Source organism: Xanthomonas sp. BRIP62415 (assembly GCF_003993515.1).
In the GTDB taxonomy this organism is placed as follows: domain Bacteria; phylum Pseudomonadota; class Gammaproteobacteria; order Xanthomonadales; family Xanthomonadaceae; genus Xanthomonas; species Xanthomonas euroxanthea.
In genome coordinates this window covers 115,344-173,014 of sequence record NZ_QEZH01000028.1, presented here as the reverse complement: position 1 = coordinate 173,014, position 57,671 = coordinate 115,344, and the positions used below count along the sequence as shown (strand labels likewise).

General features: G+C 67.8%; 47 protein-coding genes (2 of these 47 cut by a window edge). 20 read left to right on the top strand and 27 right to left on the bottom strand.

Annotated features, from left to right (window positions below; all coding sequences use genetic code 11):
* Nucleotides 1-1,090 carry the 3' portion of a beta-xylosidase gene (locus EO141_RS13405; protein WP_127169436.1) on the top strand. 476 nt of this gene lie to the left of the window's left edge, so the window shows 1,090 of its 1,566 coding nt (coding positions 477-1,566); its start codon lies off the left edge, out of view; the stop codon is at nucleotides 1,088-1,090.
* 144 nt (nucleotides 1,091-1,234) lie between these two features.
* Here EO141_RS13405 and EO141_RS13400 read toward each other — a convergent pair whose 3' ends face one another.
* The gene (locus EO141_RS13400) at nucleotides 1,235-1,507 is read right to left on the bottom strand and encodes a metal/formaldehyde-sensitive transcriptional repressor (RefSeq protein ID WP_104584178.1); all 273 of its coding nucleotides are present in this window, start codon (nucleotides 1,505-1,507) and stop codon (nucleotides 1,235-1,237) included.
* Between the two features lie 65 nt (nucleotides 1,508-1,572).
* On the opposite strand from EO141_RS13400, the gene dmeF reads away from it, so the two are divergent.
* On the top strand, nucleotides 1,573-2,559 hold the full coding sequence (dmeF, locus tag EO141_RS13395; RefSeq protein WP_104584176.1) for a CDF family Co(II)/Ni(II) efflux transporter DmeF: 987 nt from the start codon (nucleotides 1,573-1,575) through the stop codon (nucleotides 2,557-2,559).
* Nucleotides 2,560-2,638: 79 nt separating this feature from the next.
* Here dmeF and EO141_RS13390 read toward each other — a convergent pair whose 3' ends face one another.
* Nucleotides 2,639-3,361 (bottom strand): ferredoxin--NADP reductase, encoded by a 723-nt coding sequence (locus EO141_RS13390; protein ID WP_241236667.1) that lies wholly within the window; start codon nucleotides 3,359-3,361, stop codon nucleotides 2,639-2,641.
* A gap of 140 nt (nucleotides 3,362-3,501) precedes the next feature.
* On the opposite strand from EO141_RS13390, the gene EO141_RS13385 reads away from it, so the two are divergent.
* The 4 genes from EO141_RS13385 to EO141_RS13370 all read left to right on the top strand — a co-directional run bounded on the left by EO141_RS13385 (nucleotide 3,502) and on the right by EO141_RS13370 (nucleotide 7,417).
* Nucleotides 3,502-4,530, top strand: coding sequence for an ABC transporter ATP-binding protein (locus EO141_RS13385; protein WP_209271788.1), 1,029 nt, complete (start codon nucleotides 3,502-3,504; stop codon nucleotides 4,528-4,530).
* Nucleotides 4,527-5,330, top strand: coding sequence for an ABC transporter permease (locus EO141_RS13380; protein WP_104584169.1), 804 nt, complete (start codon nucleotides 4,527-4,529; stop codon nucleotides 5,328-5,330). The genes EO141_RS13385 and EO141_RS13380 overlap by 4 nt, the downstream gene beginning before the upstream one ends.
* Before the next feature lie 5 nt (nucleotides 5,331-5,335).
* Nucleotides 5,336-6,280 (top strand): 2-dehydropantoate 2-reductase, encoded by a 945-nt coding sequence (panE, locus tag EO141_RS13375; protein ID WP_184631093.1) that lies wholly within the window; start codon nucleotides 5,336-5,338, stop codon nucleotides 6,278-6,280.
* 621 nt (nucleotides 6,281-6,901) lie between these two features.
* Nucleotides 6,902-7,417, top strand: coding sequence for a hypothetical protein (locus EO141_RS13370; RefSeq protein WP_104584167.1), 516 nt, complete (start codon nucleotides 6,902-6,904; stop codon nucleotides 7,415-7,417).
* 134 nt (nucleotides 7,418-7,551) lie between these two features.
* Here the strand turns inward: EO141_RS13370 and EO141_RS13365 are convergent, their stop codons facing one another.
* From EO141_RS13365 to EO141_RS13325, 7 genes are all read right to left on the bottom strand, one after another.
* Nucleotides 7,552-7,962 (bottom strand): acyl-CoA thioesterase, encoded by a 411-nt coding sequence (locus tag EO141_RS13365; RefSeq protein ID WP_104584165.1) that lies wholly within the window; start codon nucleotides 7,960-7,962, stop codon nucleotides 7,552-7,554.
* 379 nt (nucleotides 7,963-8,341) lie between these two features.
* Nucleotides 8,342-8,668, bottom strand: coding sequence for a thioredoxin family protein (locus EO141_RS13360; protein WP_119129833.1), 327 nt, complete (start codon nucleotides 8,666-8,668; stop codon nucleotides 8,342-8,344).
* Nucleotides 8,640-9,125: a flavodoxin gene (locus EO141_RS13355; RefSeq protein ID WP_119129834.1), complete on the bottom strand. Its 486-nt coding sequence runs from the start codon at nucleotides 9,123-9,125 to the stop codon at nucleotides 8,640-8,642. The genes EO141_RS13360 and EO141_RS13355 overlap by 29 nt, the downstream gene beginning before the upstream one ends.
* Nucleotides 9,126-9,214: 89 nt before the next feature.
* Nucleotides 9,215-10,258: a ribonucleotide-diphosphate reductase subunit beta gene (locus EO141_RS13350; RefSeq protein WP_024940691.1), complete on the bottom strand. Its 1,044-nt coding sequence runs from the start codon at nucleotides 10,256-10,258 to the stop codon at nucleotides 9,215-9,217.
* Nucleotides 10,259-10,452: 194 nt separating this feature from the next.
* Nucleotides 10,453-12,951, bottom strand: a complete 2,499-nt coding sequence (locus EO141_RS13340) for a ribonucleoside-diphosphate reductase subunit alpha (protein ID WP_104650307.1) — start codon at nucleotides 12,949-12,951, stop codon at nucleotides 10,453-10,455.
* A 1,259-nt stretch (nucleotides 12,952-14,210) separates the two neighbouring features.
* Complete coding sequence (locus EO141_RS13330; protein WP_104534912.1) at nucleotides 14,211-15,251, bottom strand: DUF475 domain-containing protein; 1,041 nt, start codon at nucleotides 15,249-15,251, stop codon at nucleotides 14,211-14,213.
* Between the two features lie 105 nt (nucleotides 15,252-15,356).
* Entirely contained in the window at nucleotides 15,357-18,065 is a 2,709-nt protein-coding gene (locus EO141_RS13325; RefSeq protein ID WP_127169434.1) for a bifunctional acetate--CoA ligase family protein/GNAT family N-acetyltransferase, read from the bottom strand.
* 198 nt (nucleotides 18,066-18,263) lie between these two features.
* On the opposite strand from EO141_RS13325, the gene EO141_RS13320 reads away from it, so the two are divergent.
* From EO141_RS13320 to EO141_RS13310, 3 genes are all read left to right on the top strand, one after another.
* The gene (locus tag EO141_RS13320) at nucleotides 18,264-19,049 is read left to right on the top strand and encodes a DUF4198 domain-containing protein (protein ID WP_104584155.1); all 786 of its coding nucleotides are present in this window, start codon (nucleotides 18,264-18,266) and stop codon (nucleotides 19,047-19,049) included.
* A gap of 139 nt (nucleotides 19,050-19,188) precedes the next feature.
* Nucleotides 19,189-20,070 carry an EF-hand domain-containing protein gene (locus EO141_RS13315; protein WP_127169433.1) on the top strand — a complete coding sequence of 294 codons (882 nt, stop codon included), beginning with the start codon at nucleotides 19,189-19,191 and terminating at the stop codon, nucleotides 20,068-20,070.
* A gap of 143 nt (nucleotides 20,071-20,213) precedes the next feature.
* A complete protein-coding gene (locus tag EO141_RS13310) occupies nucleotides 20,214-22,553 on the top strand; it encodes a TonB-dependent hemoglobin/transferrin/lactoferrin family receptor (RefSeq protein WP_127169432.1) in 2,340 nt (779 codons plus the stop codon).
* A gap of 231 nt (nucleotides 22,554-22,784) precedes the next feature.
* Here the strand turns inward: EO141_RS13310 and mgtE are convergent, their stop codons facing one another.
* Nucleotides 22,785-24,152 carry a magnesium transporter gene (gene mgtE, locus EO141_RS13305; RefSeq protein ID WP_119129840.1) on the bottom strand — a complete coding sequence of 456 codons (1,368 nt, stop codon included), beginning with the start codon at nucleotides 24,150-24,152 and terminating at the stop codon, nucleotides 22,785-22,787.
* A 499-nt stretch (nucleotides 24,153-24,651) separates the two neighbouring features.
* On the opposite strand from mgtE, the gene EO141_RS13295 reads away from it, so the two are divergent.
* The gene (locus EO141_RS13295; RefSeq protein WP_104584150.1) at nucleotides 24,652-26,463 is read left to right on the top strand and encodes a monovalent cation:proton antiporter-2 (CPA2) family protein; all 1,812 of its coding nucleotides are present in this window, start codon (nucleotides 24,652-24,654) and stop codon (nucleotides 26,461-26,463) included.
* Between the two features lie 534 nt (nucleotides 26,464-26,997).
* Here EO141_RS13295 and zwf read toward each other — a convergent pair.
* From zwf to EO141_RS13270, 5 genes are all read right to left on the bottom strand, one after another.
* Nucleotides 26,998-28,860 (bottom strand): glucose-6-phosphate dehydrogenase, encoded by a 1,863-nt coding sequence (zwf, locus tag EO141_RS13290; RefSeq protein WP_164739204.1) that lies wholly within the window; start codon nucleotides 28,858-28,860, stop codon nucleotides 26,998-27,000.
* A complete protein-coding gene (locus tag EO141_RS13285; protein WP_127169429.1) occupies nucleotides 28,857-30,656 on the bottom strand; it encodes a glycoside hydrolase family 15 protein in 1,800 nt (599 codons plus the stop codon). The genes zwf and EO141_RS13285 overlap by 4 nt, the downstream gene beginning before the upstream one ends.
* Before the next feature lie 63 nt (nucleotides 30,657-30,719).
* A complete protein-coding gene (locus EO141_RS13280; RefSeq protein ID WP_104585219.1) occupies nucleotides 30,720-31,049 on the bottom strand; it encodes a phosphotyrosine protein phosphatase in 330 nt (109 codons plus the stop codon).
* 26 nt (nucleotides 31,050-31,075) lie between these two features.
* Complete coding sequence (locus EO141_RS13275) at nucleotides 31,076-34,396, bottom strand: ankyrin repeat domain-containing protein (RefSeq protein ID WP_119131576.1); 3,321 nt, start codon at nucleotides 34,394-34,396, stop codon at nucleotides 31,076-31,078.
* Complete coding sequence (locus EO141_RS13270; protein ID WP_104585241.1) at nucleotides 34,389-34,649, bottom strand: YcgL domain-containing protein; 261 nt, start codon at nucleotides 34,647-34,649, stop codon at nucleotides 34,389-34,391. Before EO141_RS13270 ends, EO141_RS13275 begins: the two co-directional genes overlap by 8 nt.
* Before the next feature lie 217 nt (nucleotides 34,650-34,866).
* On the opposite strand from EO141_RS13270, the gene EO141_RS13265 reads away from it, so the two are divergent.
* From EO141_RS13265 to EO141_RS13250, 4 genes are read left to right on the top strand one after another with little or no spacing between them, the layout of a single operon-like run.
* Nucleotides 34,867-36,063, top strand: coding sequence for a beta-ketoacyl-[acyl-carrier-protein] synthase family protein (locus EO141_RS13265; RefSeq protein WP_127169428.1), 1,197 nt, complete (start codon nucleotides 34,867-34,869; stop codon nucleotides 36,061-36,063).
* On the top strand, nucleotides 36,063-36,836 hold the full coding sequence (locus EO141_RS13260) for a beta-ketoacyl synthase chain length factor (RefSeq protein WP_115678070.1): 774 nt from the start codon (nucleotides 36,063-36,065) through the stop codon (nucleotides 36,834-36,836). The genes EO141_RS13265 and EO141_RS13260 overlap by 1 nt, the downstream gene beginning before the upstream one ends.
* On the top strand, nucleotides 36,833-37,654 hold the full coding sequence (locus EO141_RS13255; protein WP_104585211.1) for a glycosyltransferase family 2 protein: 822 nt from the start codon (nucleotides 36,833-36,835) through the stop codon (nucleotides 37,652-37,654). Before EO141_RS13260 ends, EO141_RS13255 begins: the two co-directional genes overlap by 4 nt.
* Nucleotides 37,651-39,273, top strand: a complete 1,623-nt coding sequence (locus EO141_RS13250; protein WP_127169427.1) for an NAD(P)/FAD-dependent oxidoreductase — start codon at nucleotides 37,651-37,653, stop codon at nucleotides 39,271-39,273. The genes EO141_RS13255 and EO141_RS13250 overlap by 4 nt, the downstream gene beginning before the upstream one ends.
* A gap of 373 nt (nucleotides 39,274-39,646) precedes the next feature.
* Here EO141_RS13250 and fabG read toward each other — a convergent pair whose 3' ends face one another.
* The 10 genes from fabG to xanC all read right to left on the bottom strand — a co-directional run bounded on the left by fabG (nucleotide 39,647) and on the right by xanC (nucleotide 47,282).
* A complete protein-coding gene (fabG, locus tag EO141_RS13240; protein WP_127169425.1) occupies nucleotides 39,647-40,384 on the bottom strand; it encodes a 3-oxoacyl-ACP reductase FabG in 738 nt (245 codons plus the stop codon).
* Nucleotides 40,385-40,552: 168 nt separating this feature from the next.
* Nucleotides 40,553-40,993, bottom strand: a complete 441-nt coding sequence (locus tag EO141_RS13235; RefSeq protein ID WP_127169424.1) for a phosphotransferase — start codon at nucleotides 40,991-40,993, stop codon at nucleotides 40,553-40,555.
* Nucleotides 40,980-43,346 (bottom strand): MMPL family transporter, encoded by a 2,367-nt coding sequence (locus EO141_RS13230; protein ID WP_127169423.1) that lies wholly within the window; start codon nucleotides 43,344-43,346, stop codon nucleotides 40,980-40,982. Before EO141_RS13230 ends, EO141_RS13235 begins: the two co-directional genes overlap by 14 nt.
* Nucleotides 43,336-43,560 carry a hypothetical protein gene (locus EO141_RS13225; RefSeq protein ID WP_127169422.1) on the bottom strand — a complete coding sequence of 75 codons (225 nt, stop codon included), beginning with the start codon at nucleotides 43,558-43,560 and terminating at the stop codon, nucleotides 43,336-43,338. The genes EO141_RS13230 and EO141_RS13225 overlap by 11 nt, the downstream gene beginning before the upstream one ends.
* 88 nt (nucleotides 43,561-43,648) lie before the next feature.
* On the bottom strand, nucleotides 43,649-44,296 hold the full coding sequence (locus EO141_RS13220; RefSeq protein ID WP_127169421.1) for a LolA-related protein: 648 nt from the start codon (nucleotides 44,294-44,296) through the stop codon (nucleotides 43,649-43,651).
* The gene (locus tag EO141_RS13215) at nucleotides 44,220-45,194 is read right to left on the bottom strand and encodes an acyltransferase (RefSeq protein ID WP_104585201.1); all 975 of its coding nucleotides are present in this window, start codon (nucleotides 45,192-45,194) and stop codon (nucleotides 44,220-44,222) included. The genes EO141_RS13220 and EO141_RS13215 overlap by 77 nt, the downstream gene beginning before the upstream one ends.
* Nucleotides 45,191-45,418, bottom strand: coding sequence for a hypothetical protein (locus EO141_RS13210; RefSeq protein ID WP_232087889.1), 228 nt, complete (start codon nucleotides 45,416-45,418; stop codon nucleotides 45,191-45,193). Before EO141_RS13210 ends, EO141_RS13215 begins: the two co-directional genes overlap by 4 nt.
* 71 nt (nucleotides 45,419-45,489) lie before the next feature.
* Nucleotides 45,490-46,239: a lysophospholipid acyltransferase family protein gene (locus EO141_RS13205; RefSeq protein WP_104585197.1), complete on the bottom strand. Its 750-nt coding sequence runs from the start codon at nucleotides 46,237-46,239 to the stop codon at nucleotides 45,490-45,492.
* 52 nt (nucleotides 46,240-46,291) lie between these two features.
* Nucleotides 46,292-46,975: a ketosynthase gene (locus EO141_RS13200; protein WP_164739222.1), complete on the bottom strand. Its 684-nt coding sequence runs from the start codon at nucleotides 46,973-46,975 to the stop codon at nucleotides 46,292-46,294.
* Nucleotides 46,976-47,012: 37 nt separating this feature from the next.
* Nucleotides 47,013-47,282: a xanthomonadin biosynthesis acyl carrier protein XanC gene (gene xanC / locus EO141_RS13195; protein WP_005914783.1), complete on the bottom strand. Its 270-nt coding sequence runs from the start codon at nucleotides 47,280-47,282 to the stop codon at nucleotides 47,013-47,015.
* A gap of 323 nt (nucleotides 47,283-47,605) precedes the next feature.
* Here xanC and EO141_RS13190 point away from each other — a divergent pair, with 323 nt between their 5' ends.
* Nucleotides 47,606-48,952, top strand: a complete 1,347-nt coding sequence (locus EO141_RS13190; RefSeq protein ID WP_127169493.1) for an NAD(P)/FAD-dependent oxidoreductase — start codon at nucleotides 47,606-47,608, stop codon at nucleotides 48,950-48,952.
* Entirely contained in the window at nucleotides 48,949-49,956 is a 1,008-nt protein-coding gene (locus EO141_RS13185; protein ID WP_164739203.1) for a pteridine-dependent deoxygenase, read from the top strand. Before EO141_RS13190 ends, EO141_RS13185 begins: the two co-directional genes overlap by 4 nt.
* A gap of 1 nt (nucleotide 49,957) precedes the next feature.
* Here EO141_RS13185 and EO141_RS13180 read toward each other — a convergent pair whose 3' ends face one another.
* Both EO141_RS13180 and EO141_RS13175 read right to left on the bottom strand, forming a co-directional pair.
* Entirely contained in the window at nucleotides 49,958-50,974 is a 1,017-nt protein-coding gene (locus EO141_RS13180; RefSeq protein WP_127169420.1) for a hypothetical protein, read from the bottom strand.
* Nucleotides 50,975-51,009: 35 nt separating this feature from the next.
* Nucleotides 51,010-52,353, bottom strand: a complete 1,344-nt coding sequence (locus EO141_RS13175) for an AMP-binding protein (RefSeq protein ID WP_181116718.1) — start codon at nucleotides 52,351-52,353, stop codon at nucleotides 51,010-51,012.
* A gap of 362 nt (nucleotides 52,354-52,715) precedes the next feature.
* On the opposite strand from EO141_RS13175, the gene EO141_RS13170 reads away from it, so the two are divergent.
* The 4 genes from EO141_RS13170 to hemF all read left to right on the top strand — a co-directional run.
* Complete coding sequence (locus tag EO141_RS13170) at nucleotides 52,716-55,076, top strand: S9 family peptidase (protein ID WP_164739221.1); 2,361 nt, start codon at nucleotides 52,716-52,718, stop codon at nucleotides 55,074-55,076.
* Between the two features lie 307 nt (nucleotides 55,077-55,383).
* Nucleotides 55,384-56,100 carry a hypothetical protein gene (locus EO141_RS13165; protein WP_127169492.1) on the top strand — a complete coding sequence of 239 codons (717 nt, stop codon included), beginning with the start codon at nucleotides 55,384-55,386 and terminating at the stop codon, nucleotides 56,098-56,100.
* Nucleotides 56,097-56,669 carry a hypothetical protein gene (locus EO141_RS13160; RefSeq protein WP_104650333.1) on the top strand — a complete coding sequence of 191 codons (573 nt, stop codon included), beginning with the start codon at nucleotides 56,097-56,099 and terminating at the stop codon, nucleotides 56,667-56,669. The genes EO141_RS13165 and EO141_RS13160 overlap by 4 nt, the downstream gene beginning before the upstream one ends.
* Nucleotides 56,670-57,292: 623 nt before the next feature.
* Nucleotides 57,293-57,671 carry the 5' end (the start) of an oxygen-dependent coproporphyrinogen oxidase gene (gene hemF / locus EO141_RS13150; protein WP_127169417.1) on the top strand. 521 nt of this gene lie beyond the right edge of the window, so 379 of the gene's 900 nt are visible here — the first part of the coding sequence; the start codon lies at nucleotides 57,293-57,295; its stop codon lies beyond the right edge, outside the window.

Below are 57,671 nucleotides of genomic sequence, written 5' to 3'. Positions count from 1 at the left end.
GCGCCACATCCGGGCGCGCTATGGCGCCGAGGAAGTGCGCCAGTGGTACTTCGAAGTGTGGAACGAGCCCAACCTCAAGGATTTCTGGGAAAACGCCGACCAACAGGCCTACTTCGAGCTGTATGCGAACACCGCACGCACGATCAAGGCAATCGATCCGCAGCTGCGCGTCGGCGGCCCGTCCACCGCCGGTGCGGACTGGGTGCCGGAACTGCTGGCCTATGTTGCCAAGAACAAACTGCCGATCGACTTCGTCACCACGCATACCTATGGCGTGGACGGCGGCTTTCTCGATGAAGACGGCAAGCAGGACGTCAAGCTGTCGGCATCGCCGGACGCCATCGTCGGCGATGTGCGCCGGGTGCGCACGCAGATCCAGGCTTCGCCATTTCCGGATCTGCCGCTGTATTTCACCGAGTGGAGCAGCAGCTACACGCCGCGCGATTTCGTCCACGACAGCTACATCAGCGCGCCCTATATCCTGACCAAGCTCAAGCAGGTGCAAGGCCTGGTGCAGGGAATGAGCTACTGGACCTACACCGATCTGTTCGAAGAACCCGGCCCGCCGCCCACACCCTTCCACGGCGGCTTCGGGTTGATGAATCGCGAGGGCATCCGCAAGCCGGCCTGGTTCGCCTACAAGTACCTGCACGCGCTCAAGGGCCGCGACATTCCGCTGGGCGATGCGCATGCGTTTGCGGCGGTGGATGGTCAGCGCATCGCGGCAGTGGCCTGGGATTGGCAGCAGCCGGTGCAGGCGGTGAGCAATACACCGTTCTATACCAAACAGGTGCCCAGCACCGACAGCGCAGCGCTGGTGTTCCGGCTGGCGCAGGTGCCGGCCGGCAACTACCGGCTGCAGGTGCGCAAGACCGGCTACCGGCGCAACGACCCGCTGTCGCTGTACATCGACATGGGCATGCCCAAGGACCTGGCACCGCGGCAGCTGGCGCAGCTGCAGCAGGCCACGCGCGATACGCCCGAACAGGACCGCCGCGTACGTGTCGGTGCCGACGGCGTGGTGGAGATCCGCGTGCCGATGCGCAGCAACGACGTGGTGCTGATGACATTGGAGCCTTCGGCGCGCTGAGTGCACGGCAAGCCCTTGCCCCCGTGCACGCGGGCGAGGGCGGACGGCGCGCAGGAACCGCAGTGCGCGCATGGCACATGCCGGGTCCTGGCGCCGGCCGCATCCGCCTGGCGGCGAACGCGTTGCTTCTTCCGATGGCCGCGCCTACTTCAGATACGTCCTGAGAATGGCGGCGATGTCGTCGACCGCCAGCTCGCGCTCGCTCAGCGCGTCGGGCGCGGCGACGTGATGCTTCAAGTGCTCGCTGAGCAACTCCACCATCAAGCCCTGCGCAGCGCCACGAAACGCCGCCACCTGCGTCAATAACGCCGTGCAGTCCACGTCCTGCGCCAGGGCCTTCTCCAGCCCCTCCACTTGTCCACGGATCCTGCGCACGCGGGCGAGCAGCTTGGATTTGTCCTGATTCAGATGCGCCATTGCCATATACCCCCTGGGGGTACCTGAGATACCATAGGGGGGTATCGTAGCCAGGGCCTCTCCCGATGTCGATCATGCATGCCGCGCCGCACTGCGCGCAGTCGCACACCTTCGCCAGCGCCAACCCGCTGGCCGAGCGCAGCACCCGCAAGGCGGTCATTCTGACCGTGGTGATGATGGTGGCGGAGATCGTCGGCGGCTGGACGCTCAACTCCATGGCCCTGCTCGCCGATGGCTGGCATATGAGCTCGCACGCGCTGGCGCTGGGCCTGGCGCTGTTCGCCTACCGCTTCGCGCGGCGCAATGCAGGCGACCTGCGCTTCAGCTTCGGCACCTGGAAGGTCGAAGTGCTCGGCGGCTACACCAGCGCAATGCTGCTGCTGGGCGTGGCCGGCCTGATGGCGTTCCAGTCGGTGGAACGGCTGTTTTCGCCCAGGCCCATCCAGTACCAGGAAGCCACCGTCATCGCCGTCATCGGCCTGCTGGTCAACCTGATCTGCGCCTGGTGGTTGCGCGACTCGCATGGCCATGCGCATGGCCACCACCACGGGCACGACCACGCGCATGACGGTCATGGTCATGGTCATGGTCATCACCACGATGGGCATGCCGATCTCAATCTGCGCGCCGCGTATCTGCACGTGGTGGCCGATGCCGCGACCTCGGTCCTGGCGATCGTCGCGCTGCTCGCCGGCATGTACTGGGGCGTGAGGTGGCTGGATCCGATCATGGGCATCGTCGGCGCGGTGCTGGTCACCGTGTGGGCGTGGGGGCTGCTGCGCAGTACCGGCCGGGTGCTGCTGGATGCGGAGATGGATGCGCCGGTGGTGGCGGAAGTGAAGCAGGTCATCGCCGGGCTGCCGCATGCCATCGCCATCGGCGACCTGCATGTCTGGCGCGTGGGCAGCGATCGTTATGCCTGCGTGGTCAGCCTGGTCACTGCGGCCGACATCGATGCGGACCTGGTGCGCGCCGCCTTGCAGATCCACGAAGAACTGGTGCACATCACCGTCGAGTTGCGTCGCCCGCGAGCGGCGCTGGCGGCGGCCTAGCGGCCCGGCAGCGCCAGCTGTGGGCGGGCCTTGCCATCGCCGGGGCAACCGGGCCTGCGCCGGCCTTGCGCGGAAAGCCTCAGGTCTTTGCCGGTGCCGGGCTGACGTATTTCTCGCGGCGGATCTGCGCGTTCGGCAGGCCGGCTGCCTTCAGGGCGTCGATGCAGCTGTCCACCATGTCCGGGTTGCCGCACAGGTAGGCGATATCGCCCTGCGCATCGGGCGCGCATTCGGCCAGCTGCTGCTGCACGTACCCGTGCCGCACATCGGCATGCGGCTGTTCCGGCAGCTCGCGCGAAAAACACGGCATATAGCGGAACTGCGGGTGCGCATCGGCAAACGCGCGGAAGTCGTCGCCGTACAGCAGCTCGGCCGGCGTACGCGCGCCCTGCAGCAGCAGCACCTGCACGCCGCGGGTGGCGATCGCCTCGGCCAGCAACGGCAGCATCGAGCGGTACGGGGTGACGCCGGTGCCGGTGGCGATCAGCACATAGCGCCGGTTGTGGTCGCCCGCCGGCAGGCAGAAACGTCCATAGGGACCGCTGGCCTGCAACTGGTCGCCGATCTGCAGGCCTTCGAACAGCGCGGTGGCCGAGCCGCCGGGCACGAAGCTCACCGCGATATCCACCGCCTCGCCCGGTCCGAACGCGTGGTCGTGGATGGTCGCCAGCGAATAGCTGCGCTTGGTCGGCGTGCCGTCGGCGGCAGTGAAATGGATCTGGATGAACTGCCCGGGCTGGAAATCCAGCGGCTGCCCGTCGTCACGCAGGAACTGGCAGTGGGCCACGGTGGGCGCGATCATGCGCCGGTCGACAAGCTTGAGGGGGAATTGAACGGGCACGAACGTATTTAGGACAGTCTGTGATCGGGGCTTGCCCCCGCGGGCTTCTATAATAACGGCCTGTAACTCGCTGCGCCGTCACGCTGACGCGAAGGAACATCTTGAATTCCCCATCTCCGACCACCGCACCCGCGCTGCGTGTGTGCGATCTGCGCAAGACCTACGACAACGGCACCCAGGCGCTCAAGGGCGTGTCGCTGGACGTGGCGCCAGGCGACTTCTTCGCCCTGCTCGGCCCCAACGGCGCCGGCAAATCCACCCTGATCGGCATCATCAGCTCGCTGGTGAACCTGTCCGCCGGCCAGGTGGAAGTGTTCGGCACCGACCTGGTCGGCCAGCGCAGCGATGCGATGCGCCTGATCGGCCTGGTCCCGCAGGAGGTCAACTTCAACCTGTTCGAAAAACCCTTCGACATCCTGGTCAACTACGCCGGTTTCTACGGCATGCCGCGCGCCGAGGCCGAGCGTCTGGCCGAAGCAGAGCTGCGCCGCTCGCACCTGTGGGAAAAGGCCCAGGTGATGAGCCGCACGCTGTCCGGCGGCATGAAGCGCCGGCTGATGATCGCCCGCGCCATGATGACCCAGCCGCGCCTGCTGATCCTGGACGAGCCCACCGCCGGCGTGGACATCGAGATCCGCCGCGACATGTGGCGCGTGCTCAAGGAGATCAACGCCGCCGGCACCACCATCATCCTGACCACGCACTACCTGGAAGAAGCCGAGCACCTGTGCCGCAACCTGGCCATCATCAACCACGGCCAGATCGTCACCCAGGGCCCGATGCGCGAACTGCTGGCCAAGCTCGACGTGGAGGGCTTCCTGTTCGATATCGACGGCGACCTGCCGGCCGAACTGCCGGTGATCGAAGGCACCACGCTCACCGCCATCGACGGCCACACGCTGGACCTGGACATGCCGCGCGCGATGGATCTCAACCGCGTGTTCGCCACGCTCGGCAGCGCCGGCATCCGGGTGCGTTCGATGCGCACCAAGAGCAATCGGCTGGAAGAGCTGTTCGTGCGCCTGACCGGCGACGCCCCGGCCCCGGCCGATGCCGCCGCCACCGCATCCACGCCTGTCGTGCCCCACGGCACGCCGCCAGCGCAGCCGCGCAGCGGAGGCCAGCCATGAACGAGATCCACACCGTGACCGAACCCACCAACGCGCGCCGCAACTGGATTGCACTGGGCACCATCGTGCGCCGCGAAGTGCAGCGCATCCTGCGCATCTGGGGTCAGACCCTGGTGCCGCCGGCCATCACCATGACGCTGTACTTCTTGATCTTCGGCGGGCTGATCGGCTCGCGCGTGGGCGACATGGGCGGCTACACGTACATGCAGTTCATCGTGCCGGGCCTGGTGATGATGAGCGTGATCCAGAACAGCTACGGCAACATCTCCTCCAGTTTCTTCGGCGCCAAGTTCGGCCGGCATGTGGAAGAGCTGCTGGTCAGCCCGATGCCCAACTGGGTGATCCTGTGGGGTTATGTCTCCGGCGCGGTGCTGCGCGGGGTGATGGTCGGCGCGCTGGTGCTGATCATCGCGATGTTCTTCACCCCGGTGCGCATCCCGCATCCGCTGGTGACCCTGACCACCGTGCTGCTGGGCGCGACCATCTTTTCGCTGGCCGGCTTCGTCAATGCGGTGTACGCCAAGAAGTTCGACGACGTGGCGATCGTGCCGACCTTCATCCTGACCCCGCTGACCTATCTGGGCGGCGTGTTCTATTCGGTGAAGCTGCTGCCGCCCTGGGCCGAAGCGGCCACCCACGCCAACCCGATCTTCTACATGGTCAACGCGTTCCGCTATGGCCTGCTCGGCAGCTCGGACGTGCCGATCTGGGTCGCCTACGCGCTGATGCTGGGCTTTGTCGCGGTGCTCAGCGCGCTGGCGCTGTGGCTGCTGCGCCGTGGCGTGGGCTTGCGGAGCTGATGACGATGGCAATGCGTATCTTGATCCTCGGCGCCGGCGGCACCGGTGGCTATTTCGGCGGGCGTCTGGCGCAGGCCGGGGTCGATGTCACCTTCTTGGTGCGCGCTGCGCGGGCCGCGCAACTGCAGGCCGATGGCCTGCGCATTCGTAGTCCGCTGGGCGATGCGGAGCTCCCGGTGGCGCATGTCACCGCGCAGGATCTGCCGGCGCTGGTGGCGCAGCGGCCGTTCGACCTGGTGATCCTCAGCTGCAAGGCCTACGACCTGGACAGCGCGATCGAGGCGATTGCGCCGGCGGTGGGCGAGCACACCACGGTGCTGCCGATCCTCAACGGCCTGCGCCATTACGCCGCGCTGGACGAGCGTTTCGGTGCGGCACGCGTGCTGGGCGGGCTGTGCTTCATCAGCGCCACCAAGGGCGCGCAGGGCGAGATCCTGCACCTGGGCAAGCCGGCGGCGATGACCTTCGGCGAGCGCGATGGCAGTGCGGAGTCGACGCGCGTGCAGGCATTTGCGGCAGCCTGCACGCAGGCCGGCATCGATCATGTGGCCAGCGCGCAGATCGCGCAGGAGCAGTGGATCAAGTACAGCTTCCTCACCGCGCTGGCGGCGGCCACCTGCCTGATGCGTGCGCCGGTCGGGGCGATCGTCGCCACCGACGACGGCCGCGCCTTGATCAACGGCGTGTACAACGAATGCCTGTGGGCCGCCGATGCGGCCGGCCAGCCGATTCCGGAAAGCGCGCGCGCCAAGGCGCTGCAGACCTTGTTGCAGGTGGATTCGCCATTGAAGGCCTCGATGTTGCGCGACCTGGAAGCCGGCCAGGAAGTAGAAGCGGCGCAGATCGTCGGCGACATGCTCAGGCGCGTGCGCGAAACCGGACGCAACGCACCACTGCTGATGGCCGCCAACGTGCATCTGCAGGCGTATCAGGTGTTGCGGCATAGCTGATGGGCATGGCGGGCGGGCGTGCGCGTCGCCCCCCATCCGCCCTTCGGGCACCTTCCCCCGCAAGCGGGAGAAGGCAGTGGCAGCCCCGCTGCATGACTGGACGAGCGGCCTGCGTCCCTACACCGCGGCGCCACCTTCTCCCGCCTGTGGGAGACGGTGGCGCAAAGCGCCGGATGAGGGCGCGTCCACTCGGCGCAACCGTCGCACCACCACAGCAACCTCCCCGCCCCCACCGCTTGCTCCCGCAGATCCCTTCCCTTCTCCCGCCTGCGGGAGAAGGTGGCGCAAAGCGCCGGATGAGGGCGCGCCGGGTCGGTGCAGCCTCACACCGCCACAGCGACCTCCTCGCCACCCCGCCGCCTACTCACCGCAGATCCTTCTCTTGCCTGCGGGAGAAGGTGGCGCAAGGCGCCGGATGAGGGCGCGCCGGTCGGTGCAGCCCTCGCACTACCACAGCGACCTCCTCGCCACCCCGCCGTTTGCTCCCCGCAAATCCTTCTCCCGCCTGCGGGAGAAGGTGGCGCGAAGCGCCGGATGAGGGCGTACTCGGTCGGCGCAGCCTTCGCGCCGTCACGACGCCACGCACACGATGCTCTGCAGCCCTCCCTCGCCGTCGTCATCATGAAGCTGCTCAGCCATCTGTTCCGTGCCGGTCACTTCGTGATCCTGGCGTTCTTCGTGCTGTGCGCGGCGGGCCTGGTGACGATGGCCGGGCTGGAGTTGTGGCATGGCTTCACCCCCGGCGGCGACATGGTGGTGCGCGACCGCTTCAACGTGGTGCTGGAAGCCGTCGGTCTGCTCACGGTGGCATTGGTGACGCTGGAGCTGGGCCAGACCATTTTCGAGGAAGAGATCCTGCGCGACGTCAAGGTCAGCGGGCCGACACGCGTGCGCCGCTATCTGTCGCGCTTTTTTGTGGTGATCGTGATCGCGCTGGCGATCGAAACCCTGGTGTCGATCTTCGAGCTGATGCACGCCGATCCGGCCAAGCTGCCATATGCCGCGGCGGTTGGCTCGTGTGCGGCATTGCTGCTGATTGCCTGGGGCGTGTTCGTCAAGCTCAATCGCAGCGCCGAAGAGCTGGAACCCGAGGCGATGGCAGAAACCAAGCGCGAAGATCGCGAGGTCGAGGAATAGGCCAGCGCAGGCGGCTGCCGGTTACGCAGCCGCATCTTGCGGGGTACGCATGTGCACCTGGTGCGCCCTGCCATGCGCGCATGACAGGTGCCTGGCCGGCTGCACCGGCGACGAGAACAGCGCTGGTTGCAGCCTCAGCCCTTGTCCGTCATCGGGAGTGCCGGCACCGAGGTCGGCTTGCCGTCGTCGCCGAGCGCGATCATCACGAAGTGGCCGCGGGTGCACAGCTCGCGCACGCCGCTGAGCAGGTCCTCGGCGATCAGTTCCACTTCCACCTTGATCGAACTGCGCCCCACCGACACCACCCGCGCGATGGTTTCCACCATCTGGCCCTGGCGGATCGGCAGCTTGAAATCCACCTGGTCCGAGCGCGCGGTCACCACCGCACGCCGCGCATAGCGCGATGCGGCCAGGAATGCGGCCTTGTCCATCCACGCCAGCGCCTGCCCGCCGAACAGCGTGCCCATATGGTTGGTGTGGTTGGGGAACACGATCTCGGCCATGCGGGCTTCGATCGGTGGCTGGGTCTGCAAGCTGTCTGACATGAGGGGTTCCAGTGGAGAGGCGCTGCGTGCCAAGGCGATTGCAGCAGCCTGACACAGACAGGATAGGCGGTCAGCCGCAGCGGCGTACGCCGGAACGCAGCGCAGCGGTGATTGGCGGCCATCTTGCCGACGCAGGCGCTACGTTGCGCTTGCGCGCGGCTGCCGTTGGCGTGTTGGCCGGTGGCCGGCATTCGGCGTGGCTGTCGTGTACCGCCGCGCGCATGATGGGGTTTCTCGGGACGGCGGTCGCGGCCGGGGCCGCTCCTACGTGAGCATCAGATTGCGTCGCGCTCGCTCGCTTAGGCGGCGGCATGCAGCCACCTTTCCGATGCAATGGCGTGCAACCGCAAGCGCGCAGGCGGCTGCGCGCCACGGTGGCTCAGAGGCTGGTCTTGACCGCAGTTTCCACCTGCGCCGGCGACTGGAAGCCGGGCAGGCGCGCCACCTCGCTGCCATCGCGGTACAGCGCCAGGGTCGGGGTCTGGCGCAGGCCCAGGCCGCGGAAGAACTCCTCCCCCACCACTTCCAGCTTGACCTTCAACAAGGCCACGCCCTCGGCGGCCTCGCTGTTGGCGAACTTGTCCAGCGACATGTCGAGCATGCGGCAGCCGGGGCAGTTGTCCTTGTAGAAATCCACCAACGCGCGCGGATGCGCGGCCAGGGTGGCGGTGTAGTGCTCAGGCGACGTGACGGTAATGGTGTGCATCGTGGGGATCGTGTTGGCATTGGGCCAGGACCTCGTCGGTCCAGGCGGCGATGGCCTGCGCGTCGCGCACGCCGTGGGGCATCTGTTCGATGGTCAAACGCGGAAACGGGCTGGCGAAGAACTGTGCGATGCGATGCACTGCACCGCAAAAATAGTCCTCGCCCCACTGCGTTTCGCCGGTGCCGAACACCGCCACCCGCGGCGGCTTGCCCAGCGTTTCGACCAATTCGACGATGAAACGTTTCATCTCTGCCGGCGTGCGGCCACCGTTGTCGGTCCAGCTACCGAGCAAAAACAGCTCGTACTGCCCGGGCGCATGCGGCACCTGCTCCAGCCGCTGCACGTCGGTCTCCAGCCAGGTCACCGTGTGCCCGGCCGCTTCGCAGCGCAGCGCGACACTGCGCGCGACATCGCGCGTGTTGCCGCTCAACGAGGCCAGTGCGAGCAGGATGTTCATGGGGCAGGGATTCGGGAATGGAGAATGGGGAATCGGAAGAGCGCGTTATTGCCTGCTTTTGCCATTCCCGATTCCCTATTCCCGATTACTCACAGATCGTCGAAGCCGTTATCCGAGTTGGTCTTCTTGTACGAGGCATTCCGCATCTCGAAGAAGTCGGTCTTGGTTTCGGTGAAGTTGTCGGCGTAGGCCTTGATCCACGGCATCACGTTGTCGTTGGCGCCTTCGTACAGCTTCTCGATGCCGAGCATGCCAGCCATCTTGTTGGCGCGGTACTTCACGTAGCGGATCATCTCGTCCACGTCGATGCCGTCGATGCCGTCCAGCACTTCGGCGGTCCACTGGGTTTCCAGGTCGATCGCGTGCTCGAAGGCCTTGTGCACGTAATCGGTGAGCTGGTCGCCCTGCAGCGCCTGGTTCTCGCCGATGATGGCGCGAATCAGCTCGCTGATGAACTTGGAATGGGCCAGCTCATCGCGGTTGATGAAGCTGATGATCTTGCCGGTGCCAGTCATGCGGTTCTGGCGGACCAGATTGTAGAAATACGCAAAGCCGGAATAGAAGTTGATGCCTTCCAGGATCGAGGACTGGATCAGCGCGCGGATCAGCGTTTCGGCCGTCTTGTCGCGCATGAAGTCTTCGTAGGCGCCCATGATCGGCGCATTGCGCTTGATGATGGTCGGATGCGTGCGCGCGATCTCGAACACGCGGTTCTGGTCGGCCAGGCCGGTGATCGAGGCCAGCACGTAGCTATAGCTCTCGTTATGGATCACTTCCTGCTGGCCGATGATCGCGGCATTGGCATGCGCGGCCGGGTCGGTGATGTATTCGGCAACGTTGTAGATGAAGCGCGTCTGCGGCGAATCCAGCGTGGCCAGCAGGCCGATGATCGAGTCGTAGGCATTCTTCTCGCGCGCCGACAGCTCGTTGTACTGGCGCGCGTCGCCCTTCATGTCCACTTCGTCGGGGATCCAGAAGTTGGTCGACAGCTCCTTGTAGGCCCGATAGAAGGACGGGTACGGGATGTCGTTCCAGTTGAGGATGCCGGAGGTTTCGCCATTGATGATGGCGGTGGAGCGGTTGGGGTGACGCGGCTCCAGGATCTTGATGCGCTCAAGCGGTGTTGCGGACATGGGTCTCTACTCGTGTTTCAGGCGTCGCGCGCGCGTGCAGCGGGGACGACGGCAGCAATCATTCTGGAAGAAAGCCCCCTGCGTGAGGGGGCGCGCCGAAGGCGCGGGGTGTGGGAGCTGGTGAAGCAGGGTCCACGGTTCGCAACGCGAACCGTGGAAGCGAAGCGCGAATGCGCTTCGCTACTGCATGCGCTTTAGCTCGAACACCACTCGCACTCGCTGATGTCGATGTCGTTGGAACGCACGTAGTACGTGGTCTTCAGGCCTTCGCGCCAGGCGGTCATGTGCAGGTCCAGCAAGGTGCTGGCACGGATGGTACTGGGCACGTAGAAGTTGAAGCTGATCGACTGGTCGACGTGGCGCTGGCGACGCGCGTTCTGGCGCACGCTGGCGAACTGGTCGACCTTGTAGGCGCCCTTTTCGTAGTACGGCCAGGTTTCCAGCGACAGGCCCGGAGCGGCGACCGGACGGCGGAAGTCCTTCTTTTCTTCGTAGTAGAACGCGCTGTAGATCGGGTCGATCGAGGCGGTGGAACCGGCGATCTGCGCGGTGCTCATGTTCGGCGCAACCGCCAGCATCCAGGCATTGCGCACTCCATTGACGGCCACCTGCGCGGCCAGCTCCAGCCACTGCGGGCTGTTGTAGTCGCGCGCACGGAAGTACTCGCCGGTGTGCCAGTCGCTGCCGCGGAACACGCTGTAGGTGCCCTTTTCCTTGGCCAGCTCCATGCTCGCCTGCACGGTCAGGTAGTTGATGCGCTCGTACAGCTCGTCGCTGTAGTCCTCGGCTTCCTTGGCATTCCAGTGGATGGACTTCTGCGCCAGCAGATGGTGCCAGCCGAAGGTGCCCAGGCCGATGGCGCGGTACTTCTGGTTGGTGATGGTGGCCTGCGGCACGGGCAGCTGATTCAGGTCGATCACGTTGTCGAGCATGCGCACCTGGATCGGGATCAACCGCTCCAGCACGTCGGCGCCCAGCAGGTCGGCCTGGTCGGCCTGCACGGTGATCGCGCGGCCCAGGTTGATCGAGGACAGGTTGCACACGACGAAGTCGCCGGCTTTCTTGGTGGTGACGATCTGATTGCCGCTGATGATCTCCTGCATCATCCGCGTCGGGCTCATGTTCTGCAGGATCTCGGTGCACAGGTTGGACGAATAGACCATGCCCTCGTGCTTGTTCGGGTTCTTGCGATTGACTTCGTCGCGGTAGAACATGAACGGGTTGCCGGTTTCCAGCTGGCTGACCATGATCCGCTTGAAGATCTCGATCGCCTTGACCGTCTTGCGGGTGATGCGCTCGTCGGCAACCACTTCCTCGTACTTGCGACGGAAGCTGCTGTTGGCGTCGCCCTTCTTCTCGTCGTAGAAGTCCTGCAGGTACCAGCCCTTGATCCGCTTCACTTCGTGCGGATCGAACAGATACCAGTCGCCGCGACGCTCGACCGCTTCCATGAACAGGTCGGGGATGCACACCGAGGTGAACACGTCATGCGCGCGCAGGCGCTGGTCGCCGTTGTTCAGGCGCAGATCCAGGAACGCCTCGATGTCGCGGTGGAAGATGTCCAGATAGACCGCGATGGCGCCCTTGCGCTGGCCCAGCTGATCCACCGACACGGCGGTGTTGTTGAGCTGCTTGATCCACGGCACCACGCCGCCGGAGGAATTGGACACGCCGCGGATCGCCGAACCGGACGAACGCACATAGCCCAGGTACGCGCCCACGCCGCCGCCGTGCTTGGACACGCGCGCCACGTCGGTGTTGGAGTCGTAGATGCCCTGCAGGCTGTCGTCGACGGTGTCGATGAAGCAGCTCGACAGCTGGCCGCCGACCTTGCCGGCATTGGCCAGGGTCGGGGTGGCCACGGTCATGTACAGGTTGGACAGCGCCCAGTAGGCCTCGCCCACCAGCTGCATGCGGCGCTCGCGGCTGCCCTTGCCGTTGCCGATCTCGTCCTGCATCAGGTACAGCGCAATGGTCAGCCAACGCTCCTGCGGCAGCTCGAACACGCCGCGCGAGTTGTCGGTGGCCAGGTAGCGCGTGGCCAGCAGGTACAGGCCGTTGTAGGCGAACAGCTTGTCGCGCTCGGGCTCGATCATCTTGCCGGCTTCGATCAGTTCGTCCTTGGAGTAGCGGCGCAGGATGTCGTTGGAATAGACATTGCGGTCAGCCAGGCTCTCCTGCAGGCCGACGAACGAGCCGTACTTCTGGCTGGCGTCGTAGAAACGGTTGCGGCTGGCGCGCTTGTACAGGCGGCGCAGGTACAGACGCGCGGCAAAGTGCTCCCACTCCGGGGTGGTCAGATCGACGCGGGCCTCGGCCTCGCGGATCAGATGGTCGACCAGGTCGTCGGCGTTGACGCTGTCCTTGCGATCGACGAAGCCGAACACCGAGCGCTTGTAGTCGGACACGTCCAGCTGCGGGAATTCGGCATGGATCTGGTCGATGGCGCGCTCCAGGCGCTCCGGCTCGAACGGGATCCGGCGGTTGCCGGCTTCCTTGGTGATCCAGGTGGCGACGGCTTGTTCTTCGATGGTCTGTGCGTGCATTGCAATGGCTTGGCGGGGAGGCGGCACGATATCCGACGGGTCGGTCAATTCCGGCGCGCCGCAACCGGGCACGCTGACACCGGCGGGAACGCTGGTGGGTGTTGCGGTACCGGCGGCGATCGCGGCAAGGGTGTCGTTGGTGGTCATGCGTCCTCCATGCGTAGGCACACGAACCCGGCTGGGGGACGGGCTGCGGCCGGATCCGGACTCCCTGGACAGCGATGGCGGTGCGCAACGACCAGCACGCAGGACACGGGGTCCGCGGCGGCATCGCCTCACCAGCCATCTCCTTACCGGAGATTCCACGGCCGCCACCGCGCGGTGTGCTGTCGCGCAGTGGTCGGTGGCGAAACAACAGCGGCGCAACGAGACCACGCCGCCTGCTCCAGGCGAGGCCCGGATGGCTGTGATCGTTCATCGCTGCCGCCGCGGAGAGGCGTTTGATTGGCAACCTGCTGCAAATCATGCTCTCACTGGTCCGGACGCCTTGGGGCGACCAACCACCGACTCCCCCAAGATAGTGGGGTCACCCGGAGGGGTCAACACCAAATGTAGGAAATTCCCGAAAACCCTTACAACACAAAGCACTGTCTGACGAACGGTCGGCAAGAGGCTGGGAACCCGTCCAATTGGACTGCGCAGTCAAGGCCTAAACCGGCATTTCCATCGACCAGTTGGGTCCGGTTGGGTTGGCTGCGACACACATCGATGCTGAAGCCGGTCAGTTGGCCGAGACCGCCTCAAGCGGCACCGCACGCCTGGCGGGCCGCCGGTACGCCCAAGCTGCGGGAGCAAACTCGCCGCTGCCGAATCCAGGTGTGCGCCGCCTCTCTCTTTATTGGACGTTGCGGTAGAGGGCCCTGCAGCAAGGACGCGCAGCGTCGAGGGCGCGGTGCCCTCACCGCACCAGACAATTGGCCGGCTGCTTTATTAAAACCATGCACACCAACCATCTCGACTGGTCCTTGCCCGCCCACCGTCGCGGGACCTTGAGCGGCATGGATGCCGCGCCAGAGCCTACAGGGACGTACTTGCGGCGTGTCCTGCGAGGGTGGGCGGGCAAGGGCCCTGCAGCAAACTCGCAGCGTCGAGGGCGCGGCGCCCTCACCGCACCAGACAGTTGGTCGGCTGCTTTATTGAAAACCATGCACACCGACCGTCTCGACTGGCTCTTGCCCGCCCACCGTCGCGGGACCTTGAGCGGCATGGATGCCGCGCCAGAGCCTACACGGACGTACTTGCGGCGTGTCCTGCGATGGTGGGCGGGCAAGGGCCTTGCAGCCAAGCCACAGACCTAACGGCGCCCGCCCGTCCGTCAGCAGCGTCCACCCGATGACCGCGAAGACGCTTTGCGAGCCGCTCTCAAGTGAACCGCCTGACGCCTTTAGCGCGGCCAATGCGCGGGATCAGATCTCGGTCGGGCCGATATGGTGGCGCTTGCGGTAGCGGATCGAGGACCACACCGAGGCGGCGATGAAGGCCACGCCGATCAGGCCGGTCAGCACTTCCGGTACGTGGTACACGGTGCCGACCAGCATGATGATCGCCAGCACGCCGATCGCGTAATGGGCGCCGTGCTCCAGGAACACGAACTCGTCCAGGGTGCCCTTGTGCACCAGGTAGACCGTCATCGAGCGCACGAACATCGCGCCGATCGCCAGGCCCAGCATGATGATGACCACATCGCGGGTGATCGCGAACGCGCCGATCACCCCGTCGAACGAGAACGAGGCGTCCAGCACTTCCAGGTACAGGAAGGCGGCAATGCCAGAGCGCTTGGCCGGGCCCATGCCGTCCTCGCCCTCTTCGGCCTCGAACAGCGCGTCCACGCTGCCGACCAGCAGGTACAGCAGGATGCCGCCCAGGCCGGCGAACAGCACGCTCTGGAAGATGGCGTCGGGCAGGAACAGCTTGGTGCCCAGCAAGACCGACACCGCCACGATCACCGACATCGCATCGGCCTTGCCCAGCTTGCCGACCAGCCGTTCCACCGGGCCGAGCCAGTGCAGCTTGCGCTCCTGGTCGAACAGGAAGTTCAGGAACACCAGCAGCAGGAACATGCCGCCGAAGGCGGCGATGGACGGGTAGTTGTCGGTCAGCACCTGGCTGTAGCGGTCCGGCTCCTTCAGCGCCATCTGCATCACCGGCACCAGGCCCATGCCGGTGGCCACCGACACGATCACGATCGGGAACACCAGGCGCATGCCGAACACCGCGATCAGGATGCCGACGGTGAGGAACAGCTTCTGCCAGAACGCGTTCATGTGCTTGAGCACGCCGGCGTTGACCACCGCGTTGTCGAACGACAACGACACCTCCAGCACGCTCAGCACCAGGCATAGCCACAGGGCCTGCCAGATGCCCATCGCGGAGGTATGACCCCACCAGGCAGCCAGGCCCAGGCAGATCGCTGTGACCAAGAACGACATTCTGAAATCGCGAAACATTGACACTCCCAGGCGGGCCAAGACGACAGCCGGAGCAACGGGCCGGGGCGAGGCCCGGCAGATCCGGCATGCGGTGAGGAGGGGGGACCGCGGCGTGACCCAAGGTCAGGCCGGGCGTGGCTCGCCCATTATAGGGAGTGTCACCGCCATCAGGGTTGCATCGTCCGGATCCGGGCGTACCCCGAAGCCCAGGCTCTGGCACATCGCCAGCATGGTGCGGTTCTCGCGCAGCACCTGGCCTTCGATCTGCTTCAGGCCCAGCCAGCGCGCGTACTCGATCATGATGCGCATCAGCTGCCAGCCGATGCCGTGGCCCTTGAGGTCGGAGCGGATCAGGATGCCGTACTCGCCACGCTCGTAATCGGCGTCGGCATGCAGCCGCACCGCGCCGAGCATGTCGCCGGTCTTGGGGTCGATGGCCACCAGCGCGATCGAGCGCGCGTAATCGAGCTGGGTCAGCCGGGCGATGAATTCGTGGCTGAAATGCTTGACCGACTGGAAGAAGCGCAGCCGCAGGTCTTCGTCGGTGACCCGCGCGAAGAACGCGCGGAACAAGGCGTCGTCCTCCGGGCGCACCGGACGCACCAGCGCATGCGTGCCATCGCCCAGCCCGATCTGGCGCTCCCACTCCTTCGGATACGGGAAGATCGCAAAGCGCGGATGGCCGCGGCCCTTGTGCAGCTTGCGCGCCGGCGCCACCGCCACGCGCGCGTCCAGCGCGATCACGCCATCGCGGTCGGCCAGCAACGGGTTGATGTCCAGCTCGGTGATTTCCGGGATGTCGGCGGCCAGCTGCGCCAGCTTGACCAGCACCAGCGCCACCGCGCGCTCGTCGGCCGCCGGCACGTCGCGGTAGGCCTTGAGGATGCGCGAGACCCGCGTGCGCCCGATCAGCTCGTGGGCCAGGCGCAGGTCCAGCGGCGGCAACGCCAGCTCGCGGTCGTTGATCACTTCCACCGCGGTGCCGCCACGGCCGAACACGATGGCCGGGCCGAACACCGGGTCGTCGGCGATGCCGGCGATCAGTTCACGCGCCTTCGGCCGCAGCACGGTGGGCTGCACGATCACCCCCTCGATCACCGCATCCGGCAGCGCAGCGCGCGCCCGCGCCAGGATGCCGGCCGCCGCCTCGCGCACCGCCGCCACGCTGGACAGGTTCAGGCGCACGCCATCCACATCGGACTTGTGCGCGATGTCGCTGGACAGCACCTTCAAGGTCACCGTGCGGCCGACGGCCAACAGCGGGTCGGCCAGCAAGGCGGCCTCGTTGGCGGTGGCGGCCACCTGCAGCGGCACGATCGGGATGCCGTAGGCGGCCAGCAGGCGGTTGGTGGCGACCGGGTCCAGCCAGCGCCGGCCGGCCGCCAGGGCGTCGTCGACCACGGTGCGGGCGATGGCCGCATCCACCACGAAATCTTCCGGCAGGCTGGGCGGGGTCTCCATCAACGCCGCCTGCGCCTCGCGATAGCGCACCAGGTGGGTGAAGCCGCGCACCGCGTCCGATTCGGTCGCATAGGTGGGCACGCGCGCGGCGTTGAGCGCGGCAATCGCCGCATCGTCCTGGCCCAGCCATACCGCGAACACCGGCTTTTCGCGCTGGTAGCGGTTGCGTTGGTCCAGCGCGCGGGTCAGCGCCTTGGCCGCATCGGCCGAGGAGGTGAACGCGGTCGGCACGTTGACCACCAGCAGCGCGTCGTTCTCCGGGTCGTCCAGCAAGGCTTCGATCGCCGCGGCATACCGCGGCCCATCGGCATCGACGATGATGTCCACCGGGTTGCTGCGCGACCAGCCTTGCGGCAACGACTGATCCAGCCGCTCCAGCGTCTTGGCCGACAGCTCGGCCAGGGTGCCGCCGCGCAGCACCAGCTGGTCCACCGCCAGCTGCCCCACCCCGCCGCCATTGCTGAGGATGGCCAGCCGCCGGCCGGGAAAACTGCCGAGCCGGCCCAGCGTCTCGGCGGCGGCAAACAATTCGTCCAGCGCGCCCACCCGCAACAGGCCGGCACGCGCGAATGCGGCGCCATACACCGCATCCGAGCCGGCCAGCGCCTGCGCATGCGTATCGGCATTGGGATTGATGCGGAACTGGCGGCCCGACTTGACCACCACCACCGGCTTGGCGCGCGCGGCGGCGCGGGCGGCCGACATGAACTTGCGCGCATCGCCGATGCGTTCGACGTACAGCAGGATCGCGCGGGTGCGGTAGTCGGTGGCGAAGTAGTCGAGCAGATCGCCGAAATCCACATCCAGCGTATCGCCCAGCGACACCACCGCCGAGAACCCCACCGAGCGCGCCACGCCCCATTCCACCAGCGCGGCGGCAATCGCGCTGGATTCGGAGATCAATGCCAGGTCGCCGGCCTGCGGGCAATGCGCGGCGATGCTGGCATTGAGCCGCGCATGCGGGGCGATCACGCCCAGGCAGTGCGGGCCGAGGATGCGCATGCCCTTGGCGCGCGCGGCCGCTTCCATCCGCGCGGCCGGCGAGCCGGGGCCGCTGCCCAGCCCGGCGGTGAGGATGATCGCCGCAGCCACCCCGCGCCGCGCGGCGATGGAGACGATGCGCGGCACGATGCGCGCCGGCGCGGTGATCACCACCAGGTCCGGCACCCACGGCAGATCGGTCAGCCGCGCCACCGTGCGCACGCCGTCGATCTCGGTATAGCGCGGGCTCACCCAGCCGATCTGCCCGGGAAACCCGGCCGCGCGCAGATTGCGCACCGCCGCCCGCCCGGCCGAGCGATCGCGCGGGCTGCCGCCGACCACCGCCACGGTGGTGGGACGAAAGACCTGCTGCAGGTGGTAGGTACTCATGGCGAAGAGACGGCGGGGAAAGCGGACACGGTACACGTCGGCCCGAGCGCACGTCATTGATCCCGCGCTGGAGAAGCGCGAAGCAGCGCCTGTTATTGTTGTGAACGATTCGCATTTTCGTTAATATCGTGTGGTCAGCCAGCTTCCTGCGCCGCCCCGCGCCCTGCCGCCAGCGACCCACTCGGAACAGGGCCCCCCATGAAACTGCTGACCTTGTCGGCGCTGCTGCTCGCTGCCTCCGCCTCTGCGCACACCCCTTACCTGGCACCCAACACCTTCACGCCCCAACCGGGCCAGACGGTGACCCTGGACGCGGCCTTCGCCGAGACCTTCTTCGTCCCGGAGGCGGCCTTCGACCAGAGCCACTTCCGCATCACCGGGCCCGACGGCCGCGATGTCGCGCCAGCCCGGGTGCAGGCGCTCGACACCCGCACCGTGGTCGAACACACCCTGGGCAAGCAGCCCGGCACCTACCGGGTCAGCACCGGCCTGCGCGTGGGCGCGCAATTCCGTACCTGGGAGCTGGATGGCAAACGGCAGACCGTGCGCGATCCGAACGTACCCATGCCCAAGGGCGCCACGCTGCTCGCCAGCTTCCAGTCGCGCACCCTGGCCGACACCTATCTGAGCATCGGCAAGCCCGATCGCACCGCGCTGGCGCCGCGCAACCGTGGCCTGGAACTGGTGCCGGTCTCCCATCCCAACGACCTGTATGTCGGCGAGCGCTTCGTCTTTACGGTGCAGTACGACGGCGTGCCGCTGGCCGGGCAGACCGTGGACATCAGCGAGGCGGTCTGGACTTCCGACCGTACCCCGACGCTGGTCAGCCTGACCACTGACGCGGCCGGCCGCGCCACGATGAAGCTTGACCGCGCCGGCACCTGGCTGGCGCTCTCCCGCCACCGCACCCCGGCCCCGGCCGACGCCCCGGTGCGCGAGTACAGCAACAGCACCACGCTCACCTTCCAGGTGCTGGAGCCGTAGCGCCGCGCAACCGCTGCGGCGGTTGCATGCCCCACTGGCCCGACTTCACCGGCGCGGTGTCTCCGCCCGGCGTACCGACACGTCTGCAGGCCCAGCCAGCGCCACGGCCCGCCACCGTTTCCCCCTCAAGAGGCAATCCATGAACACTGGCTCCCTGGCCGGCGCGTGCCTGTGCGCGCTGCTGCTTCCCGCAACCGCACTCGCCCAGTCCGGGCCGCGCCCGCTGCTCGGCGGTCACGGCAACAACGTGCAGGCCTTCATCACCCAGCATGACGACGACCGCGACGGCCGCATCACCGCCGCCGACTTCGCCGCCTTTCGCCGCGCCCGCTTCGACGCCACCGACCGCAACCACGACGGCAGCGTCGACGAGGACGAATACGTGGCCGAATTCCGCCAGCGTCGCCAGCAGGCGCTGGAGCAGGAACGCAGCGCGCAGGCCGCGCACGGCAGGCAGCGCTTTGCCGCACTCGATGCCGATGGCGACGGGCAGGTGGCGCGCGCCGAATTCGACGCCGCCGGTGCGCAGGACTGGGCGCGCGGCCAGGCGGCGCTGACGGCGGCGGCCAAGGCGACCCCTGGCGACAGGACACAGGCCTTCGATCGCGATGGCGGCCGCCCCGGCATGCCCGACAGCCAGTCGGCCGAGGGCTTCCTGGCGCTGTACGACGAGAACGGCGACGGCAAGGTGGGCCGCAAGGAATACGCCGGCCTGCGCGCGGCGCAGTTCGCCAGCGCCGACGGCGACCGCAACGCGGCGCTGTCGCCGGACGAGTACCGGGTGGAGTTCGAAGACCGCCTCAACCGCCGCCTCACCGCGCTCGAGCAGGCCGACGACCGCCAGGTGCATGTGCGTTTCAAGGTGCTCGACACCGACAAGAACCAGCGCATGACCTTCGCCGAATATCAGGCGTCGGGGCTGCGCACCTTCGCCCGCGTCGACCGCAACCACGATGGCGTGGTCGATGCCAGCGATGGCGCGCTGCCGGCGCCGGCGACCGCGCCGGCCCGGGCCGACTGACCTGCCGCGCGGGCCCCTGGCGCCCGCGCCCCCTGGCCCGCCGCTGGCGGGCCCACCCAGCTACGCGACTGCGGTGTTCTGCCGCTTGCAGCCAGGTCCGCGCCGTCCGGCGCTCCTTCCTCTTCCTGACTGTGGACTCCACGATGACCTCGACACCGACCCTGCTGGCCCTGGCGATCGCCACCGGCCTGGCCTTCCCGCTGCATGCCGAACAGGCACCGGCCGACGCCACCACCTTCGACCCGGTCGAGGTGAAGGCCGCGCGCGACAAGCGCGCCTCCGGCAACCAGAACGTCACCACCCTCGACACTGCGCAGCTGCAGCAGGAACAGGCCGAGAGCATGGAGGACCTGGTGCGCTACATCCCCGGCGTGAGCATCGCCGACATGGGCCGCTTCGGCGAGAACGGCTTCAACATCCGCGGCCTGGAAGGCGACCGGGTGGCGATGACCATCGACGGCCTGTCGATGGCCGAGGGCGTGGAGACCGCGCGCGACTACGAGTTCTTCCGCGCCGGCCGCGGCGGCGTGGACGTCGATTCGCTCAAGCGGGTGGACATCGTCAAGGGCGCCGATTCCATCAGCGCCGGCAGCGGCGCGCTCGGTGGTGCGGTGGTATTCACCACCAAGGATCCCTACGACTACCTCAAGGCACAGGGCAACGACAGCCATGTCGGCCTGAAGACCGGCTACACCGGCCACAACGACCAATGGCTGGGCAACCTCACCGTCGCCAACCGCAGCGGCATCGTCGAATCGATGCTGAGCTACACCCGCCGCGAGGGCCACGAGTCCGAGGGCTGGTATTCCAGCACCGGGATCGACACCGGCAGCGCGCGGCGCACGCCCGACCCGATCGACAACGAAAGCGACAACGTGCTGGCCAAACTCGACGTGGTGCCGAACGCACAGCACCGCTTCGGCGTGGTGTACGAGCGCAACCGCGCGCAGAACCGGGTCGACAATCTCAGCCGCGTCAGCGCGCCCAGCTACGCCGAACGCGTTGGCGACGACAGCAACGACCGTGACCGCTACGGCCTGCGCTACCTCTGGAATGCCGACAACGCCCTGTTCGACACCCTGCAGGCGCAGCTGGACCGCCAGCAGACCGACAGCCGTGGCACCACCCGCATCCTGACCCAGAGCGGCAGCTCGAGCACGCCGGCCACCGCCGCCACCACGCGCTGCACGGTGGCGCTGCCGTGCCGCCGGGCCGAAGATCGCGACACCGAGCAGACCCTGGACCGCATCGCGGTCGACTTCGACAAGCAGCTGCATGGCAACGGCTGGTCGCAGGCGCTGCTGTACGGGGCGGCCTGGCAGCGCCGCAGCATCGACTACAGCGCGATCGACTACCGCTGGAACAATGCCGGCACGCTGGACACCGCCACCATCGATCCGGCGCAGGTGCCCAAGACCGATGCCGACAGCTGGAACGTGTACCTGCGCGATCGCATCGGCCTGCTCGACGACCGCCTGCAGCTGACCCTGGGTGCGCGCTACGACCAGTATCGCTACGCGCCGACGCTGTCGCCCACCTTCGTCGACAGCACCGGCACGGTGCGCGAGGTGACGTTCTCCTCGCCCACCTGGCAGGCCGGCATCAGCTATGCCTTCACCCCGCAGCAGACGCTGTGGTTCCAGGCCGGGCGCGGCTTCCGTGCCCCGACCACGGCCGAGATGTACGCCCCGACCAGCATCACCGCGCTGACCCGGGTGGACACCGGCACCACCGTCAACGTCCCCACCGTGGCCGCCAATCCGGCACTGGAGGCCGAGCGCAGCCTCAACCTGGAACTGGGCTGGCGCTGGGAGAGCGACTGGGCGCGCGTGGGCCTGTCGGTGTTCCGCGACCGCTACGACGACTTCATCCAGAGCGAGACCGTCACCACCGATGCCGGCACGCTCTACCAGACCTGTACCCGCGGCGTGTGCACCACGCGCAACGGCTACGCCTACACCACGCTGCGCAATGTCGGCCAGGTCGAGGTCAAGGGCGTGGAACTGGATGCGCAGTTCAGGCTCGGCGATGCCTGGCTGCTGCGCGCGGCATGGACCCACAACCAGGGCGAGCTGGAAGACGGCCGCCCGCTGGACAGCATCAATCCGGATCGCGGCGTGCTCGGCCTGAGCTGGCAGGGCCTGGACGAGCGCCTGCGTGTCACCGCCAACATCACCCATGCGCTGGCCAAGAAAGCCAAGGACGTCAACGTCGAGAACGACATCTTCGGCGCTGCGGCCGAGCCATTCCTCAGCGATGCCTACAGCGTAGTCGACCTGTTCGGCAGCTACCGTTTCAACGCGCACGTGCGCGTCAATCTCGGCGTCTACAACCTGTTCGACGAGCGTTACTACCAGTGGGCGCGCATCCGCAATGTCACCCGCGGCGATTTCTATCTGTACGGCTATGCCACCGATGACGGCATCGGCCGCTACAGCGAACCGGGCCGCAACCTGCGCGCCACGCTGTATGTGACCTTCTGAGGCGCGATCGCCGCTGCGCATCGCTGCACGGTGGGCCGTGCAGCGATGCAGGCTGGACCACCGGTCCGGCCTGGTCCGGCACCGGCCGCGGAGTGCCGAGTGCCGAGTGCCGAGTGCCGAGTGCCGAGACGCAGCGTCAACGACCGGGCGAGGTGCCGCAATGCGTGCGGCTTCTCGACCCGAGCATGGCGGGGCGCAATTGTTCGCGCGCCCCGCGCACCGCCCGCCGCGCTACAACAAGGTGCCGCTGAGGATCGCGGCGGCAATGCTGAAGTAGATCACCAGGCCGGTGACATCCACCAAGGTCGCCACGAACGGCGCCGAGGCGCTGGCCGGGTCGAAGCCGAGCCGTTGCAGCACGAACGGCAGCATCGAGCCGGACAGCGAGCCGAAGGTGACGATGCCGATCAGCGCCGCACCGATGGTCAGCGCCACCATCTGCCAGTGCGGGCCGTAGTCGTACAGGCCGGCGGTCTGCCAGAGGGTGATGCGCACGATCGCCAGGATGCCCAGGATGGCGCCCAGGGTGAGCCCGGTCGGCAGTTCACGCAGGGCCACCTTCCACCAGTCGCCCAGGCGCAGTTCGCGCAGTGCCAGCGAGCGGATCAGCAGCGAGGTGGCCTGCGAGCCGGAGTTGCCGCCCGAGCTCATGATCAACGGAATGAACAGGGTCAGCACCACCGCCTTGGACAGCTCGTCCTCGAAGTGCTGCATCGCGCTGGCGGTGAGCATTTCGCCCAGGAACAGCACGCTCAGCCAACCGGCGCGCTTCTTGATCATCTGGCCGAAGCCGATCTGCATGTAGGGCTTGTCCAGCGCCTCCATGCCGCCGAACTTGTGCACGTCCTCGGTGGATTCGGCGATCAGCGCGTCCAGCACATCGTCCACGGTGACGATGCCCAGCACATGGCCGTGCGCATCCACCACCGGGATCGCCAGCAGGTCGTGGCGGCGGATCAGCCGGGCGACTTCTTCCTGGTCCAGCGCCGGGTCCACCGTGACCGGCGGGTTGACCTGTGCCACCTCCAGGATCGGCGCATCCGGCGCGCCGGTGATCAGCCGGCGCATGGTGACCACCTGGGTCAGCACGCGGGTGTGCGGGTCGAGCAGGTAGATCGCATAGACCGTCTCGCGGCTGCGCTCCACCTCGCGGATGTGCTGCAGGGTGCGGCCCACGGTCCAGTCGGCCGGCACCGCCACGAACTCGGTGGTCATCAGCGCGCCGGCGGTATTGGGCGGGTAGCGCATCAAGGCCTGGATCGACAGCCGCGCCTCGGCACTGAGCAGCCACAGCAACCCCTGGCGCTGCTCGGCATCCAGGCCATGGAAGATGTCGGTGGCGCGGTCGTCGGCCATCTGCCCGAGCAGGGAGGCGGCCTGCTCGGCCGGCAGTTGCGCGACCAGGGCGCTGGCGTCGTGCAGCTCGGGTTGTTCGAGCACCTTCACCGCACGCGGCGGCGGCAGCGCGGCCAGCACATGGGCGGCATCGTCGCGGTCGAGGGTGTTGAGGTATTCCACCGCATCGGCCGTATTGAAGTCGGCCATGGGTGCGATCAAGGCATCGACGCCTTGGGCAAGGCGCAGGGTTTCGTTGTACATGGGGTTCGCCTGGTGACGACCGTCGTCGATGACAGCCGGCGAACCTGAAGCCTCAGGCGCGCGCCAACTGGGTCATCGACCCGGGTCTAGGGTGACTGTCGCTGGACATGAGAGAGGGCTCCGAGAGTGCGTACCGACCGGTGATCCGGGCGGCGGCGCGGCGCAGTCTGCGCGCCTGGGCTGGCGTGGTCAATGCCCTGCGTGGGCGGCGCTCAGCGCGCGTCCAGCCGCCGGTGCACGGCATGGCTTGAAAGGCGCGATCGGGCCGCCGGGCAGCGGACGCCGCACGCACGCCCTGTGGCAGATCCACAGTGGCAAGCAGCCATCGGGCCACCGCCGGAACAGGGCGCGTGCGTTGCGCCCTAGGCTGCCCCGGCGTTCGATGGCGATGCCGGCGCCCGCTGGCGGCCATCGCCTGCCGTGTTGCAGGCAGGACACGCTGATCCGGGCCGACAGGCCGCCGCGGGCGGCATAATGCACCCCTCAACGGAGAGTGCGCATGCATAGCGGTGGTCTGGAACTGGCTCTGGTGCTGATGCTGGCCGCCATCGTGGCGGTGCCGGTGTTCAAGCGCTTCGGCCTGGGCGCGGTGCTGGCCTACCTGGTCGCCGGTGTGGTGCTCGGCCCCGACGGCGTGGGCGTGGTGCAGGATGCCGAGCGCATCAGCGGCGCGGCCGAGATCGGCGTGGTGATGCTGTTGTTCGTGATCGGCCTGGAACTGTCGCCGGCACGTTTGAAGGTGATGCGGCATTCGGTGTTCGGTGCCGGCGCCACCCAGGTGGTGGTGACCACGCTGATCCTGGGCGGCCTGCTGATGCTCGGCAACCTGGGCTGGAAAAGCGCGTTGATCGTCGGCGTGGCGCTGGCGTTGTCGTCCACCGCGGTGGGGCTGCAGCTGCTGGCCGAACGCAAGGCGCTCAATAGCGACTACGGGCGCCTGGCATTTGCCATCCTGCTGTTCCAGGACCTGATCGCCATTCCGTTGCTGGCGGCGATTCCGCTGCTGGGCGGCAGCAAGAACGCCACCCTGGAATGGCAGGACGTGGCCAAGGCGGTGGCGGCGCTGGCGCTGGTGATCCTGTGCGGGCGCTTCGTGCTGCGCTATCTGTTCAACATGGTGGCCCGCACGCGCATGCCGGAAGTGTTCACCGCCAGCGCCTTGCTGGTGGTGCTGGGCACCGCCTGGATCATGCAGGAAGCCGGATTGAGCGCCAGCCTGGGCGCGTTTCTGGCAGGCGTGCTGCTGGCCGATTCGGAATTCCGCCACGAGCTCGAATCGCAGATCGAGCCGTTCGAAGGTTTGCTGCTGGGGCTGTTTTTCATCTCGGTCGGCATGGGCATCGACCTGAACCGGGTGGTCGCCGAGCCGTGGCTGATCGCCAGCGGCGTGGCGATCCTGCTGGTGGTGAAGTTCTCGCTGCTGGTCGGGATCGGCAGCGTGGCCAGACTGCCGCTGCGCAGCAGCCTGATGCTGGGCAGCGTGTTGTGGCTGGGTGGCGAATTCGCCTTTGTGGTGTTCAACGAGGCCGATCGCGTCGGCTTGCTGGAGCGCGCCAACCACGACCGGCTGGTGGCCATTGTCGGTGTCTCGATGGCGCTGACGCCGCTGTTGCTGCTCGGCATGCAGCGCATCCTCAACGGGCCGCTGCGGCTGCACGCGCCCACGTCCGATCGCCCGTTCGACGCCATCGATGCGCAAACGCCCAAGGTGCTGGTCGCCGGCATGGGCCGCTTCGGCCAGGTCGTGGCGCGCCTGCTCACCGCGCGGCATGTGCCGTTCGTGGCGCTGGAACACAACCCGGACACCGTGGAGGATCTGCGCCGCTTCGGCAGCCAGCTGTACTACGGCGACCCCACCCGCCCGGAACTGCTGCGCGCCGCCGGTGCCGACCGCATCAAGGTGTTCGTGATCGCGGTGGACGACCCGGAAACCAACATCAAGGCGGTGCGGCTGATCCGCCGCCTGTACCCGCAGGCCACGGTGCTGGCACGTGCACGCAATCGCCAGCATGCCTGGAAGCTGATGGACCTGGGCGCCGAACCGTTCCGCGAGGTATTCGCCTCCAGCCTGGAACTGAGCGAACGCGTGCTGACCTCGCTCGGGCTGGGCGAGGCGGTGGCCAAGGAGCACGTCAAACGGTTCCGCCAGCACGACGAAGAGTTGTTGCATCGCCAGCACCTGGTCTATGACGACGAAGCCAAGGTGATCCAGACCTCGCGCGATGCACGCGCGGACCTGATGCATCTGTTCGAAGCCGACGTCAAGGCCGATGTGGACGGCGAGCCCACGCCCACCACGCTCGATCGCTGAGCCCTTCGTAGGAGCGTGCCTGCGCGCGACGGGGCTTTACCGATAACGCCTCGTCGCGCGCAGGCACGCTCCTACGCGGATGTGGTGCATCTTTCGTCAGCGTTAGCTGCGCAGTCGATGCTTGAAGACGACCTGCACGCGAGCATTCGATCGCGTCCAAGTCCTAAGCCGATGCGGATGGCGAACCTGCACCAACCACCCACAATCGCTGCCCTGTTCGTAGGAGCGTGCCTGCGCGCGACGGGGCTTTACCGATAACGCCTCGTCGCGCGCAGGCACGCTCCTACGCGGATGTGGTGCATCTTTCGTCAGCGTTAGCTGCGCAGTCGATGCTTGAAGACGACCTGCACGCGAGCATTCGATCGCGTCCAAGTCCTAAGCCGATGCGGATGGCGAACCTGCACCAACCACCCACAATCGCTGCCGTGTTCGTAGGAGCGTGCCTGCGCGCGACCCGGGCGTTACCGATAAGGCCCGTCGCGCGCGGGCACACTCCTACGTGGAGCTGCGGCGGCTGTATGCCGCTCGCATCCCTCAGCGGCGTGGCGTGCGCGCCGCAGTCTTGCTGGTCGACTTCTTCGCTGCGCGCTTGCCTGCCGCGGTCTTGCCGGCGGTCTTTGCGACCTTGCCGGTTGCGCGTTTGCTCACGGCTTTCCTTGCCGCGCTGCCCGGCGACGTAGCCGCATCCTGCAATGGTCTTGCTGCAGCCGCAGATGCGCGGTTGGCTGGCGCCTTGGCGACCTTTTCGGCTGGCGCCTTGGTGATCTTCCTGGCCGGTGCCTTGGCAACCTTCTTGACCGTCTTCCCGGTGGCTTTCTTGACCGGCGTGGTGGCGCTGCCACGTGCGTCCGGTGCGCGGCGCGGCGGTGGCTTGCGGCCCGGGGTGAGCGCGCGCCAGGCGTGTCCACCATTCATGGCCAGCAAGGCATCGGCAGCCGAGGGACCGGCGCTGCCGGCGGCGTAATTGGGGAAGTCGCTGGGCGGTTGTTTCCAGGCATCCAGGATCGGTTGCACGATGCGCCAGGCCCCTTCCACCATGGCCGCGTCCTGGAACAGGCCGGCCTCGCCGTTCATGCAGTCCTGCAGCAGGCGCTCGTAGCCCACCGTGTATTCCTTAGGGAACCAGTCGCGATAGCGGAAGTCCATGCGCACCGGTGCCAGGCTGACCTGCGCGCCGGGGCGCTTGACGTCGAACTGCAGCGAGATGCCTTCGTCGGGCTGGATATGCAGCACCAGCCAGTCGGGGCCGTAGCCGCCCACTTCGGTGCTGCGGAACGGCGCCAGCGGCGCCGGCTTGAAGCGGATCGCGATCTCGGTGGTGCGCTCACGCAGGCGCTTGCCGGTGCGCAGGTAGAACGGCACGCCGGCCCAGCGCCAGGTGTCCACCTGCAGCTTCATCGCCACATAGGTTTCGGTTTCCGAATCGTCCGGCACCGTGTCTTCTTCGCGATACCCCGGCACGGCGCTGCGGTTGACCGCGCCGGAGGCGTACTGGCCGCGCACCACGTCTTCGGGCTTGATCGGGCGCACTGCTTCGATCACTTCGGCGCGGCGGCGATGCATCGCCTCGGTGGTGAACGCGGCCGGCGGCTCCATCGCAATCATCGCCAGCAACTGGAACAGGTGATTGGGCACCATGTCGCGCAGGCAGCCGGTGGGATCGTAGAAGCGTCCGCGCCCCTCCACCCCGATGGTTTCGGCGGCGGTGATCTGCACATGATCGATGCGGTCGCGGTTCCACACCGGCTCGAACAGGCCGTTGGCGAAACGGAACGCCAGAATGTTCTGCACGGTTTCCTTGCCGAGGAAGTGGTCGATGCGGAACACCTGATCCTCGTGCAGCACCTTGGCGACGGTGGCATTGAGCGCGACGGCACTGGGCAGATCGTGGCCGAAGGGTTTTTCCACGATCACCCGACGCCAGCCCTCGCCCTCGCGTTGCCTGACCAGCCCGGCTTCGCCCAGGTTGAGCAGTACCGGCTCGAAGAAGCGCGCGGCGGTGGCCAGGTAAAACAGCACATTGCCCTGGGTGCCATAGCGCTTGTGCAGTTTCTCCAGCGCGCCACCCAGGGTTTGATAGGCGCCCAGGTCGGTGAAATCGCCGCGCAGATAATGCATGCGCTCGCGCAGCCACTCCCAGGTGTCGGTATCGAACTCGTCGGTCTGGAATTCGGCATCGCGGCTGCTGAGCAGCTCGGTCATCGACTGGCCCATCATCGTGCGCCACGAGCGCTCGCTGATATCGCCATGATCCATGCCGACGATGGCGAACTGCTCGCCCAGCGCGCCGGAGCGCCGCAGGTTGTATAGCGCCGGCATCACCAGGCGCTTGGTCAGGTCACCGCGTGCACCGAACACCACGATGATGCACGGCGGGGTTGTGGCTTGTTCATTCATGGATGTGTTTCCTTTTCGCCCATGCGTCCGTGCAGGCGCAATGCCGCATTGACCAGAGCCACGTGGGAATACCCTTGCGGGAAGTTGCCAAGCATGCGTTTGCTGCGCGGGTCGTACTCTTCGGCAAGCAGGCCCACGTCGTTGCACAGCCCGAGCAGACGTTCGAGCAGCATGCGTGCCTGCTCGGTGCGCCCGAGCAATGCATAGTTTTCCACCAGCCAGAAGCTGCAGGCAAGAAAGGTGCCCTCGCCGGCCGGCAGCCCGTCGGCGCTGTCGTCGGCGCGATAGCGTTCGACCAATCCATCGATGGTCAGGTCGCGTGCGATCGCATCGGCAGTGGCGGCGATGCGTGGATCCTCCGCCGGCAGGAACCCGACGATCGGAATCAGCAACAGCGACGCGTCCAGACGGTCGGAACCATAGCTCTGCACGAAATGCCCGTCCGGGTGCACGCCCTTCTCCAGCACTTCTGCGCGGATTTCCTCGGCGATACGGCCCCAGTGCGCACGCTTGGCCGCATCGGCATTGGTGATGCCATCGCGCGCGCCGCAATCGAAGGCCAGCCAGGCCATCACCTTGGAATGCACGAAATGACGGCGCTCGTCGCGGATTTCCCAGATGCCTTCGTCGGGCAGGCGCCACAGCGTTTCCAGCGTCTCCAGCACTTTTTCCAGCAAGGATGCCGACGAGCCATCGTCGTCGGACAGCGGTGCCACGCCCTTTTCGCGCGCGTAGTGGAACGCGCCGATCAACTCGCCGTAGACGTCGAGCTGGAACTGATCCACCGCCCCGTTGCCGATACGCACCGGGCTGGAGTTTTCATGGCCGGGCAGCCAGTGCGCTTCCCATTCCTGCAGCCGGCGCTCGCCGGCGATGCCGTAGAGCGCCTGCAACTGGTCCGGCGACCCGGCGATGGCACGCTGTACCCAATCGCGGAACGCCTCTGCTTCGTCGCGATACCCTGCCTGCAGCAGGGCGATCAGCGTGAACACCGAATCGCGCAGCCAGCAGTAGCGGTAATCCCAGTTACGGGTGCCGCCCAGATGCTCGGGCAACGAGGCCGTCGGCGCAGCGACGATGCCGCCAGTGGGCAGATAGCTGAGCCCTTTCAACACCACCAGCGAGCGACGCACCTGCTCGGTCCAAGGGCCGACATCGGTACAGCGACGTGCCCAGCCATGCCAGAACGCGGCCGTGCGTTGCAGCGCCTGTTCCGGATCGATCGCCGTCGGCGTGGGCTGATGCGACAGGCCATGGCTGAGCAGAAACCAGGTGCTCTGGCCCTGACGCAGCGTGAAGTCGGCTTCGGTGCCCATGTCCTCGCCATGCAGCGCCTGTGGCGAGCGCAGGGCGAGCTGGTCGGGCCCGGCGATGGCGCGGATGCCGCCATCGATACGCGTCACCCAGGGCACGGTGCGGCCGTAGTTGAAGCGGAAGGTCAGGCGCATGTGCATCGGCACCTCGCCCTGCACGCAACGCACGATCCGCACCAGGTGCTGGTGGCCGTCGCCTTCCTCGCTGGCGACCATGAAGTCGACCAGTTCCACCGTGCCGGTGTCGGTGTGCATGCGCGTGCACAACACCAGGCTGTCGTCTTCATAGGCACGTTCACTGCGAAAGTCGCCGGCCGGCGACAACGCCCATTGCCCGTGCTGCTCATCGCCCAGCAGGGATGCGAAAAACGCGTCGGAATCGAAACGTGGCAGACACAGCCAGTCGATGGTGCCACGGTGGTCGACCAGGGCCGCGCTGTGGCAATTACCCAGCATGGCATGGTCCTCGATACGCACGCTCATCGTAGAGGCGCTTCCTTCGTGCGAGTGAAGGCCCAGTCTTGCACGCGCAGTGTCGGGATCAGGTTACGAGAACGCCGGCAGACGCAGCAATGGTGGCACCGTGTGTTCCAGGCGACGGATCAGTGCCGGGTCCATGTAGGCGTAGTCGTCGGGAATCTGCAGACAGGCCACCCGGCAATGGCGCAGATGCGCGGCAAAGCGTTTGCGCAACAGCTGCAGATGGCGACGCTCCATCACCAGCACCAGCTGCGCCTCGTGCAACAGCTCCGGGGTGAGCTGCACGTCCGCATCGGCGGCCAGCCCGGCCGATTGCGTCTGCACGCCCGGCCAGTCGGCGAACACGCGCTCGGCGGTGGGGCTGCGCAGCCGGTTGCGGCTGCACACGAACAGCACCCGCAGCGGTGCCCCGCCGCGCTGGTTCAGCGGCCTTCGCGCAGGAAGCGCGCCATCGAGGACACACCCGGCAAGGCGGGCTCGAACTGGCCGGCCACATCGATGAAGCCGCGCATGATCGCAATCTCGCGCGGGGTGCGGTTGAGCGCGTCGCGGCGGTCGGCATCGGCGCCGGCCCGCAGCAGGCGCTGCACCAGCAGCGGCAGGCCGTGCAGTGCGGCCAGGTGCAGCGGGCCGAAACCGCGCTGATCGGCCACGTCCAGCGAGACGTCTTCGTCGAGCAGGCGTTCCACGCCGGCCAGCACCACCTGCTCGTCGCAGGCGGTGCCCGGTTCGGCGCGCGCGCCCAGCAACAGCAGCAGGGGGCTGACCCGGCCACCGGCCAGATACTCCGGGTCGGCGCCGGCCAGCAGCAAGGTATCCAGCAGGGCCAGCAGGCGGCTCTTGTCGCGCGCGGTGAAGCCGTACAGCGCGGCGCAATGCAGTGGCGCCAGGCCCTGGTCGTCGTTGGCGTGCACGTCGGCCGCCGCGGTGAGCAGGCGCGCCACGATATCCGGCAGACCCAGCGCACAGGCCAGCATCAGCACGGTGACGCCGCCGGGCAGGCGGTGCTCGATCTGCGCGCCGGCCTGCAGCAACGCGGCCACGATCTCGGTCTGGCGCATGCTCACCGCCGCCGACAACGGCGTAGCGCCGCTATTGGCTGCGCGTTGCGGATCGGCGCCGCGACCGAGCAGATGCGCCACCACGCCGAGATGGCCGCCACCGGCCGCACGCAGCAGCGCGGTGCAGCCCTGCGCATCGACGGCGTCGACCGGCAGGCCTAGATCGATCAGGCGACGCACCGCATCGGTGTCGCCGACCATCGCGGCCGCCGGTACATCCGCCTCGCGCAGGCTGCGGTGCGGCAGCGACCAGATGCGCCAGTCCAGCCAGTCGGCCAGGTCGCGGCGGCCGATCGACAGCGCCACGCCCAATGGGGTCTGCCCGTCGGCAGCGCGCGCTTCCGGCGAGGCGCCCTGCTTGACCAGCAATTTCAGCGATGCCTCGCGGCCCAGCGCGGTGGCCAGGTGCAGCGCAGTCATGCCGTGGCTGTCGCGCGCCTCGCGGTCCACGCCGTGTTCCAGCAACCACTGCTGCAGGCGCAGCCAGCCCAGCCGCACCGCCAGCGACAACGGCGGATCGCCGGCCGCCGATGCGGCGAACGGGTCGGCGCCGCGTTCGAGCAATTCCAGCGCGAACTGTTCCAGCCCGCGCGATGCCGCATCGTGCTGCACGCAGGCGCTGAGCAGCCGTGTCAGCCCGCCCGCACCGGCGGGCGAGACGCCATGGCGCAGCAGCGCCTGCAGTGCCGGCACCGCCTCCACGCCCCGCGAGAGCAGTGCAAACATCGGCACGTCGCCGCAAGCATCGCGCACTTCGGCATCGGCCCCATGGCGCAGCAGCCAGTCCACCGCATCGGCGTTCAAGGCCAGATGCGCGTCGTGCAGCAGGCTGCCAAGTTCTTCCGGGCCGCACAGGCGGGCCAGCGCGACCAGGCCGTCGCGTTGACCGAACTGCAGGCCTTCGCGCAACAGCACCAGGGGCGGGCGGTCGGGCAGCAGCGCCACGCCGGGGGTCTCGCCGTGCGCATCGCTGACCGCCGCCGGCAACGGATAGGCGGGGTCGAGCAATTGCACGATCGCCCAGCGCCCGGCTTCGGCGGCCACATCCACCGCGCGCCGGCCGTGCGCATCGGCGCTGTCGGCCGGCACCTGCAGGTCGAGCAGGCGCCGGATCAGGGCCGGCGACACGTTGTCGGCGGCGCAGGCCAGCATCACCGCGTTGCGGCCCTCGCCATCGACGGCCAGCACATCGGCCTTGCGTGCGACCAGGCGTTCGAGCACGCCGCTCCGTGCCTGCCGCGCCGCATCCAGCCACGGCGTGCGGCCGAGAAGGTCGCGCGCTTCCAGATTGGCGCCGGCCGCCAGCAGCGCCTCGACGATGTCGCCGTGCCCGGCCAGCGCGGCTTCGTGCAGGGCACTGCGGCGTTGGCGGTCGCGCGCATCCACGCGCGCCTTGTGCTTGAGCAGCAGTTGCACGCCGGCCGGGTCGTCTTCCTCGGTGCCGGCCGCTGCCAGCAGCACCGGCGCGCCGCCGTCCGGTTCGGAGTGGGCGCCGCGTTCCAGCAGGAACTTGGCCAGCCGCCAGTTGCCGACCTGGCAGGCCATCGCCAGCGGCGAGTGACCTTCGTGGTTGAGCGCATCGAGCTCGGCGGCGGCATCGCGCAGCAGCGCGGCCACGCCCGGGTCGGAACTGCGCACCGCGTGATGCAGCGGCGTATTGCCGTCGTTGTCGCTGGCGCGCGGGTCCGCGCCGTTGGCCAGCAGCGTCATCACCGCGTCCGGGCGACCGTGCCAGCTGTCGCGCGTGGCGGCCAGCAACGGCGTCATGCCGCGATGCGGCTGGTTGACGTCGACACGGCGCACGATCAGCTCGCGCAGCAGGCGCAGGTCCGGCAGCACCGCGGCCAGCGCAGGCAGGCTGCGTTGGTCGCGCCACTCCGGCAGCGGCATCGCCTGTGGGTCGGCGCCGGCGTCGAGCAACTGCAGCGCGCGGTCCACGCGTCCGCTGCGCGCGGCCTCAAACAGCTCGGGCACCAGTTGATGCTGGGCCACCGGCTCCAGCGGACGCGGCTCGGCCGCCGCTTCGGAAAAGAAATCGGCCGCCTGCAAGGCCGCCGGGGCGTCGCTGCGTCCCGGCGCGGCGGTGCGCTGCAACAGCAGATGGGCGGCCGGCAGCAGCACGCTGGCGGCGATCGCCAGACTCCAGCGCAAGCTGCTCGACAGCCAGCCCGGCCAGGCCAGCGCCACCACCAGCGTGCACATCGCCAGCACCAGGGCAGCGGCGAGCAGACCGCGCCAGGCGTGCAACTCCTGCGTCGCCAGCGCATGCCAGCGCGGGGCCAGGGCGCCGCCATCGCGCTCGACCTCGCCCCACAGCGGCCAGGTCCGCCACAGCCCGAGCAGCGCAGCGCTGACCGCCACACTCAAAGCCAACGCGGCAGCCAGGCTGCCGCTGTCGCGCAGGGCGGTCAGCGGCCAGCTGATCAGGGCGGCCAGCGCCAGCAGGCCCACGCCCCAGACCGTCAGCAGCGGCGGCAGGGCCTGCGCAACCGCGCGCGGCGGGCTGGGCAATGCGCGGGTACCGCGCGCCCACGACACCGCCAGCGCGAACGCCGGCTGCGCCAGCCACAGCGCCACCGCGGCAACGCCGCCGCCGATGCCGCCCAGCAACGACAACGCCACGCCGGCCGCCCCGGCCAGCGCTGCGGCCCGCACGCGTGCGGCCCGTGCGGCCTCAGTCATAGTCGCACTCGCCCGCCAGCACCACCGTCTTGGGCAGCTGCAGATAGAAGCCATGCTTGCCAAGTGCGTCGCGCACCGTGGCCACGTCGGCCTGCGCCAGGCGGCGCTCGGGCGTCAACGCCACCTCCAGCACGAACGCGAACGGCGCCAGCTGCGCGTGCACGGCGGCGGGAAGACCGGAGAAGTCGTCGCGCGTGGCGAGATAGACGAAGGTGTCCTGCTTGCGTTGGCTTTTATAGACGTAGGCGTGCATGCGCGCGTGGCCGCGCTCGATCGGCAAGTGTGTCGCAGGATTGTGTCCCAATTGCGCCGATGGCGAAAGCGCGGCAGCACGCGAAAAGTCCTGCCCCGTCAGCGACATGACCGGCACGTTCAGTTGCGCCATCGACGGGAGGCAGACCCGCCATCGATATACTGAGCCCACTTTTTGCCAGCAGACCACCGTGAGCCAAGCGCAGCATCCGTCCCAGATGGCCCCGGTCGCCGTCACCGCCTTTACCTCCACCACCGCGCTCGGCGCCGGGCTCGATGCCCAGGCTGCCGCCCTGACCGCTCGCCGCAGCGGCATGCGTCGCAACGATTTCGGCCCGCAGCCGCTGCCTTGCTGGATCGGCCGCGTGGAGGGCGTGGAAGACGTCGTCCTGCCGCCCCCCCTGCAAGGCTGGGACTGCCGCAACAATCGCCTGGCCTGGCTGGCCCTGCAGCAGGACGGCATGCCCGAGGCGGTGCAGGCCGCCGCGCAGCGCTACGGCGCCGAGCGCGTGGCGGTGATCATCGGCACTTCCACCTCCAGCATCGGTGCCAGCGAGGAGGCTTATACGCGCCTGGTCGAAGACGCCGACGGCGCACGCTTCCCCGACGATCTGGATCGCCCGATCGTGCATACCCCGCACTCGCTGGGCGACTTCGTGCAGCACGCCACCGGCCTGCGCGGCCCCAGCGTGACCGTGGCCACCGCCTGTTCGTCCAGCGCCAAGGTGTTCGCCCAGGCTGCGCGCCTGATCGATGCCGGGGTGGTGGATGCCGCCCTGGTCGGTGGCGTGGATACCTTGTGCGGCAGCGTGCTGTTCGGCTTCAACTCGCTGCAGGTGGTGGCGCCGGAGCTGTGCCAGCCGTTCGATGCGCGCCGGGTCGGCCTGAGCCTGGGCGAGGCCGGCGGCTTTGCCCTGCTCGAACGCACCGCCGCCGCGCCGCACGCCACCCTGTGGCTGTACGGCTACGGCGAATCCAGCGATGCGCACCATATGTCCGCCCCGCATCCGCAGGGCCTGGGCGCGCAGCTGGCGATGCGCGATGCGCTCGATCGCGCCGGCCTGGACGCCGATGCGGTGGGCTATCTGAACCTGCACGGCACCGCCACCCCAGCCAATGACAGCGTGGAGGCGGCCGCGGTGGCGGCGATCTTCCCCGCCACCCTGCACGCCAGTTCGACCAAGGCCTGGACCGGCCACACCCTGGGCGCGGCCGGCATCGTCGAATCGGTGATCGCGCTGCTGGCGCTGCGCGACGGCGTGCTGCCGGGCACGCTCAACAGCGCCGTGCCCGACCCGGCCTGCGGCCCGCAGATCCGTTTCGACAATGCCCATTCCAAGATCGATTACGCCATGAACAACTCCTTCGGCTTTGGCGGCAACAACTGTTCGCTGCTGTTCGGGCGGGCCCGCTGATGCTGGCTGCCACCATCGAGGGAATCGGCTTCTGGACCCAGGGCCTGCCGAGCTGGGAGGCTGCTGCGGCCTTCGTCCGTGACGGCACGCTGCAGGACACCGGAGCACGTCCGGCGCCGCAGCTGCTGGCCGCCAATGAACGCCGCCGCGCACCGGACACGGTGGCGGTCTCGCTGGAAGCGGCGCTGGCCGCCTGTCACGCCGCCGGCCGCGCGCCGGCCAGCCTGCCGTCGATCTTTACCTCCACCTATGGCGATCTGGCCATCTCCGACTACATGTGCACCACGCTGGCCAGCGACCCGTTGGCGATCTCGCCGACCAAGTTCCACAACTCGGTGCATAACGCCGCGGCCGGCTACTGGACCATCGGCGCCGGGGCGATGACCCCGGCCACAGCGATCAGCGCCAGCCTGGGCAGCTTCGCGCAGGGCCTGCTGGAGGCGCTGGTCCAACGCGCCGCCGGCATGGACGCGGTGCTGCTGGCCGGCTACGACGCCCGCTCGGTCGGGCCGCTGGGCCGGGTCGCACCCAGCCAGGGGTTGCTCGGCGGCGCGCTGGTGCTGGGCGCCCCCGGCCAGGCCGGCAAGCCGCAGCTGCGGGCGTGGCTGGACGACGGCACACCGACACCGGGCGAGGGCCCGTTGTCGCGGCAGGTCGCCGGCAATGCGATGGCGCCGATGCTGCCGTTGTTCGACCTGCTCGCCGCTGGCGGCGAGCGCGTGGCGCTGTACGCCGGCCCGGGCCGGGTGTTGCAGCTGGAGGTCCAGCAGTGAGCCGGCAGCCGCTGACCCGCGAGGACACCGCGATCCTGGTGCCGGCCCTGAACGAGTCGCTGCGCATCCGCGAAGTGGTCAACGATGCGCTGACCTATTGCTCGAACGTGATCGTGATCGACGACGGCTCCGATGACGGCACCGCCGACTGCATCGCCGACCTGCCGATCACCCTGATCCGGCATCCGCAGCGCAAGGGCAAGGGCGCCGCGTTGCGCAGCGGGTTTGCGCAGGCGCAGCGGATGGGCATGCGCGCCGTGATGACCATGGACGGCGACGGCCAGCACAAGGCGGCCGATTTCCCGCGCCTGTTGGCCGCGGCCAACCGCCACCCCGGCTGTGTCATCGTTGGCGCACGCATGCGCAAGCGCGCCACCCAGCCCACCATCCGCCGCATCGGCAACGATTTCGGCGACTGGGGCATCGCCTGGGCCTGCGGCTTCCAGCTGGTCGACAGCCAGAGCGGCCAGCGCCTGTATCCGGCCTCGGTGTTCACCCTGCCCGACGTGCCCGGCGAAGGCTTCGTGTTCGAAGCGCAGCTGCTGATTTCCGCCGCGCGCCAGGCCGGCGCGCGCGTGGTCGCGGTGCCGATCGAAACTCGCTACGCCGGCACCTCGCCGGGCACCTTCCGCAAGAGCCATTTCCGGCTGGTGCGCGACCTGTGGGAGATCACCTCGCACGTGGTCGTGCAGGCCTGGAGCTACGGGCATATCTGGCGCGAGTACCGCCGCGTGCGCGCCAACCCGGTGCTGATCGACGACGCCGACGGCGAATTTGCTACTGTGCCAGCGGTCACCACCAACAAGCCATCCCCATGAATGCACAGCGTGCCGATGTCGTTATCACCGGTGGTGGCCTGGCCGGCCTGAGCCTGGCGCTGCAGCTGCGCCAGCGCGACCCCGAACTGGCGATCACCGTGCTGGAGCGCCGCGCGCATCCGGTGCGCGAGGCCGCGTTCAAGGTCGGCGAATCCACGGTGGAAATCGGCGCGCATTATTTCGCCGACGTGCTGGGCCTGCGCGAGCACCTGGAGACCGAGCAGATCCGCAAGTTCGGTTTCCGCTTCTTCTTTTCCGACAGGCGCCAGGACATCGACCGCTGCACCGAGCTGGGCGTCAGCCAGATCCTGCCGACGCCGTCGTGGCAGATCGATCGCGGCCGCTTCGAGAATTTCCTCGGCGAGCGCGCCCGCGCGCAGGGCATCACGTTTGTCGACGGCTGCAGCGTCAAGGGCGTGGACCTGGCCGATGACGATGCCGACCACGCCGTGCGCTACGAGCGCGCAGGCGAGGCCGGCACGCTGCGCGCACGCTGGGTGGTGGATGCCAGCGGCCGCGCCGGCCTGCTCAAGCGCAAGCTCGGCCTGGCGCAGGACAACGCGCACGACGCCAATGCAGTGTGGTGGCGCGTGGAAGGCCTGATCGACCCCAATGGCTGGTCGCAGGACAGCAGCTGGCTGCAGCGCTGCACGCCGCCGGATCGCTGGCGCTCGACCAACCACATGTGCGGGCCGGGCTACTGGTTCTGGTTGATTCCGCTCTCCTCCGGCGCGCATTCGCTGGGCATCGTCTGCGCTGCGGCCATGCATCCGCTGGAGACGATGAACACCCACGACAAGGCGATGACCTGGCTGCGCACGCATCAGCCGCAGGTCGCCGCCACGCTCGACAAGGCCGACTACCGGCTGCAGGACTTCCTGTTCCTGCGCAACTTCTCCTATGGCTGCACGCAGGTGTTCTCGCCGCAGCGCTGGGCGCTGACCGGCGAAGCGGGGTTGTTCCTGGACCCGTTCTATTCGCCCGGCAGCGACTTCATCGCAATTTCCAATACCTACATCTGCGAACTGATCGGCCGCGACCGCGCCGGCAGAGCGCTCAGCCCGTATGTCGAGCTGTATCAGCAGCTGTATTTCTCGTTCTACGAAAACACCCTGACCCTGTATCAGGATCAGTACGCCCTGTTCGGCGATGCGCAGGTGATGCCGGTCAAGGTGATCTGGGATTACACCTACTATTGGTCGCTGCTGGCGCCGCTGTTCTGCAGCGGACGGATCGCCGACCTCAGCCTGCTCTCGCGCATGAAGGCGGATTTTTTCTACGCGCGCGACATGAATCTGGCGATGCAGCGCGTGCTGCACGACTGGGGCCAGCACAACACCGCACAAGGCCTGGCCAGCGACGATGGGCGCCTGCTCGATCAATACCTGATCGGCTGGTTCAACGAACTCAACGGCGCCTTGCACGACACCCTCGACGACGATGCCTTTGCCGCGCGCATACACCGCAATGTCGCGCAGATGGCGGTGCTGGCGCGCGAGATCCTGCACAAGGCGCGTCAGCGCCATGCCGGACTGCCGGACCATGGATTGGACGCCTTGACCGCCAACGCCGTCGGCGAACCCATCCTCACCGCCGCCTGGTACGCCGACGCGGCGTAAGCTTGAAGACCGCGCCGGCGACGGCGCGTTTTTTCTGGATCCGCGCCAGCTTGATTCAAATGCCGGATCGGAAGACGCCGATCAAACCGCAACGCATCGAACGGCCGCGCGAGGTGCATTGCTTGCACAGGCACACCACCCATCTCGCCCGGTCCTTGCCCGCCCACCGTCGCGGGACCTTACGCGGCATGGATGCCGCGTAAGAGCCTCCATGGACGGATTCACGGCGTGTCCCGCGATGGTGGGCGGGCAAGGGCCCTGCAGCAAACTCACAGCGGCGAGGACACCGCACCTGCCAACCTGGTCGTGCGCTGATGGGAACCACACTAGCGCGCCTACCTGGGGGGAGGCATCGTCGTTCTATCAGCGGCTCTCAGCCCATGCCGCCATTGATGCCGATGACCTGGCCGTTGACATAGCCAGCTGACTCCGAACACAGGAACGCAACCAATGCGGCCACTTCGTCGGGCTTGCCGACGCGGCCGGCCGGCACCAGTTGCTTGATCACCTCCGGCGCGAAGCTTTCGCCGACCATCTCGCTTTCGATCACGCCCGGCGCGACCACGTTGACCGCAATGCCGCGGCTGGCCATCTCGCGTGACAGCGATTTGCTGGCGCCGTGCAAGGCGGCCTTGGCCGCGGCGTAGTTGGTCTGCCCGCGGTTGCCCAGCACTGCCGCCACCGACGACACGCTGACGATACGGCCCCAGCGCGTACGCGCCATCGGCAGCAGCAACGGCTGGGTGACGTTGAAGAACCCGTGCAACGACACGTCGATGACCCGATGCCACTGTTCGGCGTTCATGCCGGCCATCGGCGCATCGTCGTGGATGCCGGCATTGTTGACCACGATCTGGATCGGGCCGACCTCCAGCAGGCTTGCCAGCGCCGCTGCACTGGCCTGCGCATCGGCCACATCGAACGCCACCGCCTGGGCACTGCCGCCGTCGGCCACGATCGCTGCAACCACCTCGTCGGCGCGGGCAAGATTGCGATTGGCGTGCACGATCACATGGCGACCCTGCGCCGCCAGGTGACGGCTGATCGCACCACCGAGATCGCCGCTGCCGCCGGTGACCAGCGCGCGGCGCTGTGGAATGGATGTGCTCATGGACGCCTCGATGGAAGCCGCAGAAATGACGGCGGAAAGAGCCTCATCCTAACGACTGGCAGCAAGTGCAGGAATAGACCGCCCGCATTGATCGCCCACATTCGGCAGGAGCGTGCTTGGGCGCGATGAGGCTTCAACGGCAACGCTTCATCGCGCGCAAGCGCGCTCCTACAGGGTCTGTGCCGCGCCCAGCATCACCGTGGCGCGGCCTTCGGCGAGCAGTTTTTCGTCATGGGTCAGGCGAAAACTGTATTGCTGGCTGTCGTCGGCCTGCATCAATACCACTGCTTCGCATTCGATCGCAGCAGGAAGGTCGTCCAGATAGGCCAGATGCAACTCCACGCCTCGCAGGGCGACCAGCATGCCCAGGCGCGCTGGCTGGCTGGGATCATGCCCCAGCAAACCGCCATGCACCGCCATCGCCTGCGCGCCGTATTCGCACAGGTGCAGCGCACGCAGGCGGCCATCGGCGCGCAACGGATGCGTGTCGCTGCGATGCGCGTGACTGCGCAGCACGATGCGCTGCGCATCCCAGTCGACCACCTCTTCCCACAGGCACATGCTGCCCTGGTGGGGAATCAAGGCGGCAATCGCGTCACGTCCCTGCATGTGCACCTCCGTTTCTTGCGCGCTCCAGCGCCGGCTCGCGCGACACCAGCAAGGCCAGGATGAAATTGAACAACACCCCCAACGCCACCGTGCTGCCGATCGCCCGCAACACCGGGATGCTGGACGCAGCCAGTAGCGCGAACACCAGCAAGGTCATCAGGCTGCACACGATCAAGGCATGCAAGGTGCGCAACTGGTCGGCGTGATCGTCGCCGGCATGGTCGAAGAACAGCGCGTAATCCAGGCCCAGGCCTGCCGCCAGGATCAGCGCGATCAGGTGGAACAGGTTGAGCTCCACCCCCATGCCGCGCAGGATCGCCAGGATCAGCACCGTGGTCAGCGCCATCGGCAGCAACACGCGCACGATCCGGCGCGGGCTGCGCAACGCGATTGCTACCGTCACCGCCAGCAGCAGCGCAGCCAGCCCCAGCGCGCCGAGCACACGCCCACGATAGGCGGCAACCAGGGATTCGGAGGCATCCTTGAGATCCAGCAACTGCGCGCCGCTGCCTTGCACGGCGGCAGCCACCACCGACGGATCGCGCAGGCCGGTCAACGACACCAGCGCGGTGCTGCGATCACCGCGCCCCAGCAGCAGCCCGCCGACCGAGGTCGCCAGCGGCGAACCGGCCAGGTCCTTCGGCAACAGCGGGGCGGCACGCTTGGCAGCGTCCATGTCCTGCAGGAATGGCGCGAACGCATCGCTGCGAAACGGCGTGGCCGCCACTGCGCTGTCGGTCAATGCGCGCGCTTGCGTCGCCCCCGGCAACGCGGCCTGACGCGCACGCTGGGTCTTGGCGCTGGGCAGGTAGCGCGCGGCCATGTCGTAACCGGTCAACGCGCCGGCGCGCACCAGCGCATCCAGGCGCGGGCGCAACTGCTCGCTGGCCTGCAGCGCTGCCTCGTCGCTGGCTGCAGGCAATGCGAGCACGTAGCGCACGTCGGGGGCGCCCAGTTCCTGTCGCAGGTGCGTGTCCTGCGCCAACGCCTTGGGCGGCACCGGGGTCAGCTTCGACAGATCGTTCTGCCAGAATTGCCCCGGTGCAAATGCGATCACCGCGATGCCGATCAGCGCAATCACCGCCAGACTGATGCGCGGCCGTGGCAGCCGCGCGATGCCACGCCACAGCGCGGCGAGGACGCGCGAATCGGCGTAGTCGCGCGGCGCCGGGTCGATCAACGCCGGCAACAGCCACCGGGTGGTGATCGCGGCGGTCGCCAGCCCGGCGATGGTGAACACCGCCAGCTGCCGCAAGCCGTCCACACCGGAAAACAGGAAGGTCACATAGGCAATGCAGGTCGACACCACGCCGGTGGCCAGCGTCGGCCACAGATGGCGCGCGTTGTCGCGCGGATCCAGACCGGGACGCTGATGGCTGAACAGGTGGATCGGGTAATCCTGCACCACGCCGATCAGGGTGAAGCCGAATGCCACGGTGATGCCGTGCACGCCCTCGAACAACACGGCCACCGCGCCCAGACCGGCCAGGCCGGCACTGGCCAACGGCAGCACGCCGAGCACCGGGATCTTCCAGCTGCGGTAGGCGACCAGCAGCAACAGCACCAGCCCCACCGTATCCAGCGTACCGATCCATTGCGCCTCGCCCTGCGTGCGCGCGGTGATTTCCACCGCAAAGGCGCCGGGGCCGGTCAGGACGAGCTGCGTCGAGGTGCCCTGGCTGACCTTGGCAAACGCCGCCCGCACCGCGTCGTAGGCCAGCTGCTGACCGGTGGGATCGAAGCCGGCTGCGCGCGTCTGCACGATCAGCAAGGCCGAGGTGCCGGCACGGTCGAACCACACCGCGTTGCGCGTCTGCGGCGCCGCGGCCGGCTGCAGGGTTTCGGCCAGATGCAGTACTTCCAGCGTCGGGTCGCGCGGCAACAACGGCTCCACCATCGCAGCGGCAGGTGAGCCCAGATCCTGCACGCGCGACTGCAACGCCGCCTGCAGGGTGTGCGCGTCCAGCGGCGCGGCGTCGAAGCTGTCGCTGAGCAGATAGCGATACGGCAGCAGGCGCTCGGGGATCGCATCCAGGCCCGCAGTGCCGCCATTGCCAACCAGCTCGAACAGTTGCGGCTGTGCAGCCAGGGCCTGCTGCAATGCCTGCGACTGCGCGGCCAGCGTGGCCGGGTCGCTGTTGGACAGCGCCATCAGCAACAGGCGCGAGCCAGGGCCTTCGCCCAGTTCCTCGATCAGCAGTTTCTGCGCCGGCGTGCGCGGGGCAGGCATGAACTTGCGCAGGTCGCCGGTGACCTTGAGCGTCTCGCTCAACCAGAACCCGGCCACCGCCAGCAAGGCCAGCCACAGCAGCGCCAGGCCGATGCGGCGGTTGGCATTCAACTCAAATGCCATGTATCAGCTCCAGCTGCGTGGCCGAACGTGCACCGGCCGCACGCGCGGCATCGGACAGCAACAGTGCTTTCAGTGTGCTGAGGCCGGGCATGAACTTGCGCAGATCACCGGTGACCTTGAGCGTCTCGCTCAACCAGAACCCGGTCACCGCCAGCAAGGCCAGCCACAGCAGCGCCAGGCCGATGCGGCGGTTTGCGGTCAACTCAAACGCCATGCGCAAGCCTCCAGTGCCAGCGGAACGTGCACCGGCCGCGCGCGGCCGGGCTGTGCGGGCGCCTTGCTGGCGCCGCAGGCGCGCTGCGTCACGCGCCCGACCCGTGGCACAGCGTGGTCAGCGCCGCCGCATCGGTCACGCGTGCGCCCTCGCGCGCGGCACCGGCCAGCAGCGTGCGTTGCACCTCGCCCTTGGCCGGCAGGCTTTCGATGCAGCGCAACTCGTCATTGCGCCCGTACAGCCGCAACTCGCGGACCTGCCTGGCGACAGCGGCGTCCTTGGGCTGCAGGGTCAATGCCCAGGATTGCAGCTGGCCCTGCCCGCTGATGCGGTAGTGCTGCTCCAGCAGCGCGCGGTCGCCGGCCAGCAATGCGCCGAAGCCGGACTTCAAGCCGGCCAGCTCGGGCACGCGGCTGAGCGCAAAACGCCGCGGCGCCTTGCCTTCGCGTTCCAGCACGCCTTGGTCGCCTTGCAACGTGGTGGTCTCGCGATACGGTGCGCTGACCTCGCGCACCAGCGTCTGTGCGTCCGGACGCCGGTAGTGGCCCTGCACGCGCAGCGGCGTCTTCAGCAGGGCCGAGCCACGCAGTTCGACGAACTCGGTGCTGACCGGTACGGGGCGAGCCAGGCGCTGCAGCACCTGGCCCACGTCCAGCGTCTCAGGCGGTGCGGCGCATAGCGGTGCGGCGCTGAACAGCAGTATCAGCATCCACGGCAGGGTGCGGCACATCGGCATGGTGGGTGTTCCAGAAATCGTAGAAGTTGAACCAGTTGTACGGCGCGTAGCGGGTGTAATGTTCCAGCCTGGCCGCGTAATCGCGCATGAGTACCGCCAGCACCGGCGCACGCTGGCGGCGCGGCACGTCCAGGCCTTCGCTGAAGGTCTCGAACGCCAGCTCGTAATGATTGCCGCCGCGATACAGGCCGAACGCCAGCACCACCGGCACCTTAAGCGCTGCGGCGATCAGCCACGGCGAGGTCGGGAACATCGCGTTGCGGCCGAGGAACATCGCCGGCAAGGCCGGGTCGCCCTCGCGCGGGCGGTCGATCAGCAGCGCGACCAGCGCGCCGGCATCGGTGGCGTCCTTGATCGCCATGACGATCGAGGTCGCGTCCATGCCGGCATCGATGATGTTGGCCGCCAGCTGCGGATTCAGCGCGCCCAGCAGCTCGGTCATGGCGCGGTTGTGCGCCTTGTCCAGCACCACCTTGACCTGCACGTCCGGCCGCTCGGTGGCCAGCACGCGCAGCGCATCGAAGCTGCCCAGGTGCGAGCCGAAGATCAGCACGCCGCGGCCGCGGTCCATCTGCGTATGCAGCTGATCCAGCCCGGTGATGTCGACCCGGAAGCGCTGCATCTGCCCGCACAGCATGTACACACGGTCCAGAATCGTCGAGGCGAAGGTGTGGATATGCCGCGCCACGTCGCGCAGCGTGGCCGGGCGGTCCAGCACGTGGGTCAGATAGGCACGCGAGGCGCTGCGCTCGGGCGCACGCACCAGCAGGAAGTACAGCGTGATCGGATACAGCAGCGCGCGTCCCACCGCGCGCCCGGCATGCTGGGCGATGCCGCGGATCAGCCACAGCGCGAAACGTCCGCCGCCTTCGGGACGTTGCTTCCACTGGCTGCTCATTGCGCCGCCTCCGCCACCAGTTCGCCGCTGACCAGCAGCTCGTCGGCGCGCTGCACGCGAAAGCGCCAGCGCGGGCCAACGCCGTCCAGCGTGATCGATGCCACCTGCCCCGGCAGCAACGGCCGCACGAACTTCACCTGCGGCAGGCGCGCCGCCGCGCGTGGGCCATGGGCGGCTTCCACCGCCTGCAGCACATGGTCGAGCACGACCACGCCAGGCACCACGGGACGCCCCGGAAAGTGCCCGGGCAGGCAGGGATGATCATGCGGCACGACAAAATCCATAAGCGGGCAACTCAAATCCTGGGTTGAAGCATCGCAGCCACGGCGTCATGTGCCTGCTCGGTCAATTGCTGGCGGTCCGGCGCATCCGGCCCGGTCACCGGGATCGGATCGCCGATACGCACACGGATGATGCCCGGGCGCACCCTGAACACACCCTCCACCGGCAGCACCTTGCCGCAGCCATCCAGCGCCACCGGCACCACCGGCACGCCAGCATCGATAGCGGCCTGCAACAGCCCAGCCTTGAACGGCAACAATGCGCCGCTGCGGCTGCGGGTACCTTCGGGAAACAGACACAACTGCTTGCCCTCGCGCAGCAGCGCCGCTGCCTGCCGGCGCACCATCGCCCCGGCACGCCGGCTGTCGCGGTCCAGGAACAGCATGCCGGTGGCCCGCGCATACCAGTTCACGAACGGCACCTTGAGCATCTCGTCCTTGAGCAGGAACCGCAGCGGCACCGGCAAGGCGTAGAACAACGCGCAGATATCGATGACCGACTGGTGGTTGCTGACGAACAGATAATTCCTGGACCAGTCCACGCGCTCGCGGCCTTCCACGATCACCTTGGCGCCGGCGCCGCGAAACAGCACCGGCGACCACATCCAGGCGCCCATGCGCAGCAGGCGGTCGGCATCGCGCGTGATCGCCAGCAGCACCAGGGCATAGACGATTCCGCCAGCGGTAAACGTCAGCGTGAAGGCCAGTTGCAGCAGATTGAACACGGCCCACGCCAGGCGCGACGGCATCCTTGCCAACGGCATTTTTGTCTTGTCCCCGAAAATGTGCACGTACGTCGCTGCCCTGGCCACGCACTCAGCGCAGCAGATCGCGCCAGAATTCCGGCCCGAGCCGCGCCATCTGGCGCAAGAAGTCTGGCAGATTACGATAGGGGCGCTGTGGAAACCAGCGGCCGCGCAAGAGATATTCGCCCACGAAGAACCCGCCAACCACCCCGTACGCCAGCAGATTGGCGAACAACGACGCGCGCGCGTCGCTGATCGGCAGCGGCGAGGCGTGGCCCAGTTGCGCCAGCACGCCACTGGGTTCGGCGCACAGGCCCAGCACCAGGTTGACCAGGGTCAGCGCGCACAGCAGCAACGCCCAGGCCAGGGTGAGGCGGCGCGTGTAGCGGTATTGCTCCGGGCTGATCGGCATGCCGGCCTGGCGATACAGCCCTTCGACAATGCGGCTGATCAGCGGCGTGCGCCCGCGGCGCAGGCTGCGCCCGAAGAACCAGGCGATCCAGCCGGTGAACACCACCGGCGGCGCGGCCAGCACCAGCATCGCGTACGGCGAGTGCCACAACGCGCTCAGGCCCAGCAAGGTCAGCACGGCCAGCGCCCAGGCCCAGGCGCGGCGCGCGACCATCGGCTCGATGAGCACCATCAGCACCAGCAAGGCCCCGGCGATGACCGCCAGGTCCGGGCGATGGCTGGCGTTGGCCCAATGCGCCAGCGGCGAATACGCCACCGCCAGCAGCACGCCCAGCCCCAGCACCCACGGGGGCGCATCGGCAGGCGCTGCAGTTGGCAGGTCAGACGGTCTTGTTGGCTTGGACATGCGCCGACAATGCGCGCAGCGACGCGAAGATGCGACGGTTCTCGTCATTGTCCGAGCGCAGCTGGAAGCCGTAGCGCTTGCTGATCGCCAGCGCCAGTTCCAGCGCGTCGATCGAATCCAGCCCCAGCCCGGTATTGAACAACGGCGCCTCCGGATCGATGTCGGCGGGCTGGACGTCTTCCAGGTTCAGGCTTTCGACCAGGAGTTCGGCCAGTTCACGTTCGGCAGCGGTTTGCGAGGACATCCAGAGAGCTTCCAGGTGAGGGTCGGGCGACAGGATCAGAGCGAGAAATTCCAGCACAACCACCGCAGCGTCACAGACAACCGTCAGGTCGGCGTGGGCGATTGCGCAACACAGTGTACGTTGCCGTGCCGGCCGATTCCGAGCACTCGCCGCGGCTGCCTTGCGGCCGCATTGTCGATGGCGTCGATCGTTCTGCAACAGCGATTCGGCGGCCGGCATACCTGTCCGGGCCGCCGGTCAGGCTATCATGACTGCATGACGCTCGCCCGCTGCAGGTTCGTTCCAGGATGACTTCCACTGCTGTTCGCCCCACCCCGACCGCCATGCCGGCAGCCGGGCCGGCTCCCGGGCCCGAGTGCCCGGATGTCCTGATCATCGGCGGCGGGCCGGCGGGCTGTACGGCGGCGATCGTGCTGGCCCAGCAGGGCTGGCAGGTGACCTTGCTGGAGAAGGCGCAGCATCCGCGCTTCCATATCGGCGAGTCGCTGCTGCCGATGAACGTGCCGATTCTCGAACGCCTGGGCGTGCTGGAGGACGTGCGCGACATCGGCGTGCTCAAGCGCGGGGCGGACTTTCCCAACGACAGCGGCGGCTACAACACCTTCCGTTTTTCGCATGCGCTCGATGCCAAGGCCGATTTCGCCTTCCAGGTGCCACGTGCGCAGTTCGACCAGGTGCTGTTCGAGCGCGCGCGGGCAGTGGGCGTGGATGCGCGCGATCAGGTCAAGGTCGAAGCGGTGGAGTTCGACGGGCAGCAGCCGGTGCTGCAGGCGCAAGGCGTGGCCGGGGTGCAGCGGTTTCGCCCGCGCTATCTGCTCGATGCCAGCGGCCGCGACACCTTCCTGGGCACCCGCTTCAAGCTCAAACGCGCCAATGCCAAACATCAGTCGGCCGCGTTGTTCAGCCACTTCCGCGGCGTGGCGCGCCGGCCGGGCGAGGATGCCGGCAACATCAGCATCTACCGCCACGCACATGGCTGGATGTGGCTGATTCCGTTGCCGGACGACATCATGAGCGTGGGCGCGGTCTGCTACCCGGAATACATGAAGACCCGCAAGGGCGACAGCGAGGGCTTTTTCATGCGCACGCTCGCGCTCAATGCCGAGCTCAACGCGCGCATGCTCGGCGCCGAACGCGTGGCCCCGGTGCATGCCACCGGCAACTACGCCTACGAATGCACGCGCATGTCCGGCCCGCGTTGGTCGATGCTGGGCGATGCCTACACCTTCGTCGACCCGATGTTTTCGTCGGGCGTGTTTCTGGCCATGCACAGCGCCGAACGCGGTGCGGCGATGGTGGACCAGGCCCTGCGCATGCCGCAGCACGAAGCGAAACTGCAGCGCGCCTTGCAGCGCGAACTCAGGCGCGGCGTGGACGAGTTCAAGTGGTTCATCTACCGCTTCACCTCGCCGACCATGCGCGCCCTGTTCGCGCAACCGCAGAACACCTGGCGGATCGAAGAAGCGGTGGTGGCGATGCTGGCCGGCGACGTGTTCGACAGCCCCAGGGTGCGCCTGCGCCTGCGCGCGTTCCGCGCCATCTATGCCTTGACCACCTTGTCGATGATGCCGCGCGCCTGGCAGTCCTGGCGCCAACGCCGACGTCAGGCCACGCTCGGCTTCGACGGCGAGACCTTGCAACGCGACACGCAACGACGGGACACCCGATGACCGCTTCCCAGGCCCAGACCACGCACAGCGTGCGCCATCCCCGTCTGCAGGTCGACTATGTCGAGCAGACCGACCCGTCCGCACTGCTGGCCGACCCGCAGGTGCTGGCCGTGTTCGGCTTCGGCACCGCGGCGCCACGCCTGGACGACCCGCGCTACCTGCGCGTGCCGCTGCAGCCGTATCAGGCCGAGATGCTGGAAGTGTGGCGCAGCGATGCAGCCGTGCACAGCGGCCGCGATGGCAACATCGCCTGGGCCAGCGACGGCCGCCTGCAGTTTGGCGTGATCGAAATCGACGAGCAGGATGTCGATATCGAAACCGCCGCCGCCAAGGCCTATGCGGAAATCACCGCCTTCGTCACCGGCAGCCAGACGCCGCGCCTGCTGCGTATCTGGAACTATCTGGACGCCATCACCCTGGGCAGTGGCGACCGCGAACGCTACCGGCAGTTCTGCGTGGGCCGTGCGCGCGGCCTGGGCGCCTTCGACACTGCGCAGCTGCCGGCCGCCACCGCGGTGGGCCGCTGCGATGCCGAGCGCATCATCCAGATCTACTGGCTGGCCGCCAGCGATGCCGGTACCCCGCTGGAGAATCCGCGCCAGGTCAGCGCCTACAACTACCCGCGCCAGTACGGCCCGCAGCCGCCGAGTTTCGCGCGCGCCATGCTGCCGCCGGCCGGCAGCGACATGCCGCTGCTGCTGTCGGGCACCGCCGCCGTGGTCGGGCATGCCTCGATGCACACCGGCCAGCTGCTGGCGCAGCTGGAAGAAACCTTCGCCAACTTCGACGCCCTGCTCGGCGCCGCACGCCGGCACGCCCCCGCCCTGCCCACGCAGTTCGGCGCCGGCACCCGCCTGAAGGTCTACGTGCGCGAGCAGGACGACCTGCCCAAGGTCGCCCAGGCACTGGACGTCCGCTTCGGCGATGCGGTGCCGCGCCTGCTGCTGCACGCGGTGATCTGCCGCGACGAGCTGGCGGTGGAGATCGACGGGGTGCATGGGTGAGTCATTGAGCGCATTGCGCTGGTTCGATATCGTCCACACCGCCTTCTTCGTTCACCGTCAACGCGGCTGACCCAGCCTTTGGCGTAGCAGACCACTGCCGTGCCCACGCATTGCCCAGCACATCAGCTCTTGCGAGATCGCTGGCTGTCGCGCGCTTCTGCAACCAGGCGATGTTGTCGTCTATCACCTCGCGCGAGCGCGGGCCGGCAGTTGCCGGCAGCTGTTGGCTGCCACGTCGATACAGCGCCAACGATCGGGCCAGGTCCGTCTGGACCACTTGCGCCAGGAAAAAGCGCTCACCGGTATCGCGGCGAGGCGAATAAGCCGCCGCCAAGGCCAGGGAGGTTTGCAGGTCTCCGCGCGAGGCCGCCTGCAGCGCCATCGATTCCGCTTCTTTTCGATAACGCTGCAGTTCCGGCAGAAGCTCCAGCATGTCGCGACGCCGAAACGCGTTGCCGACCGCGTAGTGCGCAAGCGCCCCCGGATTGCCACCAAGCGCACCTTGTCGCCACAACGCGACCCGCTCGGCCACGGAAACCTGCCGTACACCTTCGCAACGATCCGCAGCTTTGAGCAGTCCCGTCGCCATGCCATCCAGCATCTTGTCCCATGCAGCAAAGTCGGCGTTCGCATTGGGGGTGACGACCTTTCGCTCACGCGCACGCTGTGCGCGCCACACCAACTCGTCGTAAGTGGCGAGTTGCTGCTGGATCACATCGCAGCGATCAAGCTCGATAGCCAAGCGGCATGCGGCCGCTGGATCACCTTGCTCCGCGCGACGACTGAGGTCGTCGAAGACTTGGCGCAGCGGCGTATCAGCTGGCGGTAGAGGCGCAGAAGCGACAACAGGCTTGGATTGTCCGGCCGGCATGACAACAGCAGTGGCCGCATGCACAGGATCTGCCTCAACTGCCTGATCCAGGCGATGCCATCGCAGCGACGCCAGGCACATCGCCACAATCGCCAGTACGACTGCGGCACTGATGAGTACTAATCTGCTTGCAGATCCCTTGCGCATGCGGCCACGCCTCCTTGGTGTCCGGCCAGTATCACTCAGCCGTTGAGCAAACCCAGCACCACATCGCGTGGCAGCTTGCCGGTTTCGTTGCGTGGCAGTGCGGCGAGTTTGCGCAGGCGGCGCGGGAGGAACACCGGGTCGACGCTGACGCGCAGGGCGTCGAGGATCTGCGCCTCGTCCAGGGTCGGGGCGACCACCAGTGCGGCGATGCGCCCGACTGCCTGGCCGGGGTCGGGTGCGAGTTGCACGATGACGCCATCGATCACGCCGGGAATGGCCAGCAGGCGACGGGTGAGATCGGCCAGCGAGGCGCGTTTGCCGGCGATTTCCAGCAGATCGGCCTGCCGGCCGCGCACCTGGAAACGGCCGTCGGCGGCCACGTCCATCATGTCGGCCAGCAGCACCGGCGTGGCCAGATGCGGCGCGTGCACCAAGGTGCCTGCCGCCTGCGTTTCCAGGCGGACGCCGGGCAGCGGTGTCCATGCCGCTTCCAGCGCGGTGCGGCGCACGGCGAACACGCAGGTTTCGGTCGAACCGAACATCTCGCGCACCTCGCCGCCAAAGCGCGCCTCGGCGGCAGCGGCCACGTCCTGCGCCAACGGCGCGGTGGCCGAGACGATGCCGACCAGCGGCGGCAACGCCACGCCCGATTCCACCAGCGCGCGCAGATGCACCGGCGTGGTCACCAGCACGCGCGGGGCGGGAACATCGGCCAGCGCGCGCGCCACATCGTCCGGGAAGAAAGGGCGGCCCGCATGCACCGCAAGCGCGGTCACCATCGGCAGCAGGACCGACAATTCCATGCCGTACATGTGCTGCGGCGGCACCGTGGCGACCACGTGCGGCACCGCGTCGGTGTGCGCCCACAGGCTTTCCAGCGCAACCAGGTCCTGGCGCGTGCTGGTCAGGAAGCTGCCCCAGGTCTTGGGGTTGGGTTGCGGGCTGCCGGTGCTGCCGGAGGTAAAGCCGATGGCCACCAGGGCATCGTCGGCCAGCTGCGGGATCGGGCCCGGGGCCTGCGGCAACTCGGCCGGCAACTGCCAGTAGCGCGGCGGCGCCAGCTCCAGCGCCAGATCGCCCAGGCAGTACGCATCGGCATGCCGCGCCTGCACTTCGCCGACCACGGCCGGTGCGCGCGAGGACGGCAGCAGCGACACCTGGCCGCGCAGCGCGCACGCATAGAACGCGACCATGAAGCGATAGCGGTCCTCGCACAGGTTCACCACGTGGCGACCGTCCGGCAGCTGCTGCGCCAGGCCGTGCACGTGCGCGATGAAGGTGGCCAGGTCGACCGACTGCCCCGCGCGCCAGGCCAGCGGCCGGCCGGGCGCGCCGACGGCCATCGGGTGGGAAACGGCAGGAACAGGCAGGCTGGACATGGGAACCGACAATCGCAAAAGCGCGCTAGCTTGGCCGCCACCTGCGCTGCTGGCAAGTCGGGAGGTTTCCAGCTATGCGGCGGCGGTGACGGTTCGAACCTGGGCGAAGGCGTACATGACCCAGGCTCCACGTTGCTGCTGGCGCGGCGCGCGGCGTGGAGTGCATCGCGCCGATGCGCTGGCGTCGGCCGACATGCGCGCACCGCAGCTGGTCGCGTCCGCCAGCGGCGAATGCCTTGCCTTACCTTGTCGATGACGCACGCACCGCCCCGCGTCCATGACCTGTGGCCCAAGCCCCCGATGGAAGCGAGCTGCTAGGCTTGTCCGCTCCTTGTTGCGTCCAGTCGTTACCGATGCCCAGATTGTTGCCGCTGTCCTTGTTGTTGCTGGCTGTCACCGCGCACGCGCAGTCCGCCACACCGCTCACCATCGAACAGGTGATGGCCGATCCGGACTGGATCGGGCCGTCGGTGGATCAGGCCTGGTGGCAGTGGGACGGCAAGCAGGTGCAATACCTGCTCAAGCGCGATGGCTCACCGGTGCGCGACACCTACCGCCAGGGCGCCGGCGGCGGCACCGCCGAACGCGTGGCCGACAACGCCCGCGCCGGCCTGGATGCGGATAACCCGACCTACGATGCGACCCGTCAGCGCATGCTGTTTGCGCGCAATGGCGACATCTTCCTGCGCGACCTGCGCTCCGGCGCGCTGACCCAGCTGACCCGCAGCAACGAGGTCGAATCGCGGCCGCAGTTCGCCAGCGATGGCGGTGCGATCTGGCGCGCGGGCAACAACTGGTACCACTGGCGCGCCGACGCCGGCACCGCGCAGGTTGCGGTGGTCAAGGCCGAGCGCGATCCCAACGCTGCGCCCAAGGCCGACGTGTTGCGCGAGCAGCAGCTGGCCACGCTGGCCACACTGCGGCGCGATCGTGAGCAGCGCGATGCCTTACGCGCGCAGGAAGACACCTGGCGCCGCGCCGATGCCACCCGTGCGGCGGCACCTGTGTATCTGGGCGATGAGGTGGAGATCGTCGACAGCGCGTTGTCGCCGGACGGCCGCCATCTGCTGGTGGTCACCCAGGCCAAGGGCACCGAAGAGGGCCAGGCCGGCAAGATGCCCAAGTACGTGACCGAATCCGGTTACGAGGAATTCCAGGAAGTGCGTACCCGCGTCGGTCGCAATGCACCGGTGGCGCATGCGCTATGGCTGGTGGATGTCAGCGCCGGCACCGCCAGAGCGCTGTCGTTCGACACGCTGCCGGGCATTGCCACCGACCCGCTGGCTGCGCTGCGCAAGGCCGCCAGGAAAGATCCGCTCAAGGGCAACCGCGCCGTGCGTGTGGAAAGCGATGGCGACGGCAGCGGGCCGGCGGTGCATTGGAGCGATGACGGGCGCAATGTGGCGGTGGAGATTCGCGCGGTGGACAACAAGGACCGCTGGATCGCCAGCGTGGACCTGGCCAACGCCACCTTGCAGCCGCGGCATCGCCTGAGCGACAGCGCCTGGATCAACTGGGACTTCAACGATTTCGGCTGGCTGCCCGACAACCGCACGCTGTGGCTGCTGTCGGAAGAATCCGGCTATTCGCAGCTGTACACCGTGGAAGGCAACGGCAAGCCGCGCCAGCGCACGCGCGGCAAGTGGGAAGTGTCGATGCCGGTACCCAGCGCCGACGGCAGCAGCATGTTCTTTCTGTGCAATCAGACATGGCCGGGCGACTACGAGGTGTGCAAGCTGGACCTGCGCAGCGACCAGCTCACCGAAGTCACTGCCTTGAATGGCGTGGAAGGCTTCCGTCTGTCGCCGAACGGGCAGCAATTGCTGGTGCGCTATTCCGGCAGCTACCTGCCACCGCAGCTGGCGGTGGTGCCGGCCGCAGGCGGCCAGGCCACGCTGCTGACCGATACCCGCACCCCCGCCTTCAAGGCGCAGCCGTGGATCGCACCGCAGTACGTGCAGGTGCCGTCCCGGCATGGCGCCGGCACGGTCTGGGGCAAGTACTACGGGCCGCAGAACCCCGAGCCCGGCAAGCAGTATCCGATCGTGATGTTCGTGCATGGCGCCGGCTACCTGCAGAACGTCTCGCAGCGCTACACGCCGTATTTCCGCGAGCAGATGTTCCATAACCTGCTGGTGCAGCAGGGCTATATCGTGCTGGACCTGGACTACCGCGCCTCGGAAGGCTACGGCCGCGACTGGCGCACCGCGATCTACCGCAACATGGGCCATCCGGAGCTGGAAGACTACCTGGACGGGCTGGAGTGGCTGGTGACGCAGAAGCAGGGCGACCGCGCGCGTGCCGGCATCTATGGCGGCTCGTACGGCGGCTTCATGACCTACATGGCGCTGTTCCGCAGCCCCGGCACGTTCAAGGCCGGCGCGGCGCTGCGTCCGGTGGGCGACTGGATGCAGTACAACCACGAGTACACCTCCAACATCCTCAACACGCCCGAGCTCGACCCCGACGCGTACAAGACCTCATCGCCGATCAACTATGCCGACGGGTTGCGCGACCATCTGCTGATCGCGCACGGCATGATCGACGACAACGTGTTCTTCAAGGACTCGGTCGACATGACCCAGAAGTTGATGGAGCTGCACAAGGACAACTGGCAGGTGGCGCCGTATCCGCTGGAACGCCACAGCTTTACCCGCGCCGATTCGTGGCTGGACGAATACAGGCGCATCCTCAAGCTGTTCAATGAGCAGGTGAAGCCGTAAGCCATGGCGCTGCGACCGGGCGATGGGTGGTACATCGTCCGGCCGATGGCATGTCGCAGCGGCAGCATCCGCATCCTGCAGCAAGCTGCAGGCCAGCCACGTCGCATGCGTGATGCGCCACTGCGTTACGCATGCCACGCGACACCATGTCGGTACTCACCTCCACGTACGCAACTAGCTCTAAGCTTGGTGCAGGATCGGCAGATCGCTGGCGCAGTGCGCTCCTCTCTGCCGGCCCGCCGCCCGACCGGAGCGCCGCCGGCACCGCAGCGGTCTCCACTTCCGCGGCGTGCAGAAGGTAATCGCGATGGGCCTGTGGGACCGTTTGTTTGGACGCAAGACCCCGGTGGCCACGGCGCCCCGAACCGAACCCACCGCAGCGCCGGCGGCTGCAGCCGACGACACCGCGACCGACGTCGAGATCGACCCGGCACTGCAGCCCGCACTGACCCTGTTCCAGCGCGGCGATCAGCTGGGCGCCTACAACGCTGCGCAGGCGCAGCTGCACCTGGGTGCCGACGCGCAACGCCTGTGCGCACTGGCGCTGAGTGCGCTGGACCGCTATCACGAGGCGTATCCGCACTGGCTGGCGCTGTACGAGCTCGAACCCACCGCACACAACGCACTGCAGTTGGCGACCACCTCGGTGATGTGCAACGAGATCGATCGTGGCGAGCAGTGGTTGCTGACCTTCGATGATTTGAACGCGCAGGAGCGTTCGACCTCGCCGGCCACCGCACGCACCAGTTTCCTCACCGCGCTGACCCGCGCCGGTCACGGCGCACACGCGTTGCCGCATCTGGAATGGTTGCGCGAAGCCTACGCCGGAATGTCGATCACCGACAGCCACTTCCTCTACGTGCGCGGGCTGCCCTTCCTCGACGCCTTCCTGGAGCGCAGCACACCGTTGTTGCGCCAGTGCCTGCCGGCCGACGCGCTGCCGGGCTGGTACGCGCAACTGCAGCCAGCGCTGGATCCTCCGGGCCAGGCTGCCGTGGCCGCCCATATCGCCTTGCTGCAATGAGCACGCCGGCACCAGCCTCCCGACCACGCGGCGGCTTCGTCACGCCGCTGGCGTGGGTGTCCTTGTTGCTGGGCGTCGTCAGTGCGATGTCCAACCTGTTGCAGATCGTGATGATCGCGCTGATGCCCGACGCGGCGACGCTGGGCCTGCCCGAAGGGATCACCCTGCCCGCCTCGTTGCAGTGGCTGATCGATCATGCCGTGTCATTGTCGGTCGCAGGCGTGGTGCTGTCGGTCGCCTTTGCATGGTTGAGCTGGGCCTTGCTGCAGCGACGCGAGTGGGCGCGGGTCGGGTTCGTAGTGGTGTTGCTGGTGACCGGGCTGCTCAATGTCGGCGGCCTGGCGTTGATCGGGCCGGTGTTCGAGGGCGTGCAGGCGATGCTGCCGGCCGACGTCCTGCACAGCCCCGAGTGGCCGGAGCTGCAGGCACGCCTGCAGGCAACACGCCAGGCGGCGCTGCTGCTGACGGGCCTGGGCGTGCTGGCGATCGGCTGTCTCCACGCGGCGCTGGCATGGCGGTTGTGCACGCCTGCGGTGCGCGCCGAATTTACGGCCTCACGCAAGGCATGATCGCTGGTTGAAGTTGGCCTGCGTCCCCCGGCCATGCACACCGACCATCCCCGATGGTCCGTGCACGCCGCAGCGGGACCTTGGCCAACCGCCACCCCGCTTCTGTTCTTGCCCATACACACCGACCATCCCGACTGGTCCTTGCCCGCCCGCCGCCGCGGGACCTTGGCCCGACCGCCACCCCCGCTTCTGCTCTTTCCATGTACACCGGCCATCTCGACAGGTCCTTGCCCGCCTACCGTCGCGGGACCTTACGCGGCATGGAGGCCGCGTAAGAGCCTACATGGACGTACTTGCGGCGTGTCCTGCGATGGTAGGCGGGCAAGGGCCCTGCAGCAAACCAGCAGATCAACGCCCTGCTTCTGCTTTTGCTTTTGCTTTTGCTTTTGCTTTTGCTTTTGCTTTTGCTTTTGCTTTTGCTTTTGCTTTTGCTCGTGCTTCTGCCTCGCCCACACCGCCCAGTCCGAGCGGGAAACACCAGGCGTGAAGCCTGGTGTGAGACGAGGCAGCAAAGCCTGGCTGCTCATGCGCCCGATCCCCACACGACGCAGCGCCTCGCCCTGCGACAAACGGGCGCGTTTGCCCGACTGCAAGAAGCGCGACGCAGCGCTTAGAATCGTGGCATGAACGAATTCGACCGTGTACGCGATTATTTGACCGGCCTGCAGGATCGTATCTGCGCTGCCGTGGAAGCCATCGATGGCAGCGCGCGTTTTGCCGAAGACCTATGGCAACGCGAGGAAGGCGGAGGCGGACGCACCCGCATCCTGCGCAATGGCGCGGTGTTCGAGCAGGCCGGCATCGGGTTTTCCGATGTGTCCGGCTCGCGCCTGCCGCCGTCAGCCAGTGCGCATCGGCCCGAGCTGGCCGGGGCGACGTGGCGCGCCTGTGGCGTGTCGCTGGTATTCCATCCGCACAATCCGCATGTCCCCACCACCCATGCCAACGTGCGCTACTTCCGCGCCGAGCGCGATGGCGAAGTGGTGGCGGCCTGGTTCGGTG

Coding starts and splice junctions, on each gene's coding strand:
- EO141_RS13260 (WP_115678070.1), top strand. CDS start 36,063: ATGCTGGCTGCCACCATCGAGGGAATCGGCTTCTGGACCCAGGGCCTG.
- EO141_RS13180 (WP_127169420.1), bottom strand. CDS start 50,974: ATGCGCAAGGGATCTGCAAGCAGATTAGTACTCATCAGTGCCGCAGTC.
- EO141_RS13400 (WP_104584178.1), bottom strand. CDS start 1,507: ATGGCGCATCTGAATCAGGACAAATCCAAGCTGCTCGCCCGCGTGCGC.
- EO141_RS13365 (WP_104584165.1), bottom strand. CDS start 7,962: ATGTCAGACAGCTTGCAGACCCAGCCACCGATCGAAGCCCGCATGGCC.
- EO141_RS13350 (WP_024940691.1), bottom strand. CDS start 10,258: ATGTCCGCAACACCGCTTGAGCGCATCAAGATCCTGGAGCCGCGTCAC.
- EO141_RS13175 (WP_181116718.1), bottom strand. CDS start 52,353: ATGTCCAGCCTGCCTGTTCCTGCCGTTTCCCACCCGATGGCCGTCGGC.
- EO141_RS13275 (WP_119131576.1), bottom strand. CDS start 34,396: ATGACTGAGGCCGCACGGGCCGCACGCGTGCGGGCCGCAGCGCTGGCC.
- EO141_RS13370 (WP_104584167.1), top strand. CDS start 6,902: ATGAAGCTGCTCAGCCATCTGTTCCGTGCCGGTCACTTCGTGATCCTG.
- dmeF (WP_104584176.1), top strand. CDS start 1,573: ATGTCGATCATGCATGCCGCGCCGCACTGCGCGCAGTCGCACACCTTC.
- EO141_RS13340 (WP_104650307.1), bottom strand. CDS start 12,951: ATGACCACCAACGACACCCTTGCCGCGATCGCCGCCGGTACCGCAACA.
- EO141_RS13390 (WP_241236667.1), bottom strand. CDS start 3,361: ATGATCGCGCCCACCGTGGCCCACTGCCAGTTCCTGCGTGACGACGGG.
- mgtE (WP_119129840.1), bottom strand. CDS start 24,152: ATGTACAACGAAACCCTGCGCCTTGCCCAAGGCGTCGATGCCTTGATC.
- panE (WP_184631093.1), top strand. CDS start 5,336: ATGGCAATGCGTATCTTGATCCTCGGCGCCGGCGGCACCGGTGGCTAT.
- EO141_RS13225 (WP_127169422.1), bottom strand. CDS start 43,560: ATGGCGTTTGAGTTGACCGCAAACCGCCGCATCGGCCTGGCGCTGCTG.
- xanC (WP_005914783.1), bottom strand. CDS start 47,282: ATGTCCTCGCAAACCGCTGCCGAACGTGAACTGGCCGAACTCCTGGTC.
- EO141_RS13190 (WP_127169493.1), top strand. CDS start 47,606: ATGCCGGCAGCCGGGCCGGCTCCCGGGCCCGAGTGCCCGGATGTCCTG.
- EO141_RS13295 (WP_104584150.1), top strand. CDS start 24,652: ATGCATAGCGGTGGTCTGGAACTGGCTCTGGTGCTGATGCTGGCCGCC.
- EO141_RS13265 (WP_127169428.1), top strand. CDS start 34,867: ATGGCCCCGGTCGCCGTCACCGCCTTTACCTCCACCACCGCGCTCGGC.
- EO141_RS13310 (WP_127169432.1), top strand. CDS start 20,214: ATGACCTCGACACCGACCCTGCTGGCCCTGGCGATCGCCACCGGCCTG.
- EO141_RS13285 (WP_127169429.1), bottom strand. CDS start 30,656: ATGAGCGTGCGTATCGAGGACCATGCCATGCTGGGTAATTGCCACAGC.
- fabG (WP_127169425.1), bottom strand. CDS start 40,384: ATGAGCACATCCATTCCACAGCGCCGCGCGCTGGTCACCGGCGGCAGC.
- zwf (WP_164739204.1), bottom strand. CDS start 28,860: ATGAATGAACAAGCCACAACCCCGCCGTGCATCATCGTGGTGTTCGGT.
- EO141_RS13360 (WP_119129833.1), bottom strand. CDS start 8,668: ATGCACACCATTACCGTCACGTCGCCTGAGCACTACACCGCCACCCTG.
- EO141_RS13165 (WP_127169492.1), top strand. CDS start 55,384: ATGGGCCTGTGGGACCGTTTGTTTGGACGCAAGACCCCGGTGGCCACG.
- EO141_RS13235 (WP_127169424.1), bottom strand. CDS start 40,993: ATGCAGGGACGTGACGCGATTGCCGCCTTGATTCCCCACCAGGGCAGC.
- EO141_RS13205 (WP_104585197.1), bottom strand. CDS start 46,239: ATGCCGTTGGCAAGGATGCCGTCGCGCCTGGCGTGGGCCGTGTTCAAT.
- EO141_RS13215 (WP_104585201.1), bottom strand. CDS start 45,194: ATGAGCAGCCAGTGGAAGCAACGTCCCGAAGGCGGCGGACGTTTCGCG.
- EO141_RS13230 (WP_127169423.1), bottom strand. CDS start 43,346: ATGGCATTTGAGTTGAATGCCAACCGCCGCATCGGCCTGGCGCTGCTG.
- EO141_RS13220 (WP_127169421.1), bottom strand. CDS start 44,296: ATGCCGATGTGCCGCACCCTGCCGTGGATGCTGATACTGCTGTTCAGC.
- EO141_RS13325 (WP_127169434.1), bottom strand. CDS start 18,065: ATGAGTACCTACCACCTGCAGCAGGTCTTTCGTCCCACCACCGTGGCG.
- EO141_RS13185 (WP_164739203.1), top strand. CDS start 48,949: ATGACCGCTTCCCAGGCCCAGACCACGCACAGCGTGCGCCATCCCCGT.
- EO141_RS13250 (WP_127169427.1), top strand. CDS start 37,651: ATGAATGCACAGCGTGCCGATGTCGTTATCACCGGTGGTGGCCTGGCC.
- EO141_RS13315 (WP_127169433.1), top strand. CDS start 19,189: ATGAACACTGGCTCCCTGGCCGGCGCGTGCCTGTGCGCGCTGCTGCTT.
- EO141_RS13270 (WP_104585241.1), bottom strand. CDS start 34,649: ATGCACGCCTACGTCTATAAAAGCCAACGCAAGCAGGACACCTTCGTC.
- EO141_RS13330 (WP_104534912.1), bottom strand. CDS start 15,251: ATGTTTCGCGATTTCAGAATGTCGTTCTTGGTCACAGCGATCTGCCTG.
- EO141_RS13380 (WP_104584169.1), top strand. CDS start 4,527: ATGAACGAGATCCACACCGTGACCGAACCCACCAACGCGCGCCGCAAC.
- EO141_RS13160 (WP_104650333.1), top strand. CDS start 56,097: ATGAGCACGCCGGCACCAGCCTCCCGACCACGCGGCGGCTTCGTCACG.
- EO141_RS13320 (WP_104584155.1), top strand. CDS start 18,264: ATGAAACTGCTGACCTTGTCGGCGCTGCTGCTCGCTGCCTCCGCCTCT.
- EO141_RS13355 (WP_119129834.1), bottom strand. CDS start 9,125: ATGAACATCCTGCTCGCACTGGCCTCGTTGAGCGGCAACACGCGCGAT.